Consider the following 57,671-nt stretch of genomic DNA (forward strand, 5'->3'; position numbering starts at 1 on the left):
CTCCTTGAAGCTTTGACCTTGCTTTCTAAGTTCATAGATCTGAACTTTATCATCATAAGTTAATTTCATAATAAAAATACCCCAAAAGTTAGTTTTTTTCTGTCTAACTTTTGGGGTGCAGTTCAAATTCGCGATTTTTTTATAATTTCTCGTTAACAAATCGAACAAATTGATTCCACCAAACTTTTAAGAAGAAGGCTTTTTCGACATTTTTTTCTGCGACCATCTCAAAACTAGGTTTGTCAGTTGTAATGTATCCTTGACCAACTAGATCCTTGTCTTCATAAGTCAAATGTCCAACGACAGTTCCTGCCTCTAGTGGAGCAGTGTGTTCAGTCGTGTCCGCTGTGTAAGTAATAGTTGATTGTGTACGACTACCAAGACGTTGTACGATTTTTATATCTTCTTTAGCAACTGCTGTAACCGTATCTTGCTTTCCGTCATAAACTGGAGATTTGCTATCTTGGTAGCTTTCTCCTTGATTGACGATTGTTTGGAGAGCAAAATTGGATGAGATATAATCTAGAAGAGCTGAAGTTGCAGTAAAACGAGCATATGGATTGGTATCTTGGTTGTCAGCATTAAGAACAACTGTAATGACACGCATTCCTTTTTCAACTGTAGTACCTACAAAGGATGCTCCAGCCTTATCAGTTGTACCAGTTTTAAGTCCATCAACACCACCACGATAGGCAGGCATTCCTTCCAACATATAGTTTGTTGAATTAATGGTCATTCCTGCGAAAGTAGATGAAGGTTTCTTGGTAATTTCTAAGACCTGAGGATATTTGAGAATCAGATTACGAGCTACGACAGCAACATCATAAGCGCTCAATTTGTTTTCATCATCTTTCTTTGAACCAGGATAGATATTAGTGCCAAGAGTTTCATTATTGAGCCCAGTTGTGTTGACGAGTGTAGCATCTTGAATTCCCCATTCTTGTAGTTTGGCCTTCATCATATCTACAAAGTCCTTCTCAGAACCGGCAATTTTTTCAGCTAAAGCGATAGCAGCACTGTTCGCACTAGATACTAAAGTAGCTTCTAATAACTCTTCAACAGTGTAATTTCTAGCTTCCATGGGAACGTTACTCGCTTCAGAATTGGTAGTGAGCTGGTAGGGATAATCTGAGATTTCTACAGGAGTAGAAAGGGTGATTTTCCCTTGTTCCAAGGCTTCATAGACTAGATAAACAGTGAGGATTTTACTGATAGAAGCTATTTCAACAGGTTGAGTAGCATCTTTTTCATATAAAATCTTTCCACTGTTAGCCTCAACAGCAATAGCATGTTTTGCAGCTACATCAAAATCCTGGGCCGAAACAGTTGTAGCCGAACCGAATAAAAATAATGTGATTAAGGTTAAAAATAATTTCTTCATAGTAACTTTATTCTATCACAAAGACAAAAGATATTCTTGTTTTTGTGATGAAAGTTATCAATCTTTTTCGAAATATGGTAAAATAGGGAAAAGAGGAGGTGGCCTATGTTTCGGAGAAACAAACTATTCTTCTGGACAACTGAAATTCTACTAATAACCTTAATTTTCTATCTATGGAAAGAAATGGGTGCTATTATCACACCCTTTGTAAGTGTGCTGAATACAATTATGATTCCTTTTTTATTGGGAGGATTTTTGTATTATCTAACTAACCCAATTGTTATCTTTTTAGAGAAGGAATGCAAAATCAATCGCATCATTGGGATTTTGTTAACCCTTTGTGCCTTAATTTGTGCAATCGTACTTAGTTTTGTCTATCTGCTACCGATTTTGATTAATCAGTTGAGTAGCCTAATCTACTCGAGTCAAAACATTTATGGTCGTCTTCAAGATTTAGTCATTGAGTTATCAAAACATCCAGCCCTGCAAAATCTAGATATTCAACAAACTATTCAGCAACTGAATCTCTCATATGTTGATATTTTGCAAAATATCTTGAACAGTGTGACAAATAGTGTTGGAAGTGTTCTATCTGCGCTCGTAAGCACTGTATTGATTATCATCATGACACCAGTTTTCTTGATTTACTTCCTACTTGATGGGCATAAATTTTTACCCATGCTAGAAAGAACTGTATTAAAACGGGATAAATTAAACATATCTGGTTTATTGACAAACCTAAATACAACTATTTCTCGTTACATTAGTGGAGTGTCAATAGATGCAGTTATTATTGGATGTTTAGCTTTTATCGGTTATAGTGTGATTGGTCTAAGATATGCCTTGGTCTTCGCCATTTTTTCTGGATTGGCTAATTTGATTCCATATGTAGGACCAAGCATTGGCTTGATTCCAATGATTATTTCAAATCTCTTCACAGATCCTCATAAAATGATTATTGCTGTCATTTATATGTTGATTATTCAGCAAGTTGACGGAAATATTTTATATCCACGTATTGTGGGTGGGGTTATGAAGGTTCACCCGATTACTATTTTAGTCTTGCTTTTATTATCAAGTAATATTTATGGTGTGATTGGGATGATTGTTGCTGTTCCAACCTATTCCATTTTAAAAGAGATTGCTAAATTCTTAGCTCGATTGTATGAAAATCACAAGGAAGCAAAAGAAGAAGAGAAGCACTTATCAGAATGAAAGAACTAGATCCGCTCTGGTTCTTTTTTCTAAAAATAAGCCTAGTTATAGATATTTTAAATAAATTGGTAGAGGAAGTAGAGTGAGAATAAGAATAATTCACAAAAACTTTGTAAAACACTTGCAATTTAGCTGAAATTTGATAAAATAGTAAGGAAAGTTAGACTGTATTGCCTACTGTCTATCTATAAAATATATTTTATTGGAGGCTTTTACTCAAATGGCAAAAGAAAAATACGATCGTAGTAAACCACACGTTAACATTGGTACTATCGGACACGTTGACCACGGTAAAACTACCCTAACTGCAGCTATCACAACTGTTTTGGCACGTCGCTTGCCTTCAGCAGTTAACCAACCTAAAGACTATGCGTCTATCGATGCTGCTCCAGAAGAACGCGAACGCGGTATCACAATCAACACTGCGCACGTTGAGTACGAAACTGAAAAACGTCACTACGCTCACATCGACGCTCCAGGACACGCGGACTACGTTAAAAACATGATCACTGGTGCCGCTCAAATGGACGGAGCTATCCTTGTAGTAGCTTCAACTGACGGACCAATGCCACAAACTCGTGAGCACATCCTTCTTTCACGTCAGGTTGGTGTTAAACACCTTATCGTCTTCATGAACAAGATCGACTTGGTTGACGACGAAGAATTGCTTGAATTGGTTGAAATGGAAATCCGTGACCTTCTTTCAGAATACGACTTCCCAGGTGACGATCTTCCAGTTATCCAAGGTTCAGCTCTTAAAGCTCTTGAAGGTGACTCTAAATACGAAGACATCATCATGGAATTGATGAACACTGTTGATGAGTACATTCCAGAACCAGAACGTGACACTGACAAACCATTGCTTCTTCCAGTCGAAGACGTATTCTCAATCACTGGACGTGGTACAGTTGCTTCAGGACGTATCGACCGTGGTACTGTTCGTGTCAACGACGAAATCGAAATCGTTGGTATCAAAGAAGAAACTAAAAAAGCAGTTGTTACTGGTGTTGAAATGTTCCGTAAACAACTTGACGAAGGTCTTGCAGGAGACAACGTAGGTGTCCTTCTTCGTGGTGTTCAACGTGACGAAATCGAACGTGGACAAGTTATCGCTAAACCAGGTTCAATCAACCCACACACTAAATTCAAAGGTGAAGTTTACATCCTTACTAAAGAAGAAGGTGGACGTCACACTCCATTCTTCAACAACTACCGTCCACAATTCTACTTCCGTACTACTGACGTTACAGGTTCAATCGAACTTCCAGCAGGTACTGAAATGGTAATGCCAGGTGATAACGTGACAATCGACGTTGAGTTGATCCACCCAATCGCCGTAGAACAAGGTACTACATTCTCTATCCGTGAGGGTGGACGTACTGTTGGTTCAGGTATGGTTACAGAAATCGAAGCTTAATTCGATTTAGTTCCCAGAAGAACAATTATTTAAGTCAGACACTAAAAGAATCTTGCTATGCAAGGTTCTTTTTTTGCGATCAAAAGTGAGAGAGTTACTTTTTTACAATTTCATAAAATCATGGTAAAATGGTTAAATATTAAATTTGGAGAAAAATATGAAGTATAAGCGTATCGTATTTAAAGTGGGAACTTCATCCCTGACACATAAAGATGGAAGTTTATCTCGCAGTAAAGTAAAAGCTATCACACAACAGCTTGCAATGCTGCATGAAGCAGGTCATGAGCTTATTTTGGTGTCTTCTGGGGCTGTTGCAGCAGGTTTCGGAGCCTTAGGATTTAAAAAACGACCAACAAAGATTGCGGATAAGCAAGCTTCAGCGGCGGTTGGTCAAGGATTGCTTCTGGAAGAATATACAACCAATTTGCTCTTAAGACAGATTGTTTCAGCGCAAATCTTGCTAACTCAGGATGATTTTGTCGATAAGCGACGTTATAAAAATGCCCATCAAGCTTTATCTGTTCTTCTCAATCGTGGCGCGATTCCGATTATCAATGAAAATGACAGTGTCGTTATTGATGAGCTCAAGGTCGGGGATAATGATACGCTCAGTGCTCAGGTAGCTGCAATGGTGCAGGCAGATCTTTTGGTCCTCTTAACAGATGTAGACGGTCTTTATACTGGTAATCCTAACTCGGATCCAAGAGCTAAACGTCTGGAGAGAATTGAGACCATCAATCGAAAAATTATAGATATGGCTGGTGGAGCAGGATCATCTAATGGAACTGGTGGCATGCTAACTAAGATAAAGGCAGCGACCATTGCGACAGAGTCAGGTGTTCCCGTTTATATCTGTTCTTCCTTGAAAGCTGATGCTATGATAGAGGCAGCAGAGAAGACTTTGGATGGTTCCTACTTTGTTGCTCAGGAGAAGGGGCTCCGTACCCAGAAACAATGGCTAGCCTTTTATGCCAAAAGTCAGGGAGCAATTTGGGTTGATAAAGGGGCGGCAGAAGCCCTCTCTCAACATGGAAAGAGTCTCCTTTTATCAGGGGTTGTAGATGTTGAGAGCAATTTTTCTTATGGTGATATTGTAACGGTATTTGATAAGGAAACTGGAAAATCACTTGGAAAAGGTAGAGTGCAACTAGGTGCATCGGGGCTCAAAGATGTCCTTCGTTCTCAAAAAGCCAAGGGAGTCCTGATTCATCGTGATGACTGGATTTCTATCACTCCTGAAATCCAACTACTCTTTACAGAATTTTAGAGGTAAACTATGGTAAGTACACAAGAACAATTTGAACTGGTACAGGCAGTTAAAAAAACCATCAATACTGCTAGTGAAACAGTAAAAAACCAAGCCTTGCTAGCTATGGCCGATCACTTATTGGCAGCTACTGAAGAGATTTTATCAGCTAATGTTCGTGATATGGAAGCTGCTAAGGGGAAAATCTCAGATGTTATGTTGGATCGTCTTTATTTGGATGCAGGGCGTATAGAAGCAATGGCAACTGGGATTCGTGAAGTGGTTGCTTTACCAGATCCAATCGGTGAAGTCTTAGAAAGAAGTCAGCTTGAAAATGGTTTGGTCATTACTAAGAAGCGTGTGGCTATGGGTGTTATCGGTATTATCTATGAAAGCCGTCCAAATGTGACATCTGATGCAGCTGCCCTTGCTCTCAAGAGTGGAAATGCGGTTGTTCTTCGGAGCGGTAAGGATGCCTACCAAACAGCTCATGCCATTGTCACAGCCTTGAAGAAGGGCTTGGAGACAACGACCATTCATCCAGATGTCATTCAATTAGTAGAAGATACTAGCCGTGAAAGTAGTTATGCCATGATGAAGGCTAAGGGTTATCTAGATCTTCTTATTCCTCGCGGAGGTGCCGGGTTAATTAATGCTGTCGTTGAGAATGCAATTGTGCCAGTTATCGAAACAGGTACAGGGATTGTTCATGTCTACGTTGACAAAGATGCGGATGAAGACAAGGCACTGTCTATTATCAATAACGCTAAAACTAGTCGTCCTTCAGTCTGCAATGCCATGGAAGTGCTGCTTGTTCATGAAGACAAGGTAGCGGATTTCCTTCCTCGTTTGGAGCAAGTTCTGGTTGTCGATCGAAAAGAAGATGGACTTGAACCGATTCAATTGCGTCTAGATGAGAAAGCTAGTCAATTTATTTCTGGGATAGCAGCGGAGCCACAAGATTTTGACACTGAGTTTTTAGACTATGTCCTAGCTATAAAAGTAGTTTCTAGTCTTGAGGAAGCTGTAGAGCATATAGAAGTCCATAGCACCCATCATTCGGATGCGATTGTGACTGAAAATGCTGATGCTATAGCTTACTTTACAGATCAAGTAGACTCGGCAGCGGTTTATGTCAATGCTTCGACTCGTTTCACAGATGGAGGCCAATTTGGTCTTGGTTGTGAAATGGGGATTTCTACTCAGAAATTACATGCGCGTGGTCCAATGGGCTTGAAGGAATTGACTAGCTACAAATATGTGGTTACTGGTGATGGACAGATAAGGGAGTAAAGAGATGAAGATTGGATTTATCGGCTTGGGGAATATGGGAGCTAGTTTGGCTAAGGCTGTCTTGCAGGCAAAAATGAGTCATCAGATTCTCCTTGCTAATCGTAGTCAAGCTAAGGTGGATGCTTTTATTGCCAATTATGGTGGTCAGGCTTCTAGCAATGACGAAATCTTTGCAGAAGCAGATGTGATTTTTCTAGGAGTAAAGCCAGCACAGTTCTCAGAACTGCTTACTCAATATCAGTCAATCCTTGAGAAACGAGAAAGTCTTCTTTTGATTTCCATCGCAGCTGGTTTGACCTTGGAAAAACTTGCTAGTCTTCTTCCAAGTCACCATAGGATTATTCGCATCATGCCTAATACACCTGTTGCTATTGGGCAAGGAGTGATTAGTTATGCCTTGTCTGCAAATTGTCATCCAGAAGACAATGAACTATTTTGTCAACTGTTAGCCAAGGCTGGCCAGTTAGTTGAATTAAGCGATGGTTTAATAGATGCGGCAACAGGGCTTGCCGGTTGTGGTCCTGCCTTTGTCTATCTTTTCATCGAAGCCTTGGCGGATGCAGGTGTTCAGACAGGATTGCCACGAGAAATGGCTCTGAAAATGGCGGCTAAAACAGTAGTTGGTGCAGGTCAAATGGTCCTAGAAAGTCAGCAACATCCTGGAGTTTTGAAAGACCAAGTTTGCAGTCCAGGAGGTTCGACCATTGTTGGTGTAGCAAGTCTAGAAGAACATGCTTTTAGAGGAACCGTTATGGACGCTGTCAACCAAGCCTACAAAAGAACTCAAGAATTAGGCAAATAAGAGGTGAGTGTTAAAACTCAACCTCTTTTTTATTACAAAGAGCGAAATGAAAAAAGCTTTTCACAAATCCCTATTTTTTTGATAGAATAGAAGAGAGAAAAATAGAAATGAGTCAGACATGTCAAAAGGATTTTTAGTCTCTCTTGAGGGACCAGAGGGAGCGGGAAAGACAAGCGTTCTTGAAGCCCTAATCCCTATATTAGAGGATAGGGGAATAGAAGTTTTAAGCACTCGTGAACCAGGCGGGGTCTTAATTGGAGAAAAGATTCGAGAAGTGATTCTAGATCCTAGTCATACTGAAATGGATCCTAAGACGGAGCTTCTCCTCTATATTGCCAGTCGTCGACAACACCTGGTGGAAAAGGTCTTACCAGCACTTGCAACTGGAAAACTGGTTATTATGGACCGCTTTATTGACAGTTCAGTTGCCTATCAGGGATTTGGGCGTGGTTTAGATATAGAAGCGATTGATTGGCTTAATGAGTTTGCGACAGATGGACTGAAACCTGATTTGACTCTTTATTTTGATATTGAGGTCGAAGAGGGGCTGGCACGTATTGCTGCCAACAGTGATCGGGAGATCAATCGTTTGGACATGGAAGGTCTGGACCTACACCGAAAAGTCCGTCAGGGTTATCTATCTCTTTGGGAAAAGGAAGCAGACCGCATTGTAAAAATTGATGCTAGTCTACCACTTGATCAAGTGATTGCGAACACGCAGCAACTACTTTTTGACAGGATGGGATTAAGGAGATGAAACAAGAGCAATTAAGAGCTAGTCAACCTTTACAATTTGAACGATTTGTTCATATCTTAGAGCAAGGGCAGCTCAATCACGCCTATCTCTTTTCAGGTAATTTTGGAAGTTTAGAGATGGCCCTTTTCTTGTCTAAAAGTCTCTTTTGTAGTGAGAAAACTGGTATTTTTCCCTGTGAAAAATGTCGAAATTGTAAATTGATCGAGCAGGAAGAGCTTCCTGATGTGACTATAATTAAACCTTTGAATCAAGTCATTAAGACGGAGCGTATTCGAGAATTAGTTGGACAATTTGCCCAGTCTGGTATTGAAAACCAACGGCAGGTCTTTATTATCGAACAAGCAGAAAAAATGCATGTGAACGCTGCAAATTCACTCTTGAAGGTTATTGAAGAACCACAGAGCGAAATCTACATATTCTTTTTGACTGATGATGAGGAACAGATGTTACCAACGATTCGAAGTCGGACACAGATTTTCCAATTTAAGAAGCAAGTCTCTACTTTAATGTCACAGCTTGAAGAGGCTGGTTTAGTAAAAAATAAAGCTAAACTATTGGCCCAATTCAGTCAGTCTCAGACCGAGGCTGATAAGCTTGTCCATCAAGCAGGATTTTGGGCACTAGTAGATGAAAGTGAACGCCTTTTTGCTTGGCTTTTAGCCCATAAAAAAGAATCCTATTTGCAGGTTGCAAAATTAACGAGTTTGGCTGATGATAAAGAAAAGCAAGATCAGGTGCTCAGGATTTTAGAGGTATTAGCCGGTCAGGAGATTTTCAACATTTCAGCTCGGAACATTTTGCAACATCTCATTCAAGCTCGAAAAATGTGGCGGGCAAATGTCAGCTTTCAAAACGCTTTGGAATACCTGGTTTTACAAAAAAATTAAAGCAATGATAAATTAAAGAAAGGGCTGTAATGAATAAAAAAGAATTATTTGATGCTTTAGATGACTTTTCACAGCAATTGTTGGTAACCTTGGCAGACGTCGAAGCTATCAAGAAAAATCTCAAGAGTTTGGTAGAGGAAAATACAGCTCTTCGTTTAGAAAATGATAAACTGAGAGAACGATTGGGAGAAGTTGAGGAGACAACTCCATCCAAAACGAAACATGTGAGGGAAAATGTTCGTCGCATTTATGAGGACGGTTTTCATGTTTGCCGTGACTTTTATGGCCAACGTCGAGAGCAGGATGCAGAATGTATGTTTTGTGATGAGTTGTTATTTAGGGAGTAAGTATGCAGATTCAAAAGAGTTTTAAGGGACAATCTCCCTATGGAAAGCTTTATCTAGTCGCAACGCCGATCGGTAATCTAGAAGATATAACTTTCCGCGCCATTCAGACCTTGAAGGAGGTCGACTGGATTGCGGCTGAGGACACGCGCAATACTGGACTTTTGCTCAAGCATTTTGAAATTTCAACCAAACAAATCAGTTTTCATGAGCATAATGTCAAGGAAAAAATTCCTGATTTGATTGAATTGTTGAAGCAAGGTCAAAATCTTGCTCAAGTATCTGATGCGGGGTTGCCTAGTATTTCTGACCCAGGTCATGATTTGGTCAAGGCTGCCATTGAAGAAGATATCGCGGTTGTCACAGTTCCAGGAGCTAGTGCTGGGATTTCTGCCTTGATTGCTAGTGGTTTATCACCCCAACCACACACTTTTTATGGTTTCTTACCACGAAAATCAGGTCAGCAAAAGCAATTTTTCGAAGCAAAAAAAGCTTATCCTGAAACTCAGATCTTCTATGAATCACCTCACCGTGTTGCAGATACGCTAGAAAATATGCTAGAAGTCTACGGTGATCGCTCGGTGGTCTTGGTTAGAGAATTGACTAAAATCTTTGAAGAATACCAACGTGGAAAAATTTCAGAATTACTGGAAAGCATCGCTGAAACACCGCTCAAAGGCGAATGCCTTCTCATTGTAGAAGGTGCTAGTCAGGAGGTAGAGGATAAGGATGAAAAGGATTTATTCTCTGAGATACAGGACCGCATTCAGCAAGGTATTAAGAAAAATCATGCCATTAAGGAAGTTGCAAAGATTTACCAATGGAACAAAAGCCAGCTCTATGCTGCCTACCACGAATGGGAAGAACATCAGGAAAACAACTAGACAGGGAAGTTTGCCTTCTTCCCTTTTTTTGTTATACTAGAAGAAGAAAAAAATAGAAAGATTTGTGGGTGTCAAACAGTCTAGTGACTTGTTCTGGAATGGATTTAAGTTTCACCCAAAGAGGTATTAGTGTCGTGTCTCAATCTTATATCAATGTTATAGGTGCTGGTTTGGCAGGTTCTGAAGCAGCCTACCAAATCGCAGAGCGTGATATTCCAGTTAAACTTTATGAAATGCGTGGTGTCAAGTCAACACCTCAGCATAAAACTGACAATTTTGCCGAGTTAGTTTGCTCAAATTCCTTGCGTGGGGATGCTCTTACAAATGCCGTAGGTCTCCTCAAGGAGGAAATGCGCCGCCTAGGTTCTCTTATCTTGGAATCTGCTGAAGCAACCCGTGTTCCTGCAGGTGGTGCCCTTGCGGTTGACCGCGATGGTTTCTCTCAAATGGTTACTGAAAAGATTGCCAACCATCCCTTGATTGAAGTGGTACGTGACGAAATTACAGAATTGCCAACGGATGCTATTACAGTTGTTGCGACTGGTCCTTTGACTAGTGATGCTCTTGCTGAGAAAATTCATGCTCTTAATGGCGGTGACGGTTTTTATTTCTACGATGCTGCAGCGCCTATTGTGGATGTCAACACCATTGATATGAGCAAGGTTTATCTCAAATCTCGTTATGATAAGGGAGAAGCAGCCTATCTCAATGCTCCGATGACCAAGCAAGAGTTTATGGATTTCCATGAAGCTTTGGTTAATGCAGAAGAAGCACCTCTTAACTCTTTTGAAAAAGAAAAATACTTTGAAGGCTGTATGCCAATCGAAGTCATGGCTAAACGAGGCATCAAAACCATGCTCTATGGACCCATGAAGCCAGTTGGTTTGGAGTATCCAGACGATTACACAGGTCCTCGTGATGGAGAATTTAAAACTCCTTATGCGGTCGTTCAGCTTCGTCAGGACAATGCTGCAGGTAGTCTTTATAACATCGTTGGTTTCCAAACTCACCTTAAATGGGGAGAACAAAAGCGTGTCTTCCAAATGATTCCAGGTCTTGAAAATGCGGAGTTTGTTCGTTATGGGGTCATGCACCGCAATTCTTATATGGATTCACCAAATCTTCTTGAACAGACCTACCGTTCTAAGAAACAACCAAACCTCTTCTTTGCTGGTCAAATGACGGGTGTGGAAGGCTATGTTGAATCAGCAGCATCAGGCTTAGTTGCTGGGGTTAACGCTGCTCGTCTTTTCAAGGGTGAAAGTGAAGCTATCTTCCCAGAGACCACAGCGATTGGAAGTCTGGCTCATTATATCACTCACGCTGATAGCAAACATTTTCAACCAATGAATGTCAATTTTGGGATTATCAAAGAGTTGGAAGGCGAGCGTATCCGTGATAAGAAGGCTCGTTATGAAAAAATTGCAGAGCGTGCCCTTAACGATTTAGAGGAATTTTTAACGGTCTAATTTTTTTGAAAGAATTGCTCATGATACTATAAAAATCTTAGAAATTGTGATAAAATAGGTAGGATAAAAAAAGGAGAGTGAAAATGGCGAATCCCAAGTATAAACGTATTTTAATTAAGTTATCAGGTGAAGCCCTTGCCGGTGAACGTGGCGTAGGGATTGATATCCAAACAGTTCAAACAATCGCAAAAGAGATTCAAGAAGTTCATAGCTTAGGTATCGAAATTGCCCTTGTTATCGGTGGAGGAAATCTCTGGCGTGGAGAACCTGCTGCAGAAGCAGGTATGGACCGTGTTCAGGCAGATTACACTGGAATGCTTGGGACTGTTATGAATGCTCTTGTGATGGCAGATTCATTGCAACAAGTCGGTGTTGATACACGTGTACAAACAGCTATTGCTATGCAACAAGTAGCAGAGCCTTATGTACGTGGACGTGCCCTTCGTCACCTTGAAAAAGGCCGTATCGTTATCTTTGGTGCTGGAATTGGTTCACCATACTTCTCAACAGATACAACAGCGGCCCTTCGTGCAGCTGAAATCGAAGCAGATGCCATCCTTATGGCTAAAAATGGTGTCGACGGTGTTTACAATGCCGATCCTAAGAAAGATAAGACAGCCGTTAAGTTTGAAGAATTGACCCACCGTGACGTTATCAACAAAGGTCTTCGTATCATGGACTCAACAGCTTCAACCCTCTCAATGGACAACGACATTGACTTGGTTGTCTTCAATATGAACCAACCAGGCAACATCAAACGTGTTGTATTTGGTGAAAATATCGGAACTACAGTTTCAAATAATATCGAAGAAAAGGAATAAGAAATCATTATGGCAAACGCAATCGTAGAAAAAGCAAAAGAGAGAATGACCCAATCTCACCACTCACTTGCTCGTGAGTTTGGAAGTATTCGTGCTGGACGTGCTAATGCTAGCTTGCTTGACCGCATCCACGTTGAGTACTATGGTGTTGAAACACCACTTAACCAAATTGCTTCTATCACAATCCCAGAAGCGCGTGTCTTGTTGGTAACACCATTTGACAAATCATCTTTGAAAGATATCGAACGTGCTTTGAATGCTTCAGACCTAGGTATCACACCAGCTAACGATGGTTCTGTTATTCGCTTGGTAATCCCAGCTCTTACAGAAGAAACTCGTCGCGACCTTGCTAAAGAAGTGAAAAAAGTGGGTGAGAATGCTAAAGTTGCTATCCGTAATATCCGTCGTGATGCTATGGACGAAGCTAAGAAACAAGAAAAAGCAAAAGAAATCACTGAAGACGAATTGAAGACTCTTGAAAAAGATATTCAAAAAGCAACAGACGATGCTGTTAAACACATCGATGAAATGACTGCCAACAAAGAAAAAGAAATCTTGGAAGTCTAAGAAATAAACAGAAAAACTCAGTTGGCATTGCTGGCTGAGTTTTATTCGAAAGAAGGAAATATGAATACAAATCTTGCAAGTTTTATCGTTGGACTCATCATCGATGAAAATGACCGTTTTTACTTTGTTCAAAAGGATGGTCAAACATATGCCCTAGCTAAAGAAGAAGGTCAGCATACAGTTGGTGATACGGTCAAAGGTTTTGCTTACACAGATATGAAGCAAAAATTGCGTCTCACTACTACAGAAGTGACTGCAACTCAGGAACAATTTGGTTGGGGAACAGTAACAGAGGTTCGTAAGGACCTTGGGGTTTTTGTTGATACAGGATTACCAGACAAGGAAATCGTTGTGTCACTAGATATTCTTCCTGAACTTAAAGAGCTCTGGCCTAAGAAGGGTGATCGACTTTATATTCGTCTAGAAGTGGATAAGAAGGACCGTATCTGGGGAATCTTAGCTTATCAGGAAGATTTCCAACGATTGGCACGTCCTGCCTACAATAACATGCAGAATCAAAATTGGCCTGCAATTGTATACCGTCTCAAATTATCAGGAACCTTTGTCTATTTACCTGAGAACAACATGCTTGGATTTATCCATCCTAGCGAGCGCTACGCAGAGCCACGTTTGGGACAAGTTCTAGATGCGCGTGTCATTGGATTCCGTGAGGTTGACCGAACTCTTAATCTCTCTTTAAAACCACGCTCTTTTGAAATGTTGGAAAATGATGCCCAGATGATTTTGACCTACTTGGAAAGCAATGGGGGGGTCATGACTTTAAATGATAAGTCATCTCCAGACGACATCAAGGCAACCTTTGGTATTTCTAAAGGTCAGTTCAAGAAAGCACTTGGTGGCTTGATGAAGGCTGGTAAAATCAAGCAAGACCAGTTCGGCACAGAGTTGATTTAGGAGGCTTATGAGAAAATCATTTTATACTTGGCTCATGACCGAGCGCAACCCTAAAAGCAATAGTCCCAAAGCAATTTTAGCGGATCTGGCTTTTGAGGAGTCCGTCTTTCCGAAACATACAGATGATTTCGATCAAGTGAGTCGTTTTTTAGAGGAACATGCTAGCTTTTCCTTTAATATGGGAGACTTCGATCGAATTTGGCAAGAATATCTAGAACATTAAGACCACTAGATGGGGTTGGGGATAGTAATTTCTCAGCCTCTTTGCTATAATATAGTCATTCAGTTTAACTTTTATGAGAAATTTTCCCATTATTTGGCAACTAGCTTTGTCTGTGACCTATTGTCAAGATGGTGGGGACTTGAAGACTAGTTCACCTAAAAGAAAACAAAATGATAAAACGAAATTAAAGAGTTAGAGAGGTTCTTTATTTGAAGGAACATTCAATAGATATTCAACTGAGTCATCCAGATGATTTGTTTCATCTTTTTGGTTCTAATGAGCGCCATCTTCGTTTGATGGAGGATGAGTTAGATGTCATCATCCATGCTCGTACAGAGATTGTACAAGTCTTGGGGGAGGAGTCAGCTTGTGAGGAAGCCCGACAAGTTATTCAAGCCCTGATGGTTTTGGTCAATCGTGGAATGACCGTTGGAACTCCGGATGTAGTGACAGCTATTACCATGGTTAAGAATAATGAAATCGATAAGTTTGTCGCCCTCTATGAAGAAGAAATTATCAAGGATAATACAGGCAAGCCTATCCGTGTTAAAACCTTGGGTCAAAAGCTTTATGTGGATAGTGTCAAACAACACGATGTGACCTTTGGTATTGGGCCGGCAGGGACAGGTAAAACCTTCCTAGCAGTGACCTTAGCCGTAACAGCTCTCAAGCGTGGGCAAGTCAAGCGTATCATTTTGACACGTCCTGCGGTAGAAGCAGGGGAGAGCTTAGGATTTCTTCCAGGAGATCTTAAGGAAAAGGTAGATCCTTATTTACGACCAGTTTATGACGCCTTGTACCAGATTCTTGGGAAGGATCAAACAACCCGTCTCATGGAACGTGAAATTATTGAAATTGCTCCTCTAGCCTATATGCGTGGGCGTACCTTGGATGATGCCTTTGTCATTCTCGATGAGGCGCAAAATACGACCATCATGCAGATGAAGATGTTCTTGACACGTCTTGGATTTAATTCTAAGATGATTGTCAATGGGGATATTAGTCAGATTGACTTGCCGCGGAACGTTAAGTCAGGTTTGATTGATGCCCAGGAAAAACTCAAGAACATTCACCAGATCGACTTTGTACACTTCTCAGCCAAGGATGTGGTTCGCCATCCAGTCGTTGCTCAGATTATCAGAGCCTATGAACCTCGACCTGTCAAAGCTGAAGAAAGTGAAGAAGAAAGAGAATAAGGAAAAAGAACCTAGGCAAAAACTAGCTCTCCAATAAAACCACACAGTGATTCCAGTCTTGAATATAATCAAGCTGAAAGAAACACTGTGTGGTTTTTGAATAGTTGATGTTTTAGAGGCTAGATTCTTTGCCAATTTGGTGAGATTCATGCTCATGAAGATGAATGCTATCTCTGTTGCGACAGCTTGTTTACCTCTGACATGCACTCTGCGCACGCCGAAAACTACCAAAAACGGGTTCAACATCAATTTTCCGTTTGGCATAAATTTGAGAGCCTTCTTCACTATGTAATGTTTGCGTAAGGAGTTCCTTAAAGTAATTCCAAGTTGGATTATAATGGATTTGTTTCTGATTTCCACTATCTGTTTTAGCCAACTGTTCTAACTCTGGAGTATCTTGAACTTTATCCGCCTCATAAATCTTGAAATCACGTTGAAAGCCATACTTATCAGTTCGACTAGAGTAGTTCTTAAAGGAATAAACTAGGCCATCGGGCTTTATAAACTGGTCCGTGTCCTCAAGATATTCCCAGTTCATTGGGTTATCTGTGCTCGTTTAGTACTTTTTAGTCAATTTCGATTAGGTTGTTGGCATGTTTACTGGAGCGGAAATTATTAATCGTTTTATAGCTAACATAGGTATCTTGGCTGAACCATTTCATGGGAATGATTTCTTCGTTCAATTGAACGATTTTACGTCCCAAGAACACTTGACGACCATAAGCGAATATGGTCATCTTCATGAGCATGGTTGGACGAAAGGCAGGGCGACCAGTGTGAGAGGTCTATTTCAGTAATATTTGACTAGGGATATTGTCAACAAATAGGCTAATCATTCTCGCTTCGTGAGTTGATGGAATATCGTAGGGATGATTTACTTCCAAACTTAAATGATTTTAGTGATTCAACTTGATTGCTACTATTTTTGATAGTGTGAATGTGCCTATAATGTATCTCAGTTAACTACGAAAGTTTTGGATTCTATGAAATTAACATACGTTAATAAAAAAATTAACCTGTGTTAATTTTTTCTTGACTTAAAAATTTTTAATTGATATACTATTTTTCAGAGAGCTAACAATTATATATAAATGTACTACTCTATTTCCTAGATAATACTTAGTAAAACTTTTTATAACAAAGGCTAGCAAAGTTAAAGTTTTCTATCTATTGGAAGTTAAATAAATATGTAAGGAATTAAAATGAAAAAAAGTACAGTATTGTCATTAACTGCAGCTGCAGTTATTTTAGCAGCCTATGTCCCTAATGAGGTAGTCTTAGCAGACACATCTAGCTCCGAAGATGCTGTAACTATCTCTGATAAAGAAAAAGTAGCAGTAGATAAGGAGACAGAAAATAAAGAGACAGAAAATAAAGAGAAACATGAAGATATCCATAGTGCTAAGGAAACTTCACCGGATTTTAAAGAGAAGAAAACAACAGTTATTGAGGAAAAAGAAGTTGTTAGTAAAGAATCTGTGATAGATAACAAAACTAGCAATGAAGAAGCAACAATCAAAGAAGATTCCAATCAATCCCAAGAAGATAAAGTGGACTCGTCTGCAAGTAAAGACCCAGAAATTCCAAAAAAAGAGGATAAACTTGTCTATATTGCTGAATTTAAAGATAAAGAATCTGGAGAAAAAGCAATCAAGGAACTAGCCAATCTTAAGGATACAAAAGTTTTATATACTTATGATACAGTTTTTAACGGTAGTGCAATAGAAACAACTCCAGATAATCTGGATAAAATTAAACAAATAGAAGGTATTTCATCGGTTGAAAGGGCACAAAAAGTCCAACCTATGATGAATCATGCTAGAAAGGAAATTGGAGTTGAGGAAGCTATTGATTACCTAAAATCTATCAATGCACCATTTGGTAAAAACTTTGATGGTAGAGGTATGGTCATTTCAAATATCGATACCGGGACAGATTATAGGCATAAGGCCATGAGGATTGATGATGATGCTAAAGGCTCAATGAGATTCAAAAAAGAAGACTTAAAAGGTACTGATAAAAATTTCTGGTTGAGTGATAAAATCCCTCATGCTTTTAATTATTATAATGGTGGTAAAATTACTGTGGAAAAAGCTGATGATGGGAGCGATTATTTTGATCCACATGGGATGCATATTGCAGGGATTCTTGCGGGGAATGATACTGAAAAAGACATCAAGAACTTTAACGGAATAGATGGAATTGCTCCTAATGCACAGATCTTCTCTTATAAAATGTACTCTGACGCAGGATCTGGCTTCGCAGGAGATGAGACAATGTTTCATGCTATTGAAGATTCCATCAAACACAATGTCGATGTTGTTTCGGTATCATCTGGCTTTACAGGAACAGGTCTTGTAGGTGAGAAATATTGGGAGGCTATTAGAGCATTAAGAAAAGCAGGCATTCCAATGGTTGTAGCTACGGGTAACTATGCGACTTCTGCTTCAAGTTCTTCATGGGATTTGGTGGCAAATAATAATCTGAAAATGACCGACACTGGAAATGTAACACGAACTGCAGCACATGAAGATGCGATAGCGGTCGCTTCTGCTAAAAATCAGACAGTTGAGTTTGATAAAGTCAACATAGGTGGAGAAAATTTTAAATACAGAAATATAGGGGCCTTTTTCGATAAGAATAAAATCACAACAAATGAAGATGGTTCAAAAGCTCCTAGTAAATTGAAATTTGTATATATAGGCAAGGGTCAAGACCAAGATTTGATAGGTTTGGATCTTAAGGGCAAAATTGCAGTAATGGATAGAATTTATACAAAGGATTTAAAAAATTCTTTTAAAAGAGCTACGGATAAGGGCGCACGCGCCATTATGGTTGTAAATACTGTAAATTACTACAATAGAGATAATTGGACAGAGCTTCCAGCTATGGGATATGAGGAGGATGAAGGAACTACTAGTCAAGTGTTTTCAATTTCAGGAGATGATGGTGTAAAGCTATGGAACATGATTAACCCTGATAAAAAAACTGAAGTCAAAAGAAATAATAAGGAAGATTTTAAAAATAAATTGGAGCAATACTATCCAATTGATATGGCCAGCTATAATTCTAATAAACCGAATGTAGGTGACGAAAAAGAGATTGACTTTAAGTTTGCACCTGACACAGACAAAGAACTCTATAAAGAAGATATCATAGTTCCAGCAGGATCCACATCTTGGGGACCGAGAACAGATTTACTTTTAAAGCCTGATGTCTCAGCACCTGGTAAAAATATTAAATCTACTCTTAATGTCATTAATGGGAAATCAACTTATGGTTATATGTCAGGGACTAGTATGGCAACTCCTATCGTGGCAGCTTCTACTGTTTTGATTAGACCAAAGTTAAAGGAAATGCTTGAAAGACCTGTGTTGAAAAATCTTAAGGGAGATGACAAAATAGATCTTACAAGTCTTACAAAAATAGCCCTACAAAATACTGCACGACCTATGATGGATGCGACTTCTTGGAAAGAAAAAAGTCAATACTTTGCATCACCTAGACAACAGGGGGCAGGGCTAATTAATGTTGCCAATGCTTTGAGAAATGAAGTTGTAGCGACTTTCAAAAACACGGATTCTAAAGGTTTGGTAAACTCTTATGGTTCTATTTCTCTTAAAGAAATAAAAGGAGATAAAAAATACTTTACAATTAAGCTTCACAATACATCAAACAGACCTTTAACCTTTAAAGTTTCAGCATCAGCGATAACTACAGATGCTCTAACTGATAGACTAAAACTGGATGAAACATACAAAGATGAAAAATCTCCAGATGGGAAGCAAATTGTTCCAGAAATTCATCCAGAGAAAGTAAAAGATGCAAATATTACATTTGAGCATGACACTTTCACTATAGCCCCAAATTCTAGTTTTGATTTAAATGCGGTTATAAACGTTGGAGAGGCTAAAAATAAAAATAAATTTGTAGAATCATTTATTCATTTTGAGTCAGTGGAAGAAATGGAAGCTCTAAACTCCAATGGGAAGAAAACAAATTTCCAACCTTCTTTATCGATGCCTCTAATGGGATTTGCTGGAGATTGGAACAAAGAACCAATCCTTGATAAATGGGCCTGGGAAGAAGGTTCAAAATCAAAAACAATGGAAGGTTATGATGATGATGGTAAACCAAAAATTCCAGGAACCTTAAATAAGGGAATTGGTGGAGAACATGGTATAGATAAATTTAATCCAGCAGGAGTTATACAAAATAGAAAAGATAAAAATACAACATCCCTAGATCAAAATCCAGAATTATTTGCTTTCAATAACGAAGGGATCAACGCACCATCATCAAGTGGTTCTAATATTGCTAAAATTTATCCTTTAGATTCAAACGGAAATCCTCAAGATGCTCAACTTGAGAGAGGATTAACACCTTCTCCACTTGTATTAAGAAGTGCAGAAGAAGGAATGATTTCAATAGTAAATACAAATAAAGAGGGAGAAAATCAAAGAGACTTAAAAGTCATTTCGAGAGAACACTTTGTTAAAGGAATTTTAAACTCTAAAAGAAATGATGCAAAGGGAATCAAATCTTCTAAGCTAAAAGTTTGGGGCGACTTGAAATGGGATGGACTCATCTATAATCCTAGAGGGAAAGAAGAAAATGCACCAGAAAGCAAGGATACCAAAGATCCAGCTACTAGGATAAGAGGTCAATTTGAACCGATTGCGGAAGGTCAATATTTCTATAAATTTAAATATAGATTAACTAAAGATTACCCATGGCAGGTTTCCTATATTCCTGTAAAAATTGATAACACAGCTCCTAAGATTGTTTCGGTTGATTTTTCAAATCCTGAAAAAATTAAGCTGATTACAAAGGATACTTATCACAAGGTAAAAGATCAATACAAGAATGAAACTCTATTTGCGAGAGATCAAAAAGAACATCCTGAAAAATTTGACGAGATTGCAAACGAAGTTTGGTATGCTGGCGCCGCTCTGGTTAATGAAGATGGAGAGGTTGAGAAAAATCTTGAAGTAACTTATGCAGGTGAGGGTCAAGGACGAAATAGGAAACTTGACAAAGACGGAAATACCATTTATGAAATTAATGGTGCAGGAGATTTAAGAGGAAAAATCATTGAAGTCATTGCACTAGATGGCTCTAGCAATTTCACAAAGATTCATAGAATTAAATTTGCTGATCATGCTGATGAAAAGGGGATGATTTCCTATTATCTAGTAGATCCTGATCAAGATTCATCTAAATACCAAAAGCTTGGCGAGATTGCCGAATCTAAATTTAAAAATTTAGAAAATAGAAAAGAGGATAGTCTTAAAAAAGATACAACTGAAGTAGAACATCATCAAGAAAATGAAGAGTCTATTGAAGAAAAATCTAGCTTGACTATTCATAAAACTATTTCAACAATTAGAGATTTTGAAAGTAAAGACTTAAAGAAACTCATTAAAAAGAAATTTAGAGAAGTTGATGACTTTACAAGTGAAACTGGTAAGAGGACAGAAGAATACGATTATAAATACGATGATAAGGGAAATATCATTGCTTATGACGATGGTAGCGCCTTAGAATATGAAACTGAAAAACTTGACGAAATCAAATCAAAAATTTATGGTGTTCTAAGCCCGTCTAAAGATGGACACTTTGAAATTCTTGGAAAGATAAGTAATGTTTCTAAAAATGCCAAGGTATATTATGGTAATAACTATAAATCGATAGAAATCAAAACGACCAAGTATGATTCCCACTCAAAAACGATGACATTTGATTTATACGCTAATATTAATGATATTGTGGATGGATTAGCTTTTTCAGGAGATATGAGATTCTTTGTTAAAGATGATGATCAGATAAAAGCTGAAACTAAAATTAGAATGCCTGAAAAAAATAAGGAAACTAAGACAGAATATCCCTATGCATCAAGTTATGGGAATGTAATAGAATTAGGAGAAGGAGATCTTTCAAAAAACAAACCAAACAATTTAACGGACATGGAATCTGGTAAAATCTATTCTGATTCAGAAAAACAACAATATCTGTTAAAAGATAACATTATTCTAAGAAAAGGCTATGCACTAAAAGTGACTACCTATAATCCTGGAAAAACGGATATGTTAGAAGGAAATGGAGTCTATAACAAGGAAGATATAGCAAAAATCCAAAAGACCAATCCTAATCTAAGAGTCCTTTCAGAAAAAATAATTTATGCTGATAGTAGAAATGTTGAAGATGGAAGAAGTACTCAATCAGTATTAATGTCGGCTTTAGACGGCTTTAACATTGTAAAATATCAAGTGTTTACCTTTAAAATGAACGATAAAGGGGAGGCAATCGATAAAGATGGAAATCTTGTAACAGATCCTTCTAAACTGGTATTATTTGGTAAGGATGGTAAAGAGTACACTGGAGAGGATAAGTCCAATGTAGAAGCTATAAAAGAAGATGGCTCTACGTTATTTATTGATGCAAAACCAGTAAACCTTTCAATGGACAAGAACTACTTTAATCCATCTAAATCTAATAAAATTTATGTACGAAATCCAGAATTCTATTTAAGAGGTAAGATTTCTGATAAGGGTGGTTTTAACTGGGAGTTGAGAGTTAATGAATCGGTTGTAGATAATTATTTAATCTATGGAGATTTACACATTGATAACACTAGAGATTTTAACATTAAGCTTAATGTTAAAGACGGTGACATCATGGACTGGGGAATGAAAGACTATAAAGCAAACGGATTCCCAGATAAGGTAACAGATATGGATGGAAATGTTTATCTTCAAACTGGCTATAGCGATTTGAATGCGAAAGCGGTTGGAGTACACTATCAATTTTTATATGATAATGTTAAACCAGAAGTAAAGATTGATCCTAAGGGAAATACTAGTATTGAATATGCTGACGGAAAATCTGTTGTCTTTAACATCAATGATAAAAGAAATAATGGATTCGATGGTGAGATTCAAGACAAACATATTTATGTAAATGGAAAAGAATACAAATCATTTGATGATATTAAACAACTAACAGATAAGACACTAAATATTAAGATTCTTGTAAAAGATTTCGCAAGAAATACGACCGTAAAAGAATTCATTTTAAACAAAGATACGGGAGAGGTTAGCGAATTAAAACCTCAGATGGTAACTGTGACCATTCAAAATGGAAAAGAAATGAGTTCTAAGATAGTGTCGGAAGAAGATTTCATTTTACCTGTCTATGAGGGTGAATTAGAAAAAGGATATCAATTTGATGGCTGGGAAATTTCTGGTTTCGAAGGGAAAAAAGATGTTGGCTATGTTATTAATGTATCAAAAGATACCCTTATAAAACCTGTATTCAAGAAAATAGAGGAGAAAAAGGAGGAGGAAAATAAACCTACTTTTGATGTATCCAAAAAGAAAGAAAAAACACAATCTGATTTAACTAATGATGTAAGCAGTATTGTTCCTGATAAAAACTTTGAAAATAAGAAGGAAGTTTATCTTAATGAACAAGACAGCATAGCTAATAAACCTACCGATATCGATAGTAAATCAACTACTAACAATTCTGATAGGTTGCCAAAAACTGGGACAGTTAGAGAAGTCTTCACGTTATTAGTTGCCGGAATAATATTTACCGTAGGTGCATTTCTTGGATTGAAGAAGAAAGATCAAGATTAAGACAAAAGCTATAGAAAAAAAGGTTTATGTACTGAGATTAGCTAGTGTGATGATGAAACAGTTTTGTGAAAATAGCCATTTTTAACTCAATTAGTTAGTTTGCTTTGATATTGATACCCTTTTTGGATTTATGAATGGACTTAGTTTAGGTAAGTAATGAATTGATTGAAAGGGTTAGTGTTGACAAATATGGATCACGTTGATTAGAAAATAGAGTCTACCAAAATTTAAATTATAAACCATGACATCAGAAAACGAGCATCTCCAAGAACGGAAATGCTCGTTTTTGAGATTTAGAAGCTAGTTTTTACGTAGCATTCTATTTTTGTAGTTTAAATTTATAAATTATTTTAGACAAGTTCACTGATTGAAGTGAAGTCACGATCCAAGCCTTCTGCAACTGGTTGGCTGGTGAGGTATCCTTGATAGGTTGTTACACCTTCAAGCAAGCCTGCGTCTTCAAGGATAGCTTTCTTAAATCCTTTACCTGCCAAGGCTTCGATATAAGGAAGAGTCACATTTGTAAGGGCAATCGTAGATGTGCGAGCAACAGCTCCAGGAATGTTAGCAACGGCATAGTGAAGAACACCGTGTTTTTCATAGACTGGTTCATCGTGAGTTGTCACACGGTCAGCTGTTGCGATAACACCACCTTGGTCAACAGCAACGTCAACAATGACAGAACCAGGACGCATTTGTTGAACCATGTCATCTGTCACTAATTTTGGTGCTTTGGCACCAGGAATCAATACTGCACCGATAACAACGTCTGCTTCACGCACACTTGCTTCAATATTAAATGGGTTAGACATCAGAGTTTGGATTTGGTGACCAAAGACGTCTTCTAGGACTGCTAGGCGTTTGGCGCTGATATCAAGAATGGTTACTTGAGCTCCCAAACCTAGCGCAATGCGAGCTGCGTGTGTACCAACGACACCACCACCGATAATGGTTACTTTTCCTTTAGGAACACCAGGAACACCACCGAGTAGAACTCCTGAACCGCCAGCTTGTTTCGTCAAGAAGTGGGCTCCGATTTGGACAGCCATACGACCTGCAACCTCACTCATTGGAACTAATAAAGGAAGTTGTCCTTGAGTATCACGGACTGTCTCATAAGCAACACCCGTTGTTTTAGCTGCAAGCATAGCATCAGCCAATTCTGGAGCAGCCGCCATGTGCAAGTAGGTGAAGAGAAGTAAGTCTTCACGCAAGAATTGATATTCACTAGCAAGCGGTTCCTTGACTTTAACAACCAATTCTGCAGCCCAGGATTCAGCAGCTGTTGCTACAATCTCAGCTCCTTGCTTTTCATAGTCAGCATCAGTAAAACCAGATCCAAGTCCAGCATTTGTTTCGATGAGGACACGGTGGCCACGACCAACGAGACTTTGTACACCAGCAGGTGTCAGAGCAACACGATTTTCATTATTTTTAATTTCCTTTGGAATTCCAATTAGCATAGGATAACTCACTTTCTATTACGCTGTTTCAATTTATGTATCACATCATTCTTCAGAGTTTTTGTGATGACTTTATTGTATATGAAACCGCTTTAAAAGGCAAGGGAAATTATTGATTTGTATTGTATTTTTTGTTAAGCTTTTAGAAAATAAACTTAATTTAGTGAGGGAAAAGCTGCGTGATTATTTATGAAGATGCCAATATAGATTCTTCTCTTATTCACTTTACATCCGCATTTAATATCTATGCGGGACGATGGGAGATTATTGGCGACTATAGAAGAAGGGAGGAGTATTTACAGTATTTGATTTCGCAATTATATGATTATTCAACTAAAAATAAATTTAATCTATATTTAGTATTAGGAGATGATTGCTTTAATGATAATACTAGAATATCCCAATATTATAAACTTTGGAAATTGCTAAAAAAGCAACACCTGGAAGTTAGAAATGCAATTTATTCTGATGAGATTATGATTACGAAAAATCATAAAGTGAAATTTTTTGGTGGAATTCAAATATTAGGTAGAGAGTCTGTTCCAGATATTGTTTCAATCTTACTAGCAAAACAAACGGCTCATTTATTATTGTTGCCAGAGGGACTTAAAGTTACAACTTTTTTACAGTCAGGTTTTTCAAAGATAATAGCTGAAAGTAGTGAGTATATTGAGAATGTGGTTGGTAGTGGTGGAATAGTTTTATTTCGTGAAGGTTATTTTGACGATAGGAACACAGGCTTTATAGTTTTTGGAGGATTCCCCTTAATTATTAAAGATTTATTTGGAAAATAGGTAACAATAATTGGAAGTTTATGAGTGAAACTATGAGAGTAACATTTTTATAATGAGAAAATATCTTTGAAAGAAGTGTTTTTTCATTGTTCACATGAAAAACTTGTAAACCTATTTCTTTTATGTTATTCTTTTAGCAATCTATTTTGAGAGGTGCAATCATGGAATCACTATTTATCAAACTAGCGAAGTATCCAATTATCGAAACAGAACGCTTAGTACTTAGACCTGTAACACTTGATGATGCAGAAGCCATGTTTGAATATGCTTCAAACCAGAAAAATACGCGCTATACTTTTCCAACCAATCAAAGTCTAGAGGAAACTAAGAACAATATTGCCCAGTTTTATCTAGCCAATCCCTTGGGCCGATGGGGAATTGAACTTAAAAGTACTGGAGAGTTTATCGGAACTATTGACCTGCACAAGATGGACACTGTTCTTAAGAAGGCAGCCATTGGCTATATTATCCATCAAAAATCTTGGAATCAAGGTTTGACAACTGAAGCCAATCGAGCTGTAATTGAACTGGCTTTTGAAAAGATAGGAATGAATAAGTTAGATGCCTTCCATGATAAGGATAATCCCGCATCAGGAAAGGTCATGGAGAAATCAGGAATGCACTTCTCCCACGAAGAACCATATGCTAGAATGGACTATAAAGAACCAGGACGAATTGTAACACGTGTACATTACATTTTAACCAAGGAAGATTATTTTGCAAATAAGTAAGCAGTTGAAAAGATTTTTCAGCTGTTTTTTCTTTCTCTTACGAATAAGCTAAGAGAGGAGAAAATATGGAAGAACTTATTGAGAAAATCAAAGAATATAAAATCATTGTTATCTGTGCTATTTTGGGTTTAGTCTTGGGTGGATTTTTCCTCCTAAAGCCAGTCGCTCAAACACCTGCCAAGGAAAGTAATTTGCAAACGGAAGTTGCAGTTATTTCTAAGGATTCGACGGATGAAAAGGAAGATAAAAATCAGAAGGAAGAAGTGGTGGAGCAAAATTTGATTACTGTAGATGTCAAAGGTGCTGTCAAAACACCAGGGATTTACGATTTACCAGTGGGAAGTCGGGTCAATGATGCTGTCCAGAAAGCTGGTGGCTTGATAGACAATGCTGATAGTAAGTCTATCAACCTTGCCCAGAAGATTAGTGATGAAGCGCTGGTCTATGTCCCTACTAAGGAAGAAGCGGCTAACCAAGAGTATTATTCAAATGCTACTGGAAATAAGGAAAGCAAGAAGGTTAATCTCAATAAAGCCAGTCTTGAAGAGTTAAAACAAGTCAAAGGATTAGGTGCTAAACGTGCTCAAGATATTATCGACCATCGTGATTCCAACGGTAAGTTTAAGTCAGTTGATGAGCTCAAAAAGGTTTCTGGTATTGGTACAAAAACGATAGAAAAGTTAAAAGAGTATGTTACAGTGGATTAGTCGCTTTCCTTTCCCAAAAATCTATCTCAGTTTTCTTTTGCTATGGCTCTACTATGCAATTTTTTCTGCAAGCTTTCTAGCACTCTTGGACCTTGTCTTTTTACTAGTCTGCCTCTTTTTCCAATTTCCATGGAAGACTGTGACCAAGGTCCTCTTGATTTGTGGACTTTTTGGGAGTTGGTTTATTTTTCAAAAATGGCAGCAAGACGAAGTCAGTCTGAATCTTGTAGACACGGTTGATACAGTGCGAATATTACCGGATACCATCAAGGTAAATGGAGATAGCTTATCTTTTCGTGGCAAGGCTGAGGGCAGACTCTTTCAGGTCTATTATAAACTCCAGTCAGAAGCTGAAAAGGAAAAATTTCAAGAGTTGTCTGAACTACATGAGATTGTAATGAAAGGAAAGCTAGCTAGTCCTCAAGGTGCCAGTAATTTTGCGGGTTTTGATTATCGAAACTATCTCAAAACACAAGGAATTTATCAGACCTTGACTATATCCGAAATTGTGGAATTAAAGCAAATTTCCAGTTGGGATATTGGAGAAAATCTATCAAGTTTGCGGAGAAAAGCAGTTGCCTGGATAAAAAGGAATTTTCCCGATCCCATGCGCAATTATATGACAGGCCTTTTATTGGGACATTTAGATACAGACTTTGAGGAAATGAATGAACTTTATTCCAGCCTAGGGATTATTCATCTTTTTGCTTTGTCTGGAATGCAGGTCGGATTTTTCATGAATGCTTTTAAAAAGTCACTCTTGCGATTGGGCTTGACACAAGAGAAGTTCAAATGGCTAGCTTATCCCTTTTCTTTGTTTTATGCAGGCTTGACAGGATTTTCAGCTTCAGTTATTCGTAGTCTTCTACAAAAGCTATTGGCTCAGCATGACTTTAAGTCACTGGATAATTTTGCTTTAACGATTCTTATTCTATTTCTTATCATGCCGAACTTTTTCTTAACAGCTGGAGGGGTTCTTTCCTGTGCTTATGCCTTTATCCTGACAATGACTGGTGAGGAAGTAGCAGGGATAAAAGGTTTGGTTAGAGAGAGTTGCATTATTACCTTGGGAATTCTGCCAATTTTATCTTTTTACTTTTCTGAATTTCAACCGTGGTCCATTCTCTTGACCTTTGCTTTTTCATTCTTATTTGATATGGTTCTGTTACCACTCTTATCGATTATCTTCTGTCTGTCATTTATATATCCCATCACCCAGTTCAACTTTCTCTTTGAATGGCTAGAAAATATCATACGCTATATTTCTCAGCTATCTACGAGGCCACTTGTTTTTGGACAGCCGAGTCTTTGGATTTTAATCCTTCTTTTGATTACTTTAGCTCTCATCTATGACTATCGAAAGAATTTGAAAAAAATATCTATGCTTGTCATAGTTGCCATCTCATTCTTTTTAGTAACCAAGCATCCACTAGAAAATGAAATCACAGTCCTAGATATGGAACAGGGACGAAGTATTTTCCTAAGAGACATGACTGGAAAGACCATACTACTGGATGTCGGAGAAAAATCTGAACGTGACAAGAAAGAAGTCTGGCAGGAGAAAGTTATTACCAGTAATGCCAAACGTGGTTTAATTCCTTATCTGAAAAGTCGAGGAGTGGCCAAGATTGATCAGTTGGTTCTGACGACTAGTGATACTAAGCAGTTAGATCATGTGTTAGAAATCAGTAAAGCCTTCCAGCTTAGAGAGATTCTAGTAACTGAAGAAACTCTATCACAGAGAGAATTCATGGATAAGTTGAAGGAAAGCAAAGTCAAGATAGTTGCCATCAAAACTGGACAGCAGTTACCTATTTTTGGGAGTAATTTGGAAGTAATCACAACTCAAAATAAGGATAAAAGTGATTCAATTACAATGTATGGAAAGTTACTAAACCAAACCTTTCTAGTTACTGGAAATACAGAGGAAAAGTTCTTGACGAGTCATTCCTCAAAACACCAAGCAGATGTAGTAATAACTCATCAGCAAGCATCGAAGAAAAAGACAGATATCGAAATCTTCAAAAATGTACACCCTAAAATCACTGTTATTTCAATAGACAAGAAAAAATCATTTAAAGTTAAAAATGGGGAGAATAACCAAGAAGATAAAGAACTTGAGAATTTGGTATTAAAAACTGACAAAAAGGGCGCCATTCGTTTCAAGGGATGGACTACTTGGAATGTTGAAACTGTTCAATAACGTTTTCAGAGAAAACTAAACATTAAAATTGTCTAAACAATCATTCAAGGCTTGATTTTGAATCCTGTTTACTATAAAATAGTTAAGATTGGTGTCAAACTTTTATATTGCAAATAGGAGAAAAAATGACAAAAACTTTAAAACGTCCTGAGGTTTTATCACCTGCAGGAACTTTAGAAAAACTAAAAGTAGCTGTTCAATATGGAGCAGATGCAGTCTTTATCGGTGGTCAGGCCTATGGTCTACGTAGCCGTGCGGGAAACTTCACTTTCGAACAAATGGAAGAAGGAGTTCAGTTCGCGGCTAAGTATGGAGCTAAGGTATATGTGGCTGCTAATATGGTTATGCACGAAGGAAATGAAGAAGGTGCAGGAGAATGGTTCCGTAAGTTGCGTGATATTGGTATTGCAGCGGTTATCGTTTCTGACCCTGCCTTAATCATGATTGCAGCAACAGAAGCACCAGGACTTGAAATCCACCTTTCAACACAAGCTAGTGCGACCAACTATGAAACTCTTGAATTCTGGAAAGAACTTGGATTGACTCGCGTTGTTTTGGCGCGTGAGGTTTCTATGGAAGAATTGGCAGAAATTCGCAAACGTACAGACGTAGAGATTGAAGCCTTCGTACATGGTGCGATGTGTATTTCATACTCTGGTCGTTGTACCCTTTCTAACCATATGAGTATGCGTGACGCCAACCGTGGTGGATGTTCACAATCTTGCCGTTGGAAATATGACCTTTACGATATGCCATTTGGTAAAGAACGTAAGAGTCTCAAGGGAGAAATTCCTGAAGAATTTTCAATGTCAGCTGTTGATATGTCTATGATTGACCATATCCCAGATATGATTGAAAATGGTGTGGATAGTTTGAAGATTGAAGGTCGTATGAAGTCTATCCACTATGTTTCAACGGTGACAAACTGCTACAAGGCTGCGGTTGATGCCTACCTTGAAAGTCCTGAAAAGTTTGAAGCTATCAAGCAAGACTTGATTGATGAAATGTGGAAGGTTGCCCAACGTGAATTGGCTACAGGTTTCTACTACGGGACACCATCTGAAAATGAACAATTGTTTGGTGCTCGTCGTAAGATTCCAGAATACAAGTTTGTTGCTGAAGTAGTAGCTTATGATGATGCAACACAAACAGCAACTATTCGCCAACGTAACGTTATCAACGAAGGAGACCAAGTTGAGTTTTATGGCCCAGGTTTCCGCCATTTTGAAACTTATATCGAAGACCTTCACGATGCCAAAGGTAATAAGATTGACCGTGCACCAAATCCAATGGAACTTTTAACCATCAAGGTTCCACAACCAGTACAAGCAGGTGATATGGTCCGTGCTTTGAAAGAAGGCTTGATCAATCTTTACAAAGAAGATGGAACAAGCGTCACAGTTCGTGCATAGATAAGGAAAGTCAATGGTTCAAGCTCATGGATTACTAGTAGATAATGAAAGCAGATGTGTTCATTACCATAGTGATAAAGATATCGTAGCGCTCCAGTGTTATGAGTGTAAGAAATACTATGCCTGTTATCAGTGTCACAATGCGCTAGAGGAGCACACATTTTCTCCCTACCCTTTAAGACTTAAAGAGAATAAACCTATCTTATGTGGTTCCTGTAAGAAGATACTAACTTATGAGGAATACACAGAGAAAGGCAGCTGTCCTTATTGTAAAGCTACATTTAATCCAGCTTGCCAGAGTCACCATTCTTATTATTTTAAATAAGAAACGATAAATCCAGGTTGTAAAACTTGGATTTTTGTTTTCAGAAAAATAGGAAAGATAAGGAAAATAACCTGAAAAGACATTAAAATTTTCTATATAATTGTCTTGAAAATCATAAAAATAGAAATAAATGATTAGAAACGCTTTCAATGCTAGTAAAGAGTTGACAAAAGCAAATTTTAGGACTAAACTAGGGAAGTAAATTTAATTTAAAAAAGGAGAATTCGTCATGAATTTAACATTTTTCGGTCTATGTCTTGCCTGTATGGGTGTATCTCTTGCAGAAGGATTTTTGATGAACGGTTTGTTCAAATCTGCAGCACGCCAACCAGATATCATCCCTCAATTGCGTAGTTTGATGATCATGGGGATTGCCTTTATCGAAGGAACATTCTTTGTAACTCTCGTATTTTCATTTATCATCAAATAAAGAGAAGTATAAAATGGAAAAGGGAGGATTCTAGATGGAAGAAAGTATCAATCCAACCATCAATATTGGTCCTGTTACCTTTGATTTAACCTTGACAGCATTGACTTTGTTGTCGGTGGCACTTATTTTTGGCTTTATCTATTGGGCAAGTCGCAATATGACTGTAAAACCCAAAGGAAAGCAAAATGTACTCGAGTATCTCTATGACTTTGTTGTCGGATTTACAGAACCTAACGTAGGTTCACGGTACATGAAAGATTACTCACTCTTTTACTTGTGTTTATTTCTTTTTATGGTTATCGCAAATAATCTTGGTTTGATGGCGAAACTTCAAACTACAGATGGGACAAACCTTTGGACATCGCCAACAGCAAATCTCCAGTTTGACTTGGCCTTGTCATTCGGAATTATCCTGATGACCCATATTGAAGGAATTCGTCGTCGCGGTGTTAAAAAATATCTAAAAGGTTTTGTAACCCCAGGTTTCATGACACCGATGAATCTCCTTGAAGAAGTCACGAATTTCCTTTCACTTGCTTTGCGGGTGTTCGGGAATATCTTTGCCGGAGAAGTGATGGCAAGCCTGCTTATTACTCTCTCTCATCAGGCACTTTATTGGTATCCAGTCGCATTTGTTACCAATCTTGTCTGGACGGCATTTTCTGTGTTTATTTCCTGTGTTCAGGCCTATGTATTCACAGTCTTGTCTTCTATGTATCTAGGAAATAAAATTAATGATGAAGAGTAGAAAGGAGTAAATGATGCACGTAACAGTAGGTGAATTGATTGGTAACTTTATTTTAATTGCTGGCTCTTTTATCCTTTTGATCGTCTTAGTCAAAAAATTCGCATGGTCAAACTTGACAACTGTCTTCGAAGAACGCGCTGAAAAGATCGCTGCTGATATTGATGGTGCTGAACAAGCTCGTCAAAAAGCAGAAACTCTTGCTCAAAAGCGTGAAGATGAATTAGCAGGTAGCCGAAGCGAAGCTAAAACTATCATCGAGAATGCCAAGGAGACAGCTGAAAAGAGCAAATCAGATATTCTAGCTGAAGCTAAGCTAGAAGCTGGTCGCTTGAAAGAAAAAGCTAACCAAGAAATTGCGCAAAACAAAGCTGAGGCTTTACAAAGCGTTAAAGGTGAGGTAGCAGATTTGACAGTTAGTCTAGCTGGGAAAATCATCTCACAAAACCTTGACGGTCATGCCCATAAAGAACTCATTGATCAGTATATCGATCAGCTAGGAGAAGCTTAATGGACAAAAAGACAGTAAAGGTAATTGAAAAATACAGCATGCCTTTTGTCCAATTGGTGATTGAAAAAGGAGAAGAAGATTCTATCTTCTCAGACTTGACCCAGATTAAGCAAGTCGCTGAAGAAACAGACTTGCCTTCTTTTTTGGCTCAGGTGGATGTGGATGAGTCTGACAAGGAAAAAACAGTCAGTTATTTCCAAGATTCTGCATCGCCATTATTACAAAACTTCATTCAAGTTCTGTTGTACAATCATCGATCAAATCTTTTTTATGATGTGATTGTAGATTGTTTAAACCGTCTTGAGAGAGAAACCAATCGTTTTGAAGTAACGATTATGTCTGCTCATCCTCTAACGGATGAACAAAAAGAACGTTTGCTTCCAATTATAGAGAAAAAGATGTCTTTAAAAGTGCGTAGCATTAAAGAAGAAATCGACGATAGTTTAATCGGTGGTTTTGTTATTATCGCCAATCACAAGACAATTGATGTTAGTATTAAACAACAACTTAAAGTTGTTAAGGAAAATTTGAAATAGAAAGTGGTGTTCTTTTGGCAATTAACGCACAAGAAATCAGCGCTTTAATTAAGCAACAAATTGAAAATTTCAAACCCAATTTTGATGTGACTGAAACTGGTGTTGTAACCTACATCGGGGACGGAATTGCGCGTGCTCATGGCCTTGAAAATGCCATGAGTGGAGAGTTGTTGATTTTTGAAAACGGCTCTTATGGTATGGCGCAAAACTTAGAATCAACAGATGTTGGTATTATCATCCTTGGAGACTTTACAGATATCCGCGAAGGCGACACCATTCGTCGTACAGGAAAAATCATGGAAGTTCCAGTTGGTGATAGCTTGATTGGACGTGTCGTGGATCCACTTGGTCGTCCTGTAGACGGACTTGGTCCAATCGACACAAACAAGACTCGTCCAGTTGAAGCACCAGCACCTGGGGTAATGCAACGTAAATCAGTATCAGAACCATTGCAAACTGGTTTGAAAGCTATTGATGCCCTTGTTCCAATCGGTCGTGGTCAACGTGAGTTGATTATCGGTGACCGTCAAACAGGGAAAACCACCATCGCTATCGATGCAATCTTGAACCAAAAAGGTCAAGATATGATCTGTATCTATGTAGCGATTGGTCAAAAAGAATCAACAGTTCGTACACAAGTAGAAACACTTCGCCAGTATGGAGCCTTGGATTACACAATTGTCGTGACAGCGTCAGCTTCACAACCTTCACCATTGCTTTTCCTTGCACCTTATGCAGGGGTTGCTATGGCCGAAGAATTTATGTACCAAGGTAAGCATGTCTTGATCGTTTATGATGACTTATCTAAACAAGCGGTAGCTTATCGTGAACTTTCTCTCTTGCTCCGTCGTCCACCAGGTCGTGAAGCCTTCCCAGGGGATGTCTTCTATCTTCACAGTCGTCTACTTGAGCGTTCTGCTAAAGTTTCGGATGAATTGGGTGGTGGATCTATCACAGCTCTTCCATTTATCGAGACGCAAGCAGGAGATATCTCAGCCTATATCGCCACAAACGTAATCTCTATTACGGATGGACAAATCTTCCTTGGCGATGGACTCTTTAACGCGGGTATTCGTCCGGCCATTGATGCGGGTTCTTCTGTATCGCGTGTTGGTGGTTCTGCACAGATTAAAGCCATGAAGAAAGTTGCTGGTACACTCCGTATTGACCTTGCTTCATACCGTGAGTTGGAAGCCTTCACTAAATTTGGTTCTGACTTGGATGCGGCTACTCAGGCTAAATTGAACCGTGGTCGTCGTACTGTAGAAGTATTGAAACAACCTGTTCACAAACCATTACCTGTTGAGAAACAAGTTACTATTCTCTATGCTTTAACACATGGTTTCTTGGATACAATTCCTGTAGACGATATCGTTCGTTTCGAAGAAGAGTTCCATATGTTCTTTGATGCTCAACATCCTGAAATTTTGGAAACCATTCGTGAAACAAAAGACTTGCCAGATGAAGCAGTCTTGGATGCTGCGATTACTGAGTTTCTCAATCAATCAAGCTTCCAATAAGAATAGAGGTGTCAGATGGCAGTATCTCTAAATGATATTAAAACAAAAATCGCCTCAACAAAAAATACTAGTCAAATCACTAACGCAATGCAGATGGTTTCTGCAGCTAAGTTAGGTCGTTCTGAAGAAGCAGCACGTAACTTCCAAGTTTATGCACAAAAAGTACGTAAACTGGTTACAGATATCCTTCACGGAGATGGCGCTGGCGGATCAACAAACCCAATGTTGATTAGTCGCCCCGTCAAAAAAACAGGCTATATCGTCATTACATCTGACCGTGGTCTTGTTGGAGGATATAATTCTTCAATCTTAAAAGCTGTCATGGAAATCCAGCAAGAATACCATCCTTCAGGTGATGATTTTGAAGTCATCTGTATTGGTGGTATGGGAGCCGATTTCTTCAAATCACGCGGTATTCAACCAATCTATGAATTGCGTGGACTTGCAAGCCAACCAAGTTTTGATGAAGTTCGTAAGATTATCACAAAAACGATTGAAATGTATCAAAACGAACTTTTCGATGAGCTCTACGTTTGCTACAACCACCACGTGAATACATTGACAAGTCAAATGCGTGTAGAACAGATGCTTCCAATCGTGGACTTGGATCCAAATGAAGCAGATGATAACTATAGCTTGACCTTTGACCTTGAAACAAGTCGTGAAGAAATCTTGGATCAATTGCTACCACAGTTTGCAGAAAGTATGATTTATGGTGCTATTATTGATGCCAAGACAGCTGAAAATGCTGCAGGTATGACAGCCATGCAAACAGCGACTGATAATGCAAAAAAAGTGATTAATGATTTGACAATCCAGTATAACCGTGCTAGACAGGCGGCGATTACACAAGAAATCACAGAAATCGTGGCAGGAGCTAGCGCTTTAGAATAAAGCCATCCTGCTCATATCAATGAACTTAGGACCTAGCAAAACTAGGAACCGACAGTATCTTATATAGAATAGGAGAAGGAGATGAGTTCAGGTAAAATTGCTCAGATTATCGGACCCGTTGTAGACGTTTTGTTTGCAGCAGGGGAAAAACTTCCTGAGATTAACAATGCACTTGTCGTCTACAAAAATGACGAAAAGAAAACAAAAATCGTCCTTGAAGTAGCCTTAGAGTTGGGGGATGGTATGATTCGTACCATCGCCATGGAATCAACAGATGGTTTGACTCGTGGAATGGAAGTATTGGACACAGGTCGCCCAATCTCTGTACCAGTAGGTAAAGAAACCTTGGGACGTGTCTTCAACGTTTTGGGAGACACTATTGACTTGGAAGCTCCTTTTGGAGAAGATGCAGAGCGTCAGCCAATTCATAAAAAAGCACCTACTTTTGATGAGTTGTCTACCTCTTCAGAAATTTTAGAAACAGGGATTAAGGTTATCGACCTTCTTGCCCCATATCTTAAAGGTGGTAAGGTCGGACTCTTCGGTGGTGCCGGAGTTGGTAAGACTGTCTTGATCCAAGAATTGATTCACAACATTGCCCAAGAACACGGTGGTATCTCAGTATTTACTGGTGTTGGGGAACGTACTCGTGAAGGGAATGACCTTTACTGGGAAATGAAAGAATCAGGCGTTATCGAAAAAACAGCCATGGTATTTGGTCAGATGAATGAGCCACCAGGGGCACGTATGCGTGTTGCCCTTACTGGTTTGACAATCGCTGAATACTTCCGTGATGTAGAAGGTCAAGATGTTCTTCTCTTTATTGACAACATTTTCCGTTTCACACAAGCTGGTTCAGAAGTATCTGCCCTTTTGGGTCGTATGCCATCAGCCGTTGGTTACCAACCAACCCTCGCAACAGAAATGGGTCAATTGCAAGAACGTATCACTTCAACTAAGAAAGGTTCTGTAACCTCTATCCAGGCTATCTACGTGCCAGCGGATGACTATACTGACCCAGCGCCAGCAACAGCTTTCGCCCACTTGGATTCTACAACCAACTTGGAACGTAAATTGGTTCAATTGGGTATCTATCCAGCCGTTGATCCACTTGCTTCGAGCTCTCGTGCTTTAGCGCCTGAAATCGTTGGAGAAGAGCATTATGCAGTAGCTGCTGAAGTTAAACGTGTCCTTCAACGTTACCATGAATTGCAAGATATCATTGCTATCCTTGGTATGGATGAACTTTCTGATGAAGAAAAAACTTTGGTTGCTCGTGCCCGTCGTATTCAGTTCTTCCTTTCACAAAACTTCAACGTTGCGGAACAATTTACTGGTCAACCAGGTTCTTATGTTCCAGTAGCGGAAACAGTTCGTGGATTTAAGGAAATTCTTGATGGAAAACACGATCATCTCCCAGAAGATGCCTTCCGTGGAGTAGGTTCAATCGAAGATGTTATTGCTAAGGCTGAAAAAATGGGATTTTAAGAGGTGATCTATGGCTCAGTTAACTGTCCAGATCGTGACACCAGATGGCCTCGTCTATGATCACCATGCCAGCTTTGTATCAGTTCGAACTCTGGATGGTGAGATGGGGATCTTGCCACGACATCAAAATATGATTGCGGTATTAGCAGTTGATGAAGTTAAAGTCAAACGTATTGATGATGATTCTCATGTCAACTGGATAGCAGTAAATGGAGGAATCATCGAGATTGCAAATGATGTGATTACTATCATTGCAGACTCAGCTGAGCGTGCTCGTGATATCGATATTAGCCGTGCAGAACGTGCCAAACTTCGTGCAGAACGTGAAATTGAAGAAGCACAAGACAAACACTTGATTGACCAAGAGCGTCGTGCTAAGATTGCATTACAACGTGCTATTAACCGAATCAATGTCGGAAATAAACTATAAAAAAATGAGGTTGGGACAAAAAGATCCCGACCTCATTTTTTATTAGCAATCAAACTTTGACGCGGTAGCTGATTGAACTTTTTGTTCGTCTTTTAGACTCCAAAAAGCTCCTAATCATCCTCGCGGGGCTGGGACTACAAAATCGAGACTTTGTCTATCGATTTCTGTCCCACCGCCATTTTTCTATGTTTAAAAAGTGACGCAAACCGCTTCAGGTACGTGAAAGTCATTGGAAAGTTCTGCAAGACGACCAGTCTCTGGATTACGTTTAAAGACAGTTGCATTATCAGAATCCTGATGAACAGCGATGAGAAATTCTTGGTCTGGTGAGAGAATAAAATCTCGAGGAGTTTTTCCGTTTGTAGGAACGAATTCCAACAATTCTAAACTACCATCAGCTAGAATAGTGTAAACTACAATAGAATCATGACCACGGTTTGATGCGTACAGGTATTTTCCATCTTGTGAGAGACGAATAGCAGCAGTTCCATTAAAGTCATTAAATCCTTCAGGAAGGGTAGAAATAACTTGCATTTTTTCAAATGCACCAACACCATCATAAATCAATACTTCAATTGTACTATTGAGTTCACAGATGAGATAAGCAATCTTGTAGTGGTTGTGAAAAACAAGGTGACGTGCACCAGCACCAGGACTGCAATTGTAGGTAATTATCTTATTTAGTTTTCCTTCTGGATTGACATCATAAGTAGTAACCTCATCAGTACCTAAGTCGCAAGTCACTAAATACTGATCTGGTGTTAAATCTGTAAAGTGTACATGTGGAGAAGTTTGATTTTCATGAGGACCATGACCGCTATGCTGAACTGTATCAGCCAATTCTAGACTACCATCTTCTTTACGTTTATAGACCAAAACTTGTCCCTTGTGATAGTTAGCCCCATATACTAGGCTACGTTTCTCGTCAACTGCAACATAACAGTGAGGAGCACCTTCTGTCACAACATGGTTTAGCAAAGTACCATCTGTTTGATAGGCAGCAATTCCACCTTGTCCATCTTTGCTACCGACAGTGTAGAGGTGATTTTCTTGATCAAAGGCAAGATAGGTGGGACTTGGCTCAGCTGCAAATAGTTTAAGATTGGATAGTTGCCCAGTTTCTGTATCAAAATCAGCTTGATAAATCCCTTGGGATAAACGACGTGTGTAAGTTCCGAAATAAATTGTTTCAATCATAGCTATACCTCTAAATAAAGATGTTTCTATTATATCATAAATTAGGAGGCCTGAAGAAAATAGTGAAAAAAGTATGAAACATCTAAGTATAAAATTAGTAAAATGCAAGGTAGCTTTGTTAAAGTTCTCAATCGTCACCTCAACACTTTAAAAACAGTTTATTCCCTATAAAAATGGTATAATGAAAGGACAAAGGAAAGGAAGTAGATATGGAACAAAAAGAGAAACATTTTAATTTATCTTGGTTTTTTAAATGGTTTTTAGATAATAAGGCTGTTACAGTTTTTTTGGTAGCCTTGTTACTAGGTCTGAATATTTTTATTTTAAGTAAGATTAGTTTTTTATTTATCCCTGTCGTTGATTTTTTATCAGTTGTCATGTTACCTGTTATTTTATCAGGATTGCTTTTTTATTTGTTAAATCCACTGGTAGATTTGATGGAGAAGTACAAGATAAATCGTGTCTTAGCAATTAGTATTATCTTTGTCATTATTGCCATACTCTTGATTATTGGTCTGGCAGTTGCGATTCCAAATCTTCAACGTCAAGTAGTTATTTTTGCGCAAAATGTACCAAATTATCTCGAAGATGCTGACAGAGTTATTGATGATCTTGTAACTAAGCGGTTACCAGATGACTTTAGACCTCAACTAGAACAGGTTCTGGCTCAATTCTCAACACAAGCAACTGCTTGGGCAAGTAATATTTCATCAAAAGCTGTGAACTGGGTGAGTGCTCTTATTAGTGGAACGTCACAAGTCATTGTTGCTTTGATTATCATGCCCTTTATGCTCTTTTATCTCCTTAGAGATGGAAAAGGTTTGAGAGATCATATCACACAATTCTTACCTAATAAATTGAGAGAACCAGTAGGTAAGGTTCTAACGGATGTGAACCAACAACTTTCTAACTATGTGAGAGGACAAATTACTGTTGCTGTTATCGTAGCGATTATGTTTATCATCTTCTTTAAAATTATTGGTTTGAGATATGCGGTGACTCTTGGTATTACTGCTGGGGTCTTAAATCTTATCCCTTATCTTGGAAGTTTCCTTGCTATGATACCAGCTCTGGTCTTAGGGTTAATTGCTGGACCAGTTATGCTCTTGAAAGTTATTATCGTTTTTATCGTAGAGCAGACAATTGAAGGTCGTTTTGTGTCTCCATTGATTTTAGGTAGTCAGCTAAACATCCATCCAATCACTATTCTATTCGTTTTGTTGACGTCTGGTTCTATGTTTGGTGTTTGGGGAGTCCTATTGGGAATTCCTGTTTATGCTTCAGCCAAAGTTGTTATTTCAGCGATTTTTGAATGGTATAAAAAAGTTAGTGGTCTGTATGAGTTAGAAGAGGAGGTTGAAGGTGAGCAATAGTCAAGAAATGCTTGAAGCTTTGGATCAGCAAGATTTAACAAGAGCTGATTACTATTTTCAAAAAGCATTGGTAGAAGACTCTGATGATCTTGTTCTGGAACTGGCTTATTATCTAGAAGGTATTGGTTTTTATCCACAAGCTCGTCAAATCTATGAAAAACTAGCTCCAATATTTCCAGAAGTAAATCTCAATCTAGCTAGTATCGCAAGTGAAGACGGACAAATCGAAGAAGCTTTTGCTTATCTGGAAGAAATTCAACCCAATAGCGATTCTTATGTATCTGCTCTTGTTTTAAAGGCTGATTTCTATCAAATGGAAGGATTGACGGATGTAGCTCGCGACAAGCTATTAGAAGCTCTTAATTACTCTGATGATCCTTTATTGATTTTTGGGCTAGCAGAGTTAGATAGTGAACTTGGAAATGATTTAGAAGCGATTAAGGGCTATGCTCAACTGGATAATCGTGAAATATATGAGCAGACAGGGATTTCGACCTATCAACGAATTGGAACTGCCTATGCTCGACTTGGAAAGTTTGAATCAGCCATAGAGTTTTTAGAAAAAGCTTTAGAGTTAGATTATGAAGATCAGACTGCATTTGAATTAGCAAGTCTTTACTTTGATCAAGAGGAATATCAAAAGGCAGTTTTATATTTTAAACAGCTGGATACTATTTCTCCAGATTTTGAAGGGTATGAGTATGGTTATAGTCAGGCTCTACATAAGGAACACCAGACTGAGCAAGCCTTACTGATAGCTCAACAAGGTTTGGAAAAAAATCCATTTGAAACACGTTTACTACTCCTTGCTTCACAATTATCTTACGAATTGCATCAACCTGAGCAGGCGGAAGCTTATCTTCTTCAAGCTCAAGAAGATGCGGAAGACCAAGAAGAAATCCTCTTGCGACTAGCAACCATGTATCAGGAGCAAGAACGGTATGAGGATATTCTAGCCTTAGAAGTATATGGGCCAGAAAATCTCTTGACTAAGTGGATGATTGCACGGAGTTACCAAGAAACTGAAGATTTGGATGTTGCCTATGAATCTTATCAGGCATTGGTTTCAGAACTCAAGGAAAATCCTGAGTTTTTAGAGCAATACATTCATCTATTACGCGAACTTGGAAGGTTTGAAGAAGCAAAAGAACAGGTCCAACACTATCTCAAGTTGGTTCCTGATGACATACAGATGCAAGATTTGTATGAACGTTTATGATGATACCAAAATAGTCGTCTTAGCAGGCGACTATTTTTATAAAATGAAAGATTTAAAAATATATAATTTCTATCATAAAAATGAATAGATACAGTATGAATTTTTAGCTTTTTTTTGATATAATTGTTATAGTTAAATTGAAAAAACTCACTCAAAAAGTGAAACATAGAAAGATTTGAATTATGACACAAGTAAAAATCGTAACAGATTCGTCAGTTACCATTGAACCAGAAGTGGTCAAAGAATTAAATATTACCGTCGTTCCGCTCTCTGTAATGATTGATAGTGTTCTTTATTCGGATGCTGATCTTGAAGAAGGGGAATTTCTTCGCTTGATGAAAGAGAGTAAAAATCTGCCTAAAACAAGTCAACCTCCAGTTGGACTCTTTGCTGAGATTTTTGATGAGTTAAGTAAAGACGGTAGTCAAATTTTAGCCATTCATATGTCTCATGCCTTATCAGGAACTGTCGAAGCAGCTCGTCAGGGTGCAAGTTTGTCAACGGCTAATGTGACCGTATTGGATAGTTCCTTTACAGACCAAGCCCTAAAGTTTCAAGTGGTTGAAGCAGCTAAGTTAGCTCAAGAAGGACAAAACATAGAAACAATTGTGGCTCATGTTGAAGAAGTCAAGAAAAACACAGAGCTCTACATCGGTGTTTCTACCTTGGAAAACCTTGTTAAAGGTGGCCGTATTGGCCGAGTGACAGGTCTTTTAAGCTCTCTATTAAATATCCGCGTAGTCATGCAGATGAAAGATGATGAATTGCAACCAATCGTTAAAGGACGTGGAGCAAAAACCTTTAAGAAATGGTTGGATGAACTAGTTTCAACACTGTCAGAGCGTTCTGTTTCTGAGATTGGTATTTCCTATTCTGGAACTAGGGACTGGGCAGAAGAGATGAAAGAAATCCTACAACCATTCGTTGAAAAACCAATCTCTGTACTTGAAACAGGTTCTATTATTCAGACCCATACAGGTGAAAATGCTTGGGCTATTTTGGTCAGATACGAGTCCTAAAAAAATAAAGAAAATAGCAAGAAATAGCGTTTTTGACTTGACCTACAAGAGAATTTAGGATATGATTGTAATTGTTAATTAGAAAATATTTGGAGGAATTATTAACATGGCAAACAAACAAGATTTGATCGCTAAAGTAGCAGAAGCTACAGAATTGACAAAGAAAGACTCAGCAGCAGCAGTTGATGCTGTATTTGCAGCAGTAGCTGATTACCTTGCAGCTGGTGAAAAAGTTCAATTGATTGGTTTTGGTAATTTCGAAGTTCGTGAGCGTGCAGCACGTAAAGGTCGCAACCCACAAACTGGTAAAGAAATCACTATCGCAGCTTCAAAAGTTCCAGCATTCAAAGCTGGTAAAGCTCTTAAAGACGCTGTTAAATAATGAATTTAGAAAAAGCCTATTGTATCAAGCTTTCTAGCTTGGTCGATAGGCTTTTTTGTAGTTTTGGGGCAAAAAGGGGGCAGGAGAGAACAGTATTTTCTATACCAGTCATAGATTTTAAGCTCTACTATTGGTAAGAATAGTGAGGCTGAGAAGCCTATCTCAAGTTAGGCTTGCAAAGAAAAGATTTAGGTCACCATCCATACAATTGGCACTAAATAGAGAGCAAACAAGGATGGTGAGAAGAGTTTCCTTTCAAGTATTGAGCCCCTTATAGTATTTATTGACAGAGTTAGTGAAAGGGTTTACAATTATATAAAAGAAGTTAGGAGGAAAGGAAGATGATTATTTCAACTACGGGAATTGAAGGGAAAAAAATCCTAGCCTACAAAGGAATTGTCTTTGGTGAAGTAGTTGCTGGAGTTAATATGTTCAAAGATATGGCTGCTGGCTTCCGTAATGTTTTTGGAGGTCGAGCGAGTAGTTATGAAGGTGAATTGACTCAAGCAAGAGAAGAAGCTATAGCAGAAATGATGGAGCGTGCAAGTGAACGTGGAGCAAATGCTATTATAGGTATAAAAATGGACTATGAAACCTTAGGTGCTGAAAATGGTATGCTGATGGTCACCTGTAGTGGAACAGCAGTGGTGGTTGACTTTTAATTTGAGGAACAAAAAAAGAACAGTCGGAACTGTTCTTTTTATGATTATTTGAGACCGTATTTTTTGTTGAAACGATCCACGCGTCCATCTGCTTGAGTGAACTTTTGACGTCCAGTGTAGAATGGGTGTGAGTCTGATGAAATTTCCACACGGATCAATGGGTAAGTTTCGCCTTCGAACTCAACAGTTTCGTTTGTGCGTTTTGTTGAACCGCTAAGGAATTGGTAACCAGTAGTTGTGTCCATGAAGACAACTGGGCGATATTCTGGATGGATATCTTTTTTCATTTTGCAATATTTCCTTTCTGCCATGGTCTCTTTGCGAGCCATAGATTGTTACCATACTAGTCTAACAGATTATGCTAAGTTTGGCAAGCTTTTTATCTATTTTTTCAGTAAGTTTTTTAATTTTTGGTAGATGACTTCATTTTCCTCTAGGCTATAGGAGTTAGCCCCACTTGCAAGTGGGTGACCTCCACCATCATGTTCTTTTGCAACACCATTGATTGGAACGAATTTACTGCGAAGTCGAACGCGATAGTGGCCATCTGCTTGTTCCACAAATATTCCCCAAAGGTTAACAGTATCAATACGACCTGGAGCACCAACAATGGCTGCTGTTTCTGCGTCTGTTACTTGATATGTTTTTAGAATTTCTTGAGTTAGAATGACACGTGCGACACCATTTTCATCAACTTCTAGGTGATCATAGACATAACCTTGAAGTTTAGCGATTTTAAAGCTCATGGTATCCATTTTACGTGTTAATTCAGCATAGTCAAAGTTATGTTCTCTTAGTTTACTAGCAATTCGAAGGGTACGAGCAGAAGTAGACGGATAAAGGAAACGGCCTGTATCGCCAATAATTCCAGCGCATAGCATTTTAGCTGCATAGTCAGACAATTCAAGATTAGTTGCTTCAGCAAAGAGAGCAATCATCTCACTGGCACTGCTCGAGTTGGTATCTACCCAAACAAGATCTCCGTATACTTCATCATTTGGATGGTGGTCAATTTTAATAATGGTTTCAGCATTGATATAACGTTTATCATCGATACGAGCAGTATTTGCTGTATCACAAATGATAGCAAGTGCTCCTTGATAATCTTTGTCTTCTACCTGATCCATCTTTGTAAGCCATGTTAGGGTCGGTTCATCATAACCGACTACCTTGATTTTTTTTTCTGGGAAATGATGTTCCAGAAGTGCTTTGAGTCCAACCTGACTTCCTAAGGCATCAGGATCGGGTTTCATGTGACGGTGAATGACAATGGTATCGTAGGCTTTAATTTTTTCTAAAATTTGATGGCAAATTTCCATAAGTAACCTCAATTCTTTCTTATTTCATTGTAGCACAAGAGTTTTTATTTTTAAAATGAAAAAGATGTGATATAATGGAGGAAGATAAATTGAGGAGGATGATATGGCATTAGCAAAAATTGTATTTGCCAGTATGACCGGTAATACCGAAGAAATTGCAGATATTGTAGCAGATAAATTGCGTGAGTTGGGCTTAGAGGTAGATGTTGATGAGTGTACAACTGTTGATGCATCTGACTTTCTTGAAGCAGATATCGCAATCGTTGCAACCTACACTTATGGTGATGGAGAGTTACCAGATGAGATGATGGACTTCTACGAAGACCTAGCAGATCTTAATTTGAGTGGCAAGATCTACGGTGTGGTAGGATCAGGCGATACTTTCTACGATGAGTTCTGTAAAGCTGTTGATGACTTTGATCGTGTATTTGTGGCAACAGGAGCTGAAAAGGGATCAGAGTGCGTCAAAGTGGATCTCTCTGCAGAAGAAGAAGATATCGAACGCTTGGAACAATTTGCAGAAGAATTGGCTGCTAAAGTAGGATAAGCATGAAGTTGCACTGATGAAAGTTGTCAGTGCAGTTTTTGTTAGTTGTCCCTAGGAATGAACTAGCCCATTTAGAAGCTTTTTATAAATTGATTCAAATTATGAAGGAGGATCTATGGATTTAGATATTATTAGACAAGAAATCGATCAAATTGATGACCAAATCGTCAAACTCTTAGAAGAAAGAATGCATCTAGTTGAGGGTGTAGTGGCTTATAAAAAAGCTTCAGGAAAAGCTATTCTAGATACTAAAAGAGAAGAAGCTATCTTTGAGAAGGTCAGAAGTCATGTCAGCAATAAAAAATACGAAGAGACAATAGTTGATAATTTTTCAGATATTCTCAAACGTTCGCGCGATTATCAGGATAAAAACATCAAATGAAAAAAGAACAATTTTACCCATTAGGAATCTTTCTAGCTGCCATGCTAGGAGGACTTATCCGATATCAGATTTCGAGATGGTTGCCAGCTAGTCCAGACTTTCCATGGGGAACTCTCTTTGCTAACTATCTAGGAATTTTCTGCTTAGTCTATCTTGTCAAAGGTTATTTGGTTTATAAGGGAAGCAGTAAAGGTGTCATTTTAGCGCTTGGAACAGGCTTCTGTGGAGGATTAACGACTTTTTCAAGCCTCATGTTAGATGGCGTGAAATTGCTGGATACAGGTTCTTACCTAAGTCTAGTAATCTATCTAGTTCTGAGCATTGGTGGTGGACTTTTATTGGCTTATTGTTTAGGGAGGAAGAAATGGTAGTATTATATCTAGCGCTTGCTTGTGGACTAGGTGCCCTCGTGCGTTATTTCTTTTCACGTTATAATCAGGGTTCAGTACTGCCTCTAGGAACTCTCATAGCTAATCTACTGGGCTGTTTTTTGATCGGATTATTTTACAATCATGTGGAGTCTAAAGAAGTCTATCTTATCCTTGCCACAGGATTTTGTGGAGGTCTAACCACTTTTTCAACCTTGAATGATGAGCTCCAAAAACTCTTGGCTGATAAGAAGGTCTTTTACAGTTATTTTCTCTTGACCTACTTAGGTGGTTTGCTTGTTATTTTTTTAGGAATTTTACTGTAAATTTCTTTACTTTTTCTAGGAAATTTGGTAAACTGTATCTTGTGTGTAATGGACGCACAAGAATACAGTTTATCCGCTGAGGAAGCTTCCTCAAGATTGACAAAGATAGGAGAATAAAATGAATCCATTAATCCAAAGCTTGACAGAAGGTCAACTTCGTACTGATATCCCATCATTCCGTCCTGGTGACACTGTTCGTGTACACGCGAAAGTTGTCGAAGGTAATCGTGAACGTATCCAGATTTTTGAAGGTGTTGTTATTGCACGTAAAGGTGCTGGCATCTCAGAAAACTACACAGTTCGTAAAATCTCTAACGGTGTAGGTGTTGAACGTATCTTCCCAATCCACACTCCACGTGTTGAGAAGATCGAAGTTGTTCGTTACGGTAAAGTACGTCGTGCGAAATTGTACTACTTGCGTGCTCTTCAAGGTAAAGCAGCTCGTATCAAAGAAATCCGTCGTTAATTCGACCAAAAAACTCTGCTCATTCGGCAGAGTTTTTCTCTAGCTCCCTTAGTTCAATGGATATAACAACTCCCTCCTAAGGAGTAGTTGCAGGTTCGATTCCTGCAGGGGGCATTTTTAGAAATGTAAACAAATACAAAGAATATTCAAAGTGTTTACTTAATGGCTATTTCTACAATTTTATTTTTAAAAATAATTTAGTATTTTTTGTCTTTTTGACCAAATTATGACCAAATTTTGACCAAAAATTATATTTTGGTCAATGACTACAGAACAAAGTGGATCTGCATAGTAACTTTGACATCTATTAATTAAAAAATAAGGCCTTCCTTTATTAGAACGTTCTTATTTTTATTAGGAATGGACATAAGATGATAAGGTTCAGATCTATGAACTTAGAAAGTAAGTACAAAGCTTTAAACAGCTTTCAAAAAGATTTGGTGTGGATTTTTTGGGATAAGGTATGTGACAAAATGAATTGATTGTTATGAAATAGAGAGCCTAAAAAATGGGGAAAATCGTTATTATTCCCCTGAACTTGATATGTTGTAAAAGACTATTTCTTGTCTGTTAAATATATCAATAACAAAATCTAAACATGATAGTCTAATATCTAATCCATTTCAAGTGAATAAGTTTATCAATCGTGTGAGTAAGAAAATTTCAAAAGAAGGAGAGATGGGTTTTCAAAAATAACCTATCTAGTCATTGTTTATATATAATTTGTATCTTTTGGTTTGTTAATTTGTATTTAAAATTTAATCATGTTACAATTAAAATTGAAATCGAATAGAAAAGGAAAATGCAAACGTGGGCACACTATTAGCAACAAGATTAAAAAATAGACGAAAAGAATTAAAAATGTCTCAGCGAGAATTGGCTGAGGGGATATGTAAACAGGGACAAATTAGTCGATTAGAGAATGGAGAATTTACTCCAGGAGCAGACTTTTTATATGCTCTGTCTAAGAAGTTAAAAGTTAGTATAGATTATTTTTTTAATGAGCAGATTGTAGAAGAGATTGATGAACTATCAGAGTTTAAGAAGTTAGCTCAGACATTTATCACAAATCGAAATTATGAGTCTTTGAAATATATATATGAATTAGAGAGTGTAAAGATGCATCGCTTGTCTCTAGTAAATAAATTTTATATGGAGTGGATAAAATCTCTTATAGATTTTTATTTCTATGGGCAACAAGAGGAGGCTGTGGCAAGATTGGAGAAGGTACTGTCTCAGTTAAGTGTAACTGACTTGACCTACCTTCAAGTTGCAAATACTCTATTTAATTTTTATTATGATATTGAAGATTTAGAGAGCTTTAATGAAATTCGAGAAAAGTTAGAGTATCAAGTAAATCAACTCAAGTTAAACACAATCGAAGAATTAAACCTTTCTATTAAATTTAATTATAATGTTTGTCGCTATCTATGGTTGCAGAATAATACTGAAGAGGCTATTACTAAAATCACAGATACGATAAAGCAATGTAAGACGTATAGAACAACATATCTTTTGGCTGATTTGTATGTATTGATGGGAAATGTCAGTAAGAATTTTTCTTCTAAAGTTGCAGTAAAAGAGTACTTTGAAACGGCTTATTTCCTGTATAAGCTTGAGGGAAATATGTCAATGGCTCTTAAAATCGAGCATTACATTGCAGATATAACAGAATAGTAAAGACGATGTTCAATTAAGCATCGTTTTTTTGAATTCAAAAATACAAATATGTATTTAATAAAAATAAATAAAAAAATATTATCAAAAATCTTGACATTATTATATTGAAGTGCTAAAATGAGTGCAAGAAAATATTAGGCTTTGTGTCTATAAAACATCTACAGAAACTTACTATAGACTGAGTGAATGTAAAGAGACTTCAGGCTTTGAAGAATTGAGAGGTAAAATTAATGAATGAATTAGAAGTTAGATTTGAACTCAACGATGAGAGGGATTATAATAATGCTATTTCATATTTAGAAAAATCTTATAAATTTAAGTGTGAAAATAAGCAAGTTGATGAATATTTTAAAACAAAAGGAAGAGAATATGAAAATGATGAAGTAGGTAGCTTTATTTACAGAATTCGCCAAGAAGATGATGATAGATCAAGTATTTTCACAAGAAAAGATACGATAAAACAAGGAATGTGGAGTGAAAGTGAAATAGAGTTGGAATCTGAAAAATTAGAATTTGTAAGGAATATCTTGCAAGATGGTTTTTCAAATATTTTCACAATAAGTAAATATAGAAAGACTTATCATGACGCATTAGAAAATAAAACGATTAATCTAGATAAGATTGATGGTCTCGGATTTTATCTTGAAATAGAGATTTTAGGAGATTTTTCAAAAGAAGATTATAATAATTTTTATGAGAAAATGTGCGGAGAGTTCTCGTTTTTAAATTCAAAAATAGAAACAAAGGGCTATGTCCAATTAATGAGAGAAAAAATGGATGTAATTGAAATTATCAAATAGTCTTGTTGGGATTGTTTACTCAATTGCTGGATTTGGAAGTTTGATAGCAGTAACCTTTCTTTCTACTTTTTTGAATAAGAAGGATGCCTTTATCTTGATGAATGTATCAATGGCAAGTGGGATGGTAGAAAATTATGTGACTATTAGTCCGTCTCGCTCCGTTAGGTGCGAGACAAATAAACCACCCGCTATGCGGGTGCGCGTCGAAGGTTATACCAAAAAAACTCCAAACACGATACAATAAAGGTGTTCAAGCCAATTGTAAAGTGAAAGGAGAAAAACATGGCACAAAAGGCTCATAGTTTATCGCACACAAAGTGGCACTGTTCTATCATATTGTGTTCACGCCTAAGTATAGACGAAAAGTCATCTATAATCAATATCGAAGCAGTTTAGGCGAAATATTTCAACGCTTGTGTAGTTATAAAGGAGTTGAAATTATCGAGGGTCACTTAATGCCAGACCATGTACATATGTAAGTAAGTATTCCATCAAGGATAAGTGTTTCGAGTTTTATGGGTTATTTAAAAGGAAAAAGTGCACTCATGATGTTTGACAAACACGCCAATCTCAAGTACAAGTTTGGGAATCAGCATTTCTGGGCGGAAGGTTATTATGTGAGTACGGTGGGACTCAATGAAGCCGCAATTAAGAAATATATCCAAGATTAAAGAAATTATCCAGTGGATGATTTCTTCACGAGTATGAAAATTTGAGAATGAGTAAAGCATGATATAGCACTAGATAAATTAAGTGTAAAAGAGTATGAGGACCTCTTTAGGGATAGTGGTAAGTAATACTAGAGCCTATTTGAGAGGCAAGTGACGAGTCGGCTTGAACAAGGTAAAAGCCAGCGTCTTTAGGCGCTGGCTGGTAATTTGGGCTTATAGCCCTGGGACAAACCACCCGTTTGACGGGTGGTCATGATTCCCAATTATCAATTAGATATTCTGGAAGAAGAGAATCAAACAAAATATAAAATCTTTATACGTGAGACAACCTCATACTTTGTATATAACAAAGAACATTCGGATAAGAATCAGTATGTCAAAGGACGAACCTTGATAAGGTAGCTAACCAACGATAGTCGAGTAATACCATACAGAAGACCTACAGTTAAGAGTTTTCAGGAAAAGATTATTGATATTAACCTCTTCATTGAATTAACTGAAGCAGATAAGAAATACCAAGACATTAAAGACGAGTTAGTAAAAGAAATAGCAGAGATAGATATAAAACTAAATCAAATTAATGAAAAAATCGCCAACTTAAATAAGATGGCGGAAGTGCTTATCAATTTGAAGAGTGAAGATGTGAGCAGTCGAAAGCTTACAAGATATGACTTTTTAAAATTAAATTTGCCAGAATCAATTACAGTCGAACAAGTAACCGAAGAAATAAGAGTGTTTCAAGAGGAGCTAGGTCATTATCTTTATGAGTATGAGGGATTAGTAAAAAAGCTAGAGATGTTTGTAAAAGTACTGAATGATAAGAATTTTTATAAAAAATTTAGTATAGAAATACTATTGGAATAACAAGAACTAATCCTATGGTGGTTAAAGATTAACTATCTTTATGCTATTGATTAATATATTTGTCATAGTGCTCTTGGTACTGTGCTTTTATATTATGTTCTCCTAGAATTTCAAATACCTGAAGTGCTTGTTTCATCTTTTCGATTCCGTTCGCAGGATTGCACTTAAATTCAAAGTATCCACATGTATATAAGAAGACGGTTTGTTCATAATAGTTTAATTCATTATTTAGTAATTTTTTTATTTCTTTGATTAGAAAACTACAATTTTGAAATTCTTCTTTATCAATACTAACAATTAGGCAATTGATTGCCAATTGTGTAACAAGCCGTTTATTTGTCTTATTTAATGTTGAATAGATATAATTTTTTAACATTTCTATAGTTAATAGGAAGTAGGAGTTATATTTAATTGTTCTTACACAGTTACCTAATAGGATAATTTCATAGTAACCCCAGTTTTCAACTTTAAAAAGATAATCTGTTAGCTGTAATAACTCCTCGTCCGAGGGGAGAAAATTTTTATTTGTTGTATAGAGAATCGATTTTACCATTGTCTTTTCATAAGGACCCAAGTTATAACTTGAAGAGTTTGATAGTAATTCAATAATACTATCAAAATTTTTTGTGGAGTAGTGTTTTCGAATATATTGCACCAAGTTAGCGAATGATCCAGTTTTAGTAGAATTATTGTCATGAAGAATAATAAATTCATCCAAAGTTATATGTAATTTATCTAAAATATTGATTAGTCGAATACAAGAGATTTCTGATTCTCCCCGTTCAAATCTAGAGATTTGAGATTTAGATAAATTACTATCAGCAATTGAACATAAACTGATTTGCTTTCCTTTTCTAATTTTTCTGAGTGTTATACCAAGTTTTGATTTCATAATTTTCCCGTTTTCCTAACAAAAAAGTAATTGATTTTTATTTATTGTACAATAAATAAAAACTGAAAGGAAGTCTAAATATGAAGAAAATTTTAAAAAATTCCCTAATTTTATTGTTGGTTATGGATATTATTATTGTCGGTGGATAAAATGTTTAGGTGTACACCTAAGTCTTTAGAGATCATCTAAAGACCTAGTACTGGTTGGAAGACACGATGAAAGATAGTATGGTTAATTATTGGTTAAATTATTTTCCGGAGTATAGTTTAGAAACGTTTGAAGTAGAATAGATATTAAGGACCTTTCTTTCTCTTATTCCAAAGACTCAGCTCCTGTAATAGAAAATTTAAATTTGACTATTGAGTCAGGACAGAGAATTGCACTAGTCGGTCAACCGAGGTCAGGAAAAAGTACGTTATCAAAAATACCATCAGGATTATATAAGATTGATACAGGAAAAGTTTTATTTGATTGTGTAAATATTAATCAAATAGATAAAAAATATTAAGTCAAAATTTAGAAGTAGTTCCACAGGATTCATTTTTATTGAACAGAAGTATTCTTGATAATATAACTTTAAAGCACGAAGTTACTTCACAAAAGATAGAGGAAGTTTGTAAAGCAGTTCAAATCTATGATGAAATCATGGCTATGCCGATGAAATTTAACACTATCATCTCAGATTTGGGTTCAAATATTTCAGGTGGTCAAAGACAACGGATAGCACTGGCACGTGCATTAATAAATAACCCTAGTATTGTAATTTTAGATGAAGCAACTAGTGCATTAGACACTATTAATGAGGAAAGAATAACAAAGTATATAAAAAGTAAGGGCTGTACTCAAATAATTGTAGCTCATAGATTGTCAACGATTAAGGATGCGGATATTATTTTTGTAATGAAAAGTGGTAAGATTGTTGAGTCAGGAAATCATAAGTACTTAATGGCTCTTGGTGGAGAGTACTACAGCTTATATACAAAAAGGAAATTAGGTGTAAAGAAAATGAAGAAAGAAAATGAATATATAATTTCAACATCAGCCTCACTAGGGGTGATGATTGGAATAGTGTTTGCAATTTTTTTAGATTTTCCAGTTGAATATGGTATTTCTTTAGGCTTGTTGAATGGAATAGTATTGGGGTCGCTGATTTCTTACAAAAACAATAAGAATTAAGCATAATTTTTTGCTGTAAACTAAGGAGTAGAGATGGCTATAGTTGAAATTATAAATCTAACAAAAAGCTTTAAAGATATTGAAGTTATTCATAACACTTCTAGTAGAATTATTATCATGAAGAATAATAAATTCATCCAAAGTTATATGTAATTGAACATAAACTGATTTGCTTTCCTTTTCGAATTTTTCTGAGTGTTATACCAAGTTTTGATTTTATATTTCCCATTTTCCCAACAAAATTTCAAAGGTTTTTTATTTATTATACAATAAATAAAAAATAAAGGGAGGTTCAGTATGAAAAAACTTTTAAAATTTACATGAATATTGTTATTGATTATGGATATTATCATTATAGTCGGAGGTTGAATCTTACCTGTACAGGTAAGTGTTTAGTTATAACTTAACGCTTATTTTGGATTATTATGAAATAGATGGTGATTTTAGAGTATCTGGCGAGGATGTATATTTCATTGAGTTAGTAACTATGTATGGTTTAAGTGAAAATAGTGCGGTACCAACTCTTGCAAAGAGGTTTGGAATAAGTCTTACCGATTTAATAAAAAGTGATATTCATCGTGGTTTAACTAGAAAGAAGGGACATTTTGGATATTAACAAGAAAACGTTTTATACAATTACTTTTGGTGAGTTTATATCAAATGTTGGAGATAGATTTCAGAAAATTGCTTTTCCAATCTTAATTTACCAAGAATTTCATTCGTCTTTTGCAATGGGAGGAATGGTGATTATTGAATTGTTACCTCAATTCTTCTTGGGATTTGTTATGGGTTACTTATTAGATAATTTCAATAAGAAAAAAATACTATTATGGTCTACATTAATACCTGCATTATTATGTAGTGTAATACCATTATTTTCAAAATATTCAGTTCCTATATTTTTTTACTATATTATTGCATTTTTACTTCCTTTGTTTTCTACACTTTTCCAAACAGGATTCTCAGTCATTACTCCTGCCTTATTTGAGAAGGAAAAATTGCAAAAATATAATTCTCAGTTTCAAGGTGTACGAACTATTTCAAAATTAATCTCTCCAGCCCTAGCAGGGGTACTAATGTTAAAGTTTAATATTAATAGCATTTTTTTAATAAATAGTACTTCTTTCTTGTTATTATTTCTTTCAATATTAATTTCATATATTCCAGATCAAGAACACAAGGAGAATGGTAATGATGATATAAAAGAAATTTTTGTAGGTTTTAAAGAGAACTTTACAAATATTAAGTTGAGGATTTCTTTACTCTTTACTATTGTTGTGAATATCGCTATGCTAGGCTTCAATGCAACGATTATTTATTATTTACAGGATCAATTAAAATTATCAAATAGTCTTGTTGGGATTGTTTACTCCATTGCTGGATTTGGTAGTTTGATAGCAGTAACCCTTCTTTCTACTTTTTTGAATAAGAAGGATACCTTTATCTTAATGAATATATCAATGGCAACTATCCCACTTGTCATTATGGCAAGCGGAATAGTAGAAAATTGGATTTTTTTTGGAATTTGTTACTCAATTTTGAGTGGACTAATTACAATAGCTTCTGTATCAATTACAACAATACAGCAACAAGAAAGTACTGATTATAATATTGGTAAAATACTTTCTAGTTCTTTTGTAATAGCTACCATTTTTGCTCCTTTTGGAGGGATACTGGCTGCTTATTTTAATTGGCTTTTAAACCCGAGATTAAGTCTAGTTATTTTGGGATTACTAAGTAGTTTATTGGTTATTCTTATAAAGAGTTATGAAAAAAATCTAACTAAGAAAAGAACTGCAATATTTATAAAGGAAGATTAGTGGATTAATTATCATTAGAAAAAATAATATTAATTCGTAGTAAAATAAAAAATTGAAAAAGGTTTTACATAATGTACTACCTTTTTCAGATTTAATAATTATTAAGGGGATAGAACTAGAGACCAAAAATACTGAATTTTAAACTGCACCCCAAAAGTAAGATTTTTTCTGTCTAACTTTTGGGGTCAGTACATTATCTCTAACTTCTGGGGTGCTTTTTCTATATTCAAATTATTTTACAATACCCAAGTTCGAATGGCATGAGCAACGCCAGATTCGTCATTAGATTTAGTGATGTATTTGGCGATTTTTTTGAGTTCTGGATTTCCGTTTTCCATAACAACGGGGTTACCTACGACTTCAAGCATAGCACGGTCATTTTCTTCGTCTCCGATAGCCATGGTTTCATCTTTGGTAAATCCTAGTTTCTCAGCCAAGTGAGTAATAGCTGAACCTTTATCTACACCTTTTTTGAGAAGTTCAAGGTAGAAAGGAGCAGATTTGTTGATGGAGTAGCGCTCATAAAATTCTGCAGGAATCTTTTCAATAGCGGCATCCAGAATTTCAGGCTCATCGATAAACATACATTTGACGATTTCCTTGTCAGCCATTTCTTCAGGTGTACGGTAGAAAATAGGCATGCTGACGAGGGTTGATTCGTGAACGGTATATTTTCCAATATTGCGATTGGCAGTATAGATGCCGTCCTTGGTAATAGCGTGCATATGGACGCCAAGTTTGCGGCTGAGGAATTCCATATCTAGATAATCCTCATAAGTCAAGGATTCGCTGATAATTTCATGTCCTGTAGCAGTTTCTTGGACAAGGGCACCGTTGAAGGTCACTACATAGTCACCTTCATCTCTTAATTTCAAGTCATCTAGAAGTTTGGCAACTCCTGCGATAGGACGTCCAGTTGCAATCATAACTTTGACACCAGCTTCTTTGGCATCTTGGATGGCTGCAAATACCTCAGGAGTGATTTCCTTTTGACTGTTGACAAGGGTTCCATCGATATCGACGGCAACTAGTTTAATACTCATATAGTTCCTCTTTTAGTTTTTATTTGGTTTAAAATGATCGTTTTCAATCAACTGTAAAAATTGCTGGGTGATGCTTGCGAAGATGCTGTTTTGGTCCAACATTTCTTTTGGGAAATAGAAACGATTATCTCCGTGGCGACTGCCAGCAAGGGATTGAACGATAGGAGATAGGCTAGAGAGTTCTGCTAGTTCTCCATTTTTCTGTAAAATCTCAATCTGTGTTCGTGGGTTTTCTGATTCGGGGCGATAGATATCATAAGGAAGGTCAAAGTTCTTATGGATAGCTGTGTAATATTCGGGCTCAAAGCCTATATCTTCTACCAGTTTTCTCATAGATGCAAGCTGTTCTTGATCTTCTTGTGAAAAGGTGATTGATTTAAAGACCTTGCGATTGACAAAACGCTGCGACAGGTCAGCTAAAATCTTGTCAGAACTGGTCATCCATAGTTGGAAATAGGTATTCATAACTCCGTCATCCAAAGATAGATAGTCAGCTAAGCTAACATTTTTTTCGAAAAATGGCAGTAGATGTGGGGATGTAAGTGTAAAGAAGTCCTTGTTTCCTGGATAAAGTTCTTTAGCACGTTTCAAAAGATTCTGCAGAAGTACTTCCATAGCACGTGTTGCTGGATGGAAATATACCTGCATATACATTTGATAGCGACTAAGAACATAGTCTTCGATGGCATGCATCCCGTTTCGTTGAAAGGCAATTCCGTTCTCGATAGGGCGAATAACTCGTAAGATACGTGTTAGGTCAAATTCCCCATAAGAAGCCCCTGTGAAGTAGGAGTCTCGCAAGAGATAGTCCATGCGATCTGCATCGATTTGACTCGAAATCAGTTGGACCACCTGCTTATTTGGATAAGTGTGGTCTATAACGCTAGCTACCTTTTTGGGGAAATCTGGGGCTACCTGTAAAAGAACCTGGTGAATTTCTGTCTCAGGACTTTGGATAATTTCCTGCGTAATCGCCTCATGATCGGTATCAAAGAGATTTTCAAAGGTATGCGAGTAGGCACCATGTCCTAAGTCATGAAGGAGGGCTGCAGTCATGGTTAGGAGGGACTCCGAAGGATCCCATTCTTTAGGATACTTTTCCTCAAAAATCTCGATGATGCGACGTGCAATCTCGTAAACCCCCAGACAGTGAGAGAAACGACTATGTTCTCCACCATGAAAGGTATAGCTGGATGTTCCGAGTTGCTTGATACGACGCAATCGTTGAAATTCTTTGGTATTGATTAAGTCATAGATAATCTGATTATCAACATGGATATAATTGTGAACAGGGTCACGAAATACTTTTTCATTCATAAAACCATTATAGCAAAAAGCTACAGTTTTTGGTAGAATAGTAGGATAAGAGTGTAGAAAGAGGACTTGAAGTGAAGATTCGAATGAGAAATACCATCCAATTTGATGAACAATTGGAAGTGATCGACCAACTTTATGACGTTGAGTTACGTGAGAAAGGTGATTTTTCCTATCTCCTTTTTTACAATGAGGAGAAGGAAAAAGTGGTACTCAAGTTTAATGATACAGAGTTGGTGATGTCTCGATTTTCCAACCCTAAGACCATCATGCGTTTTCTGAAGGAAACTGATAGTTTAACCTATATTCCTACACCAATGGGGATACAGGAGTTTATCATCCAAACAAGCCATTATCAAGTTGAACAACAAAAGATTGAACTAGCCTATCAACTACAAAACAAAGAAGGAAATCCATTTGCAAACTATCGCTTAGAAATTACCTGGAGATAAAAAGTCGGTGGAGGAGAAATCGATAGACAAAGTTTCGATTTCCTAGTTCCAAATCAGCTAGCAGGTCAAATTTTTTTGCTAATAAAAAATGAGGTTGGGATTTTTATCCCAGCCTCTATTTGATATATAGTTCTTGATTTTTCAAGACGATTTCACGTACACTTGCAAATTTCTTAAGTTTTTTAAGCTCTTCTGGATGTGTTACAAGAGTGATGACATAGCCATCTTTACCCATTCGACCTGTACGTCCAGCACGGTGAGTATAGGTTTCCATATCCCTAGGGACATCAAAGTTGAGCACACATTCCAGGCTGTCAATGTCGATGCCACGAGCTAGAAGGTCTGTTGCAAGAAGTAGTGTTAGCTGATTATCTTTGAATTTTTCTAAGATAACTTTTCTAAATTTGACGTTGGCATCGCTAGCTAGTGAAACAGCTAAAACATCACGATACT

Annotated in this window: 56 protein-coding genes, 1 tRNA gene and 4 pseudogenes (1 of these 61 running past the window's edge); 50 read left to right on the forward strand and 11 right to left on the reverse strand. The window is 37.4% G+C overall.

The features are described from left to right. Positions 1-139: 139 nt before the first annotated feature. Positions 140-1,381 carry a D-alanyl-D-alanine carboxypeptidase PBP3 gene (pbp3, locus tag QM450_RS07785; protein WP_414320206.1) on the reverse strand — a complete coding sequence of 414 codons (1,242 nt, stop codon included), beginning with the start codon at positions 1,379-1,381 and terminating at the stop codon, positions 140-142. 105 nt (positions 1,382-1,486) lie between these two features. Between pbp3 and QM450_RS07790 the strand changes: the two genes are divergently transcribed. The 15 genes from QM450_RS07790 (at position 1,487) to QM450_RS07860 (ending at position 15,417) form a co-directional block, all read left to right on the forward strand. After that, positions 1,487-2,596 carry an AI-2E family transporter gene (locus QM450_RS07790; protein WP_414320207.1) on the forward strand — a complete coding sequence of 370 codons (1,110 nt, stop codon included), beginning with the start codon at positions 1,487-1,489 and terminating at the stop codon, positions 2,594-2,596. A 220-nt stretch (positions 2,597-2,816) separates the two neighbouring features. Next, entirely contained in the window at positions 2,817-4,013 is a 1,197-nt protein-coding gene (tuf, locus tag QM450_RS07795) for an elongation factor Tu (RefSeq protein WP_001040718.1), read from the forward strand. 157 nt (positions 4,014-4,170) lie between these two features. Continuing rightward, entirely contained in the window at positions 4,171-5,280 is a 1,110-nt protein-coding gene (proB, locus tag QM450_RS07800) for a glutamate 5-kinase (RefSeq protein ID WP_414320208.1), read from the forward strand. 9 nt (positions 5,281-5,289) lie between these two features. Next, a complete protein-coding gene (locus QM450_RS07805) occupies positions 5,290-6,552 on the forward strand; it encodes a glutamate-5-semialdehyde dehydrogenase (RefSeq protein ID WP_414320209.1) in 1,263 nt (420 codons plus the stop codon). A gap of 4 nt (positions 6,553-6,556) precedes the next feature. Further along, positions 6,557-7,354, forward strand: a complete 798-nt coding sequence (gene proC / locus QM450_RS07810; protein WP_414320210.1) for a pyrroline-5-carboxylate reductase — start codon at positions 6,557-6,559, stop codon at positions 7,352-7,354. 118 nt (positions 7,355-7,472) lie between these two features. Next, a complete protein-coding gene (tmk, locus tag QM450_RS07815; RefSeq protein ID WP_414320211.1) occupies positions 7,473-8,111 on the forward strand; it encodes a dTMP kinase in 639 nt (212 codons plus the stop codon). After that, a complete protein-coding gene (locus QM450_RS07820) occupies positions 8,108-8,998 on the forward strand; it encodes a DNA polymerase III subunit delta' (RefSeq protein WP_414320212.1) in 891 nt (296 codons plus the stop codon). The genes tmk and QM450_RS07820 overlap by 4 nt, the downstream gene beginning before the upstream one ends. 29 nt (positions 8,999-9,027) lie before the next feature. Then, positions 9,028-9,345, forward strand: coding sequence for a DNA replication initiation control protein YabA (gene yabA, locus QM450_RS07825; RefSeq protein ID WP_070461008.1), 318 nt, complete (start codon positions 9,028-9,030; stop codon positions 9,343-9,345). Positions 9,346-9,347: 2 nt separating this feature from the next. After that, complete coding sequence (gene rsmI, locus QM450_RS07830; protein WP_414320213.1) at positions 9,348-10,226, forward strand: 16S rRNA (cytidine(1402)-2'-O)-methyltransferase; 879 nt, start codon at positions 9,348-9,350, stop codon at positions 10,224-10,226. Positions 10,227-10,360: 134 nt separating this feature from the next. Further along, entirely contained in the window at positions 10,361-11,695 is a 1,335-nt protein-coding gene (trmFO, locus tag QM450_RS07835) for a methylenetetrahydrofolate--tRNA-(uracil(54)-C(5))-methyltransferase (FADH(2)-oxidizing) TrmFO (protein ID WP_414320214.1), read from the forward strand. Positions 11,696-11,778: 83 nt separating this feature from the next. Continuing rightward, positions 11,779-12,516 (forward strand): UMP kinase, encoded by a 738-nt coding sequence (gene pyrH, locus QM450_RS07840; RefSeq protein ID WP_000002996.1) that lies wholly within the window; start codon positions 11,779-11,781, stop codon positions 12,514-12,516. Positions 12,517-12,525: 9 nt separating this feature from the next. Then, positions 12,526-13,083, forward strand: a complete 558-nt coding sequence (gene frr, locus QM450_RS07845) for a ribosome recycling factor (RefSeq protein ID WP_001262232.1) — start codon at positions 12,526-12,528, stop codon at positions 13,081-13,083. A gap of 60 nt (positions 13,084-13,143) precedes the next feature. After that, a complete protein-coding gene (cvfB, locus tag QM450_RS07850) occupies positions 13,144-13,998 on the forward strand; it encodes an RNA-binding virulence regulatory protein CvfB (protein WP_414320215.1) in 855 nt (284 codons plus the stop codon). Between the two features lie 7 nt (positions 13,999-14,005). Further along, complete coding sequence (locus QM450_RS07855) at positions 14,006-14,221, forward strand: YozE family protein (protein ID WP_414320216.1); 216 nt, start codon at positions 14,006-14,008, stop codon at positions 14,219-14,221. Positions 14,222-14,430: 209 nt separating this feature from the next. Then, positions 14,431-15,417 (forward strand): PhoH family protein, encoded by a 987-nt coding sequence (locus QM450_RS07860; RefSeq protein WP_075228694.1) that lies wholly within the window; start codon positions 14,431-14,433, stop codon positions 15,415-15,417. On the opposite strand, the pseudogene QM450_RS07865 reads toward QM450_RS07860, so the two are convergent. Beyond that, positions 15,316-16,301: pseudogene (locus tag QM450_RS07865) on the reverse strand (transposase). The gene QM450_RS07860 and the pseudogene QM450_RS07865 sit on opposite strands and share 102 nt — an antisense overlap. Positions 16,302-16,619: 318 nt before the next feature. Between QM450_RS07865 and QM450_RS07870 the strand changes: the two are divergent. Beyond that, a complete protein-coding gene (locus QM450_RS07870) occupies positions 16,620-23,057 on the forward strand; it encodes a S8 family peptidase (protein WP_414320217.1) in 6,438 nt (2,145 codons plus the stop codon). Between the two features lie 350 nt (positions 23,058-23,407). On the opposite strand, the gene ald is transcribed toward QM450_RS07870, so the two are convergent. After that, on the reverse strand, positions 23,408-24,520 hold the full coding sequence (gene ald / locus QM450_RS07875) for an alanine dehydrogenase (protein ID WP_414320218.1): 1,113 nt from the start codon (positions 24,518-24,520) through the stop codon (positions 23,408-23,410). Between the two features lie 179 nt (positions 24,521-24,699). On the opposite strand from ald, the gene QM450_RS07880 reads away from it, so the two are divergent. The 14 genes from QM450_RS07880 to QM450_RS07945 all read left to right on the forward strand — a co-directional run bounded on the left by QM450_RS07880 (position 24,700) and on the right by QM450_RS07945 (position 37,246). Continuing rightward, positions 24,700-25,314: a hypothetical protein gene (locus tag QM450_RS07880; RefSeq protein WP_414320219.1), complete on the forward strand. Its 615-nt coding sequence runs from the start codon at positions 24,700-24,702 to the stop codon at positions 25,312-25,314. A gap of 161 nt (positions 25,315-25,475) precedes the next feature. Further along, a complete protein-coding gene (locus tag QM450_RS07885) occupies positions 25,476-26,045 on the forward strand; it encodes a GNAT family N-acetyltransferase (RefSeq protein WP_414320220.1) in 570 nt (189 codons plus the stop codon). A 65-nt stretch (positions 26,046-26,110) separates the two neighbouring features. Further along, entirely contained in the window at positions 26,111-26,752 is a 642-nt protein-coding gene (locus tag QM450_RS07890) for a helix-hairpin-helix domain-containing protein (protein WP_414320221.1), read from the forward strand. Further along, entirely contained in the window at positions 26,736-28,955 is a 2,220-nt protein-coding gene (locus tag QM450_RS07895; RefSeq protein WP_414320222.1) for a ComEC/Rec2 family competence protein, read from the forward strand. Before QM450_RS07890 ends, QM450_RS07895 begins: the two co-directional genes overlap by 17 nt. Before the next feature lie 125 nt (positions 28,956-29,080). After that, on the forward strand, positions 29,081-30,367 hold the full coding sequence (locus QM450_RS07900; protein ID WP_000169115.1) for a peptidase U32 family protein: 1,287 nt from the start codon (positions 29,081-29,083) through the stop codon (positions 30,365-30,367). A 13-nt stretch (positions 30,368-30,380) separates the two neighbouring features. Next, a complete protein-coding gene (locus QM450_RS07905) occupies positions 30,381-30,692 on the forward strand; it encodes a CHY zinc finger protein (RefSeq protein ID WP_414320223.1) in 312 nt (103 codons plus the stop codon). A 229-nt stretch (positions 30,693-30,921) separates the two neighbouring features. Further along, positions 30,922-31,122, forward strand: coding sequence for a F0F1 ATP synthase subunit C (locus QM450_RS07910; RefSeq protein ID WP_001054552.1), 201 nt, complete (start codon positions 30,922-30,924; stop codon positions 31,120-31,122). Between the two features lie 34 nt (positions 31,123-31,156). Next, a complete protein-coding gene (gene atpB, locus QM450_RS07915; protein ID WP_000392856.1) occupies positions 31,157-31,870 on the forward strand; it encodes a F0F1 ATP synthase subunit A in 714 nt (237 codons plus the stop codon). Between the two features lie 13 nt (positions 31,871-31,883). Then, entirely contained in the window at positions 31,884-32,378 is a 495-nt protein-coding gene (gene atpF, locus QM450_RS07920; RefSeq protein ID WP_049549328.1) for a F0F1 ATP synthase subunit B, read from the forward strand. Next, entirely contained in the window at positions 32,378-32,914 is a 537-nt protein-coding gene (locus QM450_RS07925) for a F0F1 ATP synthase subunit delta (RefSeq protein WP_049549329.1), read from the forward strand. Before atpF ends, QM450_RS07925 begins: the two co-directional genes overlap by 1 nt. A 14-nt stretch (positions 32,915-32,928) precedes the next feature. Then, positions 32,929-34,434, forward strand: coding sequence for a F0F1 ATP synthase subunit alpha (gene atpA, locus QM450_RS07930; RefSeq protein WP_000996628.1), 1,506 nt, complete (start codon positions 32,929-32,931; stop codon positions 34,432-34,434). A 15-nt stretch (positions 34,435-34,449) separates the two neighbouring features. Further along, complete coding sequence (locus tag QM450_RS07935; protein WP_045763457.1) at positions 34,450-35,328, forward strand: F0F1 ATP synthase subunit gamma; 879 nt, start codon at positions 34,450-34,452, stop codon at positions 35,326-35,328. 81 nt (positions 35,329-35,409) lie between these two features. Further along, complete coding sequence (gene atpD / locus QM450_RS07940; RefSeq protein WP_153224985.1) at positions 35,410-36,816, forward strand: F0F1 ATP synthase subunit beta; 1,407 nt, start codon at positions 35,410-35,412, stop codon at positions 36,814-36,816. Positions 36,817-36,826: 10 nt separating this feature from the next. After that, on the forward strand, positions 36,827-37,246 hold the full coding sequence (locus tag QM450_RS07945; protein ID WP_049503620.1) for a F0F1 ATP synthase subunit epsilon: 420 nt from the start codon (positions 36,827-36,829) through the stop codon (positions 37,244-37,246). A gap of 189 nt (positions 37,247-37,435) precedes the next feature. On the opposite strand, the gene QM450_RS07950 is transcribed toward QM450_RS07945, so the two are convergent. Continuing rightward, positions 37,436-38,443 (reverse strand): lactonase family protein, encoded by a 1,008-nt coding sequence (locus tag QM450_RS07950; protein WP_153224984.1) that lies wholly within the window; start codon positions 38,441-38,443, stop codon positions 37,436-37,438. Between the two features lie 209 nt (positions 38,444-38,652). Here QM450_RS07950 and QM450_RS07955 point away from each other — a divergent pair, with 209 nt between their 5' ends. The 5 genes from QM450_RS07955 (at position 38,653) to QM450_RS07975 (ending at position 43,098) form a co-directional block, all read left to right on the forward strand. Next, the gene (locus QM450_RS07955) at positions 38,653-39,816 is read left to right on the forward strand and encodes an AI-2E family transporter (RefSeq protein WP_153224983.1); all 1,164 of its coding nucleotides are present in this window, start codon (positions 38,653-38,655) and stop codon (positions 39,814-39,816) included. Further along, positions 39,806-41,035: a tetratricopeptide repeat protein gene (locus QM450_RS07960; protein ID WP_414320224.1), complete on the forward strand. Its 1,230-nt coding sequence runs from the start codon at positions 39,806-39,808 to the stop codon at positions 41,033-41,035. The genes QM450_RS07955 and QM450_RS07960 overlap by 11 nt, the downstream gene beginning before the upstream one ends. A gap of 182 nt (positions 41,036-41,217) precedes the next feature. Next, positions 41,218-42,054 carry a DegV family protein gene (locus tag QM450_RS07965; RefSeq protein WP_153224982.1) on the forward strand — a complete coding sequence of 279 codons (837 nt, stop codon included), beginning with the start codon at positions 41,218-41,220 and terminating at the stop codon, positions 42,052-42,054. A gap of 106 nt (positions 42,055-42,160) precedes the next feature. Then, positions 42,161-42,436 (forward strand): HU family DNA-binding protein, encoded by a 276-nt coding sequence (locus QM450_RS07970; RefSeq protein WP_001284633.1) that lies wholly within the window; start codon positions 42,161-42,163, stop codon positions 42,434-42,436. Positions 42,437-42,777: 341 nt separating this feature from the next. Further along, positions 42,778-43,098, forward strand: a complete 321-nt coding sequence (locus QM450_RS07975; protein WP_153224981.1) for a heavy metal-binding domain-containing protein — start codon at positions 42,778-42,780, stop codon at positions 43,096-43,098. A 44-nt stretch (positions 43,099-43,142) separates the two neighbouring features. Here the strand turns inward: QM450_RS07975 and QM450_RS07980 are convergent, their stop codons facing one another. After that, positions 43,143-43,385 (reverse strand): type B 50S ribosomal protein L31, encoded by a 243-nt coding sequence (locus tag QM450_RS07980; protein ID WP_096408869.1) that lies wholly within the window; start codon positions 43,383-43,385, stop codon positions 43,143-43,145. A gap of 96 nt (positions 43,386-43,481) precedes the next feature. Further along, positions 43,482-44,417, reverse strand: coding sequence for a DHH family phosphoesterase (locus tag QM450_RS07985; RefSeq protein WP_414320225.1), 936 nt, complete (start codon positions 44,415-44,417; stop codon positions 43,482-43,484). 103 nt (positions 44,418-44,520) lie between these two features. On the opposite strand from QM450_RS07985, the gene QM450_RS07990 reads away from it, so the two are divergent. The 10 genes and pseudogenes from QM450_RS07990 to QM450_RS08035 form a co-directional block, all read left to right on the forward strand. Further along, a complete protein-coding gene (locus QM450_RS07990; protein ID WP_001162134.1) occupies positions 44,521-44,964 on the forward strand; it encodes a flavodoxin in 444 nt (147 codons plus the stop codon). 115 nt (positions 44,965-45,079) lie between these two features. Next, positions 45,080-45,346 (forward strand): chorismate mutase, encoded by a 267-nt coding sequence (locus QM450_RS07995; RefSeq protein ID WP_414320226.1) that lies wholly within the window; start codon positions 45,080-45,082, stop codon positions 45,344-45,346. Beyond that, positions 45,343-45,717 (forward strand): fluoride efflux transporter CrcB, encoded by a 375-nt coding sequence (crcB, locus tag QM450_RS08000; RefSeq protein ID WP_414320227.1) that lies wholly within the window; start codon positions 45,343-45,345, stop codon positions 45,715-45,717. The genes QM450_RS07995 and crcB (QM450_RS08000) overlap by 4 nt, the downstream gene beginning before the upstream one ends. Further along, the gene (gene crcB / locus QM450_RS08005) at positions 45,711-46,040 is read left to right on the forward strand and encodes a fluoride efflux transporter CrcB (RefSeq protein WP_281334922.1); all 330 of its coding nucleotides are present in this window, start codon (positions 45,711-45,713) and stop codon (positions 46,038-46,040) included. The genes crcB (QM450_RS08000) and crcB (QM450_RS08005) overlap by 7 nt, the downstream gene beginning before the upstream one ends. Before the next feature lie 118 nt (positions 46,041-46,158). Further along, the gene (gene rplS / locus QM450_RS08010) at positions 46,159-46,506 is read left to right on the forward strand and encodes a 50S ribosomal protein L19 (RefSeq protein WP_001068669.1); all 348 of its coding nucleotides are present in this window, start codon (positions 46,159-46,161) and stop codon (positions 46,504-46,506) included. Positions 46,507-46,548: 42 nt separating this feature from the next. Continuing rightward, positions 46,549-46,620, forward strand: a tRNA-Arg gene (locus QM450_RS08015). 696 nt (positions 46,621-47,316) lie between these two features. Further along, positions 47,317-48,183, forward strand: a complete 867-nt coding sequence (locus QM450_RS08020) for a helix-turn-helix domain-containing protein (RefSeq protein WP_075232432.1) — start codon at positions 47,317-47,319, stop codon at positions 48,181-48,183. 233 nt (positions 48,184-48,416) lie between these two features. Then, positions 48,417-48,986: a CYTH domain-containing protein gene (locus QM450_RS08025; protein WP_075232431.1), complete on the forward strand. Its 570-nt coding sequence runs from the start codon at positions 48,417-48,419 to the stop codon at positions 48,984-48,986. A 282-nt stretch (positions 48,987-49,268) separates the two neighbouring features. After that, positions 49,269-49,783 (forward strand): annotated as a pseudogene (gene tnpA / locus QM450_RS08030) (IS200/IS605 family transposase). Between the two features lie 120 nt (positions 49,784-49,903). Beyond that, a pseudogene (locus QM450_RS08035) lies at positions 49,904-50,521 on the forward strand (helical hairpin domain-containing protein); the annotation flags it as partial. A gap of 43 nt (positions 50,522-50,564) precedes the next feature. Here QM450_RS08035 and QM450_RS08040 read toward each other — a convergent pair. Next, positions 50,565-51,413 (reverse strand): helix-turn-helix domain-containing protein, encoded by an 849-nt coding sequence (locus QM450_RS08040; protein WP_075232429.1) that lies wholly within the window; start codon positions 51,411-51,413, stop codon positions 50,565-50,567. Between the two features lie 352 nt (positions 51,414-51,765). Between QM450_RS08040 and QM450_RS08045 the strand changes: the two genes are divergently transcribed. Continuing rightward, positions 51,766-51,921 carry an ATP-binding cassette domain-containing protein gene (locus QM450_RS08045; protein WP_261676390.1) on the forward strand — a complete coding sequence of 52 codons (156 nt, stop codon included), beginning with the start codon at positions 51,766-51,768 and terminating at the stop codon, positions 51,919-51,921. Positions 51,922-51,959: 38 nt separating this feature from the next. Further along, positions 51,960-52,589, forward strand: a complete 630-nt coding sequence (locus QM450_RS08050) for an ATP-binding cassette domain-containing protein (protein WP_261676388.1) — start codon at positions 51,960-51,962, stop codon at positions 52,587-52,589. A 96-nt stretch (positions 52,590-52,685) separates the two neighbouring features. Here the strand turns inward: QM450_RS08050 and QM450_RS08055 are convergent. Then, positions 52,686-52,809, reverse strand: a pseudogene (locus QM450_RS08055) (Rgg/GadR/MutR family transcriptional regulator); the annotation flags it as partial. A 195-nt stretch (positions 52,810-53,004) separates the two neighbouring features. Between QM450_RS08055 and QM450_RS08060 the strand changes: the two are divergent. Both QM450_RS08060 and QM450_RS08065 read left to right on the forward strand, forming a co-directional pair. Beyond that, complete coding sequence (locus tag QM450_RS08060) at positions 53,005-53,205, forward strand: hypothetical protein (RefSeq protein WP_261676387.1); 201 nt, start codon at positions 53,005-53,007, stop codon at positions 53,203-53,205. Continuing rightward, positions 53,195-54,409 (forward strand): MFS transporter, encoded by a 1,215-nt coding sequence (locus QM450_RS08065; protein ID WP_414320228.1) that lies wholly within the window; start codon positions 53,195-53,197, stop codon positions 54,407-54,409. The genes QM450_RS08060 and QM450_RS08065 overlap by 11 nt, the downstream gene beginning before the upstream one ends. Positions 54,410-54,645: 236 nt before the next feature. Here the strand turns inward: QM450_RS08065 and yidA are convergent, their stop codons facing one another. Then, complete coding sequence (gene yidA / locus QM450_RS08070) at positions 54,646-55,452, reverse strand: sugar-phosphatase (protein ID WP_414320229.1); 807 nt, start codon at positions 55,450-55,452, stop codon at positions 54,646-54,648. A 12-nt stretch (positions 55,453-55,464) separates the two neighbouring features. Then, the gene (locus QM450_RS08075; RefSeq protein ID WP_414320230.1) at positions 55,465-56,769 is read right to left on the reverse strand and encodes an HD domain-containing protein; all 1,305 of its coding nucleotides are present in this window, start codon (positions 56,767-56,769) and stop codon (positions 55,465-55,467) included. A gap of 71 nt (positions 56,770-56,840) precedes the next feature. Between QM450_RS08075 and QM450_RS08080 the strand changes: the two genes are divergently transcribed. Next, a complete protein-coding gene (locus QM450_RS08080) occupies positions 56,841-57,218 on the forward strand; it encodes a DUF1934 domain-containing protein (RefSeq protein WP_414320231.1) in 378 nt (125 codons plus the stop codon). A 115-nt stretch (positions 57,219-57,333) separates the two neighbouring features. Here the strand turns inward: QM450_RS08080 and QM450_RS08085 are convergent, their stop codons facing one another. After that, on the reverse strand, positions 57,334-57,671 hold the 3' end of the coding sequence (locus QM450_RS08085) for a DEAD/DEAH box helicase (protein WP_414320232.1). The gene runs 745 nt beyond the window's last position; only the last 338 of its 1,083 coding nucleotides appear in the window; its start codon lies off the right edge, out of view; its stop codon occupies positions 57,334-57,336.

It is taken from the genome of Streptococcus infantis (assembly GCF_047464615.1).
GTDB lineage: Bacteria > Bacillota > Bacilli > Lactobacillales > Streptococcaceae > Streptococcus > Streptococcus infantis_Y.

Coding starts and splice junctions, on each gene's coding strand:
- QM450_RS07935 (WP_045763457.1), top strand. CDS start 34,450: ATGGCAGTATCTCTAAATGATATTAAAACAAAAATCGCCTCAACAAAA.
- QM450_RS07955 (WP_153224983.1), top strand. CDS start 38,653: ATGGAACAAAAAGAGAAACATTTTAATTTATCTTGGTTTTTTAAATGG.
- frr (WP_001262232.1), top strand. CDS start 12,526: ATGGCAAACGCAATCGTAGAAAAAGCAAAAGAGAGAATGACCCAATCT.
- QM450_RS07885 (WP_414320220.1), top strand. CDS start 25,476: ATGGAATCACTATTTATCAAACTAGCGAAGTATCCAATTATCGAAACA.
- QM450_RS07985 (WP_414320225.1), bottom strand. CDS start 44,417: ATGGAAATTTGCCATCAAATTTTAGAAAAAATTAAAGCCTACGATACC.
- QM450_RS07970 (WP_001284633.1), top strand. CDS start 42,161: ATGGCAAACAAACAAGATTTGATCGCTAAAGTAGCAGAAGCTACAGAA.
- crcB (WP_414320227.1), top strand. CDS start 45,343: ATGAAAAAAGAACAATTTTACCCATTAGGAATCTTTCTAGCTGCCATG.
- cvfB (WP_414320215.1), top strand. CDS start 13,144: ATGAATACAAATCTTGCAAGTTTTATCGTTGGACTCATCATCGATGAA.
- tmk (WP_414320211.1), top strand. CDS start 7,473: ATGTCAAAAGGATTTTTAGTCTCTCTTGAGGGACCAGAGGGAGCGGGA.
- QM450_RS07910 (WP_001054552.1), top strand. CDS start 30,922: ATGAATTTAACATTTTTCGGTCTATGTCTTGCCTGTATGGGTGTATCT.
- proB (WP_414320208.1), top strand. CDS start 4,171: ATGAAGTATAAGCGTATCGTATTTAAAGTGGGAACTTCATCCCTGACA.
- QM450_RS08025 (WP_075232431.1), top strand. CDS start 48,417: ATGAATGAATTAGAAGTTAGATTTGAACTCAACGATGAGAGGGATTAT.
- QM450_RS07790 (WP_414320207.1), top strand. CDS start 1,487: ATGTTTCGGAGAAACAAACTATTCTTCTGGACAACTGAAATTCTACTA.
- QM450_RS07945 (WP_049503620.1), top strand. CDS start 36,827: ATGGCTCAGTTAACTGTCCAGATCGTGACACCAGATGGCCTCGTCTAT.
- QM450_RS07890 (WP_414320221.1), top strand. CDS start 26,111: ATGGAAGAACTTATTGAGAAAATCAAAGAATATAAAATCATTGTTATC.
- atpF (WP_049549328.1), top strand. CDS start 31,884: ATGCACGTAACAGTAGGTGAATTGATTGGTAACTTTATTTTAATTGCT.
- QM450_RS07975 (WP_153224981.1), top strand. CDS start 42,778: ATGATTATTTCAACTACGGGAATTGAAGGGAAAAAAATCCTAGCCTAC.
- rplS (WP_001068669.1), top strand. CDS start 46,159: ATGAATCCATTAATCCAAAGCTTGACAGAAGGTCAACTTCGTACTGAT.
- crcB (WP_281334922.1), top strand. CDS start 45,711: ATGGTAGTATTATATCTAGCGCTTGCTTGTGGACTAGGTGCCCTCGTG.
- atpD (WP_153224985.1), top strand. CDS start 35,410: ATGAGTTCAGGTAAAATTGCTCAGATTATCGGACCCGTTGTAGACGTT.
- QM450_RS07965 (WP_153224982.1), top strand. CDS start 41,218: ATGACACAAGTAAAAATCGTAACAGATTCGTCAGTTACCATTGAACCA.
- QM450_RS07905 (WP_414320223.1), top strand. CDS start 30,381: ATGGTTCAAGCTCATGGATTACTAGTAGATAATGAAAGCAGATGTGTT.
- QM450_RS07900 (WP_000169115.1), top strand. CDS start 29,081: ATGACAAAAACTTTAAAACGTCCTGAGGTTTTATCACCTGCAGGAACT.
- QM450_RS07980 (WP_096408869.1), bottom strand. CDS start 43,385: ATGAAAAAAGATATCCATCCAGAATATCGCCCAGTTGTCTTCATGGAC.
- tuf (WP_001040718.1), top strand. CDS start 2,817: ATGGCAAAAGAAAAATACGATCGTAGTAAACCACACGTTAACATTGGT.
- QM450_RS07805 (WP_414320209.1), top strand. CDS start 5,290: ATGGTAAGTACACAAGAACAATTTGAACTGGTACAGGCAGTTAAAAAA.
- atpB (WP_000392856.1), top strand. CDS start 31,157: ATGGAAGAAAGTATCAATCCAACCATCAATATTGGTCCTGTTACCTTT.
- QM450_RS07925 (WP_049549329.1), top strand. CDS start 32,378: ATGGACAAAAAGACAGTAAAGGTAATTGAAAAATACAGCATGCCTTTT.
- QM450_RS07950 (WP_153224984.1), bottom strand. CDS start 38,443: ATGATTGAAACAATTTATTTCGGAACTTACACACGTCGTTTATCCCAA.
- yabA (WP_070461008.1), top strand. CDS start 9,028: ATGAATAAAAAAGAATTATTTGATGCTTTAGATGACTTTTCACAGCAA.
- pyrH (WP_000002996.1), top strand. CDS start 11,779: ATGGCGAATCCCAAGTATAAACGTATTTTAATTAAGTTATCAGGTGAA.
- rsmI (WP_414320213.1), top strand. CDS start 9,348: ATGCAGATTCAAAAGAGTTTTAAGGGACAATCTCCCTATGGAAAGCTT.
- proC (WP_414320210.1), top strand. CDS start 6,557: ATGAAGATTGGATTTATCGGCTTGGGGAATATGGGAGCTAGTTTGGCT.
- QM450_RS08075 (WP_414320230.1), bottom strand. CDS start 56,769: ATGAATGAAAAAGTATTTCGTGACCCTGTTCACAATTATATCCATGTT.
- QM450_RS07990 (WP_001162134.1), top strand. CDS start 44,521: ATGGCATTAGCAAAAATTGTATTTGCCAGTATGACCGGTAATACCGAA.
- pbp3 (WP_414320206.1), bottom strand. CDS start 1,381: ATGAAGAAATTATTTTTAACCTTAATCACATTATTTTTATTCGGTTCG.
- ald (WP_414320218.1), bottom strand. CDS start 24,520: ATGCTAATTGGAATTCCAAAGGAAATTAAAAATAATGAAAATCGTGTT.
- QM450_RS07895 (WP_414320222.1), top strand. CDS start 26,736: ATGTTACAGTGGATTAGTCGCTTTCCTTTCCCAAAAATCTATCTCAGT.
- QM450_RS07820 (WP_414320212.1), top strand. CDS start 8,108: ATGAAACAAGAGCAATTAAGAGCTAGTCAACCTTTACAATTTGAACGA.
- QM450_RS08040 (WP_075232429.1), bottom strand. CDS start 51,413: ATGAAATCAAAACTTGGTATAACACTCAGAAAAATTAGAAAAGGAAAG.
- QM450_RS07995 (WP_414320226.1), top strand. CDS start 45,080: ATGGATTTAGATATTATTAGACAAGAAATCGATCAAATTGATGACCAA.
- QM450_RS07870 (WP_414320217.1), top strand. CDS start 16,620: ATGAAAAAAAGTACAGTATTGTCATTAACTGCAGCTGCAGTTATTTTA.
- QM450_RS07855 (WP_414320216.1), top strand. CDS start 14,006: ATGAGAAAATCATTTTATACTTGGCTCATGACCGAGCGCAACCCTAAA.
- yidA (WP_414320229.1), bottom strand. CDS start 55,452: ATGAGTATTAAACTAGTTGCCGTCGATATCGATGGAACCCTTGTCAAC.